The sequence below is a fragment of the Corynebacterium gerontici genome, from assembly GCF_003813985.1.
Taxonomy (GTDB): Bacteria; Actinomycetota; Actinomycetes; order Mycobacteriales; family Mycobacteriaceae; genus Corynebacterium; species Corynebacterium gerontici.
Genome location: NZ_CP033897.1, coordinates 1,437,109 through 1,494,779, shown reverse-complemented (window position 1 = coordinate 1,494,779; position 57,671 = coordinate 1,437,109). Strand labels below are relative to the sequence as shown.

General features: G+C 58.4%; 48 protein-coding genes (2 of these 48 only partly in view). 41 read left to right on the top strand and 7 right to left on the bottom strand.

Annotated features, from left to right (window positions below; translation table 11 throughout):
• From gdhA to ffh, 16 genes are all read left to right on the top strand, one after another.
• Positions 1–1,142, top strand: the 3' portion of a protein-coding gene (gene gdhA / locus CGERO_RS06980) for an NADP-specific glutamate dehydrogenase (protein ID WP_123936024.1). 202 nt of this gene lie to the left of the window's left edge; the window shows 1,142 of its 1,344 coding nt (coding positions 203–1,344); the start codon falls outside the window, past its left edge; its stop codon occupies positions 1,140–1,142.
• Between the two features lie 255 nt (positions 1,143–1,397).
• A complete protein-coding gene (locus tag CGERO_RS06975; protein ID WP_123934526.1) occupies positions 1,398–1,883 on the top strand; it encodes an esterase/lipase family protein in 486 nt (161 codons plus the stop codon).
• The gene (locus CGERO_RS10675) at positions 1,884–2,039 is read left to right on the top strand and encodes a hypothetical protein (protein WP_164470278.1); all 156 of its coding nucleotides are present in this window, start codon (positions 1,884–1,886) and stop codon (positions 2,037–2,039) included. It abuts the gene before it with no gap.
• Positions 2,040–2,510: 471 nt separating this feature from the next.
• Positions 2,511–3,482: an esterase/lipase family protein gene (locus tag CGERO_RS06970; protein WP_123934524.1), complete on the top strand. Its 972-nt coding sequence runs from the start codon at positions 2,511–2,513 to the stop codon at positions 3,480–3,482.
• Positions 3,483–3,593: 111 nt separating this feature from the next.
• A complete protein-coding gene (locus CGERO_RS06965) occupies positions 3,594–4,304 on the top strand; it encodes a DivIVA domain-containing protein (RefSeq protein WP_123934521.1) in 711 nt (236 codons plus the stop codon).
• 12 nt (positions 4,305–4,316) lie between these two features.
• A complete protein-coding gene (locus CGERO_RS06960) occupies positions 4,317–4,823 on the top strand; it encodes a YceD family protein (RefSeq protein WP_123934519.1) in 507 nt (168 codons plus the stop codon).
• A complete protein-coding gene (gene rnc / locus CGERO_RS06955; protein ID WP_123934517.1) occupies positions 4,820–5,590 on the top strand; it encodes a ribonuclease III in 771 nt (256 codons plus the stop codon). Before CGERO_RS06960 ends, rnc begins: the two co-directional genes overlap by 4 nt.
• An 88-nt stretch (positions 5,591–5,678) precedes the next feature.
• A complete protein-coding gene (locus CGERO_RS06950; protein ID WP_123934515.1) occupies positions 5,679–7,139 on the top strand; it encodes an alanine/glycine:cation symporter family protein in 1,461 nt (486 codons plus the stop codon).
• On the top strand, positions 7,139–7,414 hold the full coding sequence (locus CGERO_RS06945) for an acylphosphatase (RefSeq protein ID WP_123934513.1): 276 nt from the start codon (positions 7,139–7,141) through the stop codon (positions 7,412–7,414). The genes CGERO_RS06950 and CGERO_RS06945 overlap by 1 nt, the downstream gene beginning before the upstream one ends.
• A 29-nt stretch (positions 7,415–7,443) precedes the next feature.
• Positions 7,444–10,863: a chromosome segregation protein SMC gene (gene smc / locus CGERO_RS06940; protein WP_123934511.1), complete on the top strand. Its 3,420-nt coding sequence runs from the start codon at positions 7,444–7,446 to the stop codon at positions 10,861–10,863.
• Positions 10,864–10,909: 46 nt separating this feature from the next.
• Complete coding sequence (locus CGERO_RS06935; protein WP_123934509.1) at positions 10,910–14,251, top strand: hypothetical protein; 3,342 nt, start codon at positions 10,910–10,912, stop codon at positions 14,249–14,251.
• 67 nt (positions 14,252–14,318) lie between these two features.
• Positions 14,319–15,782 carry a signal recognition particle-docking protein FtsY gene (ftsY, locus tag CGERO_RS06930; RefSeq protein ID WP_377017570.1) on the top strand — a complete coding sequence of 488 codons (1,464 nt, stop codon included), beginning with the start codon at positions 14,319–14,321 and terminating at the stop codon, positions 15,780–15,782.
• A 161-nt stretch (positions 15,783–15,943) separates the two neighbouring features.
• The gene (locus tag CGERO_RS06925) at positions 15,944–17,227 is read left to right on the top strand and encodes an ammonium transporter (RefSeq protein ID WP_123934505.1); all 1,284 of its coding nucleotides are present in this window, start codon (positions 15,944–15,946) and stop codon (positions 17,225–17,227) included.
• 34 nt (positions 17,228–17,261) lie between these two features.
• Positions 17,262–17,600, top strand: a complete 339-nt coding sequence (locus CGERO_RS06920; RefSeq protein ID WP_123934503.1) for a P-II family nitrogen regulator — start codon at positions 17,262–17,264, stop codon at positions 17,598–17,600.
• The gene (locus tag CGERO_RS06915; protein WP_123934501.1) at positions 17,600–19,702 is read left to right on the top strand and encodes a [protein-PII] uridylyltransferase; all 2,103 of its coding nucleotides are present in this window, start codon (positions 17,600–17,602) and stop codon (positions 19,700–19,702) included. The genes CGERO_RS06920 and CGERO_RS06915 overlap by 1 nt, the downstream gene beginning before the upstream one ends.
• A gap of 69 nt (positions 19,703–19,771) precedes the next feature.
• Entirely contained in the window at positions 19,772–21,352 is a 1,581-nt protein-coding gene (ffh, locus tag CGERO_RS06910) for a signal recognition particle protein (protein WP_123934499.1), read from the top strand.
• Positions 21,353–21,406: 54 nt separating this feature from the next.
• Here the strand turns inward: ffh and CGERO_RS06905 are convergent, their stop codons facing one another.
• The gene (locus CGERO_RS06905) at positions 21,407–23,533 is read right to left on the bottom strand and encodes an acyltransferase family protein (RefSeq protein ID WP_123934497.1); all 2,127 of its coding nucleotides are present in this window, start codon (positions 23,531–23,533) and stop codon (positions 21,407–21,409) included.
• Positions 23,534–23,784: 251 nt separating this feature from the next.
• Between CGERO_RS06905 and rpsP the strand changes: the two genes are divergently transcribed.
• Complete coding sequence (gene rpsP / locus CGERO_RS06900; RefSeq protein ID WP_123934495.1) at positions 23,785–24,279, top strand: 30S ribosomal protein S16; 495 nt, start codon at positions 23,785–23,787, stop codon at positions 24,277–24,279.
• Positions 24,280–24,423: 144 nt separating this feature from the next.
• Here rpsP and CGERO_RS06895 read toward each other — a convergent pair whose 3' ends face one another.
• Positions 24,424–24,783 (bottom strand): cupin domain-containing protein, encoded by a 360-nt coding sequence (locus CGERO_RS06895; RefSeq protein ID WP_123934493.1) that lies wholly within the window; start codon positions 24,781–24,783, stop codon positions 24,424–24,426.
• 44 nt (positions 24,784–24,827) lie between these two features.
• On the opposite strand from CGERO_RS06895, the gene rimM reads away from it, so the two are divergent.
• The 12 genes from rimM to CGERO_RS06835 all read left to right on the top strand — a co-directional run bounded on the left by rimM (position 24,828) and on the right by CGERO_RS06835 (position 35,715).
• Positions 24,828–25,394, top strand: coding sequence for a ribosome maturation factor RimM (gene rimM, locus CGERO_RS06890; protein ID WP_123934491.1), 567 nt, complete (start codon positions 24,828–24,830; stop codon positions 25,392–25,394).
• Positions 25,395–25,397: 3 nt separating this feature from the next.
• Positions 25,398–26,252 (top strand): tRNA (guanosine(37)-N1)-methyltransferase TrmD, encoded by an 855-nt coding sequence (trmD, locus tag CGERO_RS06885; RefSeq protein ID WP_123934489.1) that lies wholly within the window; start codon positions 25,398–25,400, stop codon positions 26,250–26,252.
• Positions 26,249–26,614, top strand: a complete 366-nt coding sequence (locus CGERO_RS06880) for a hypothetical protein (protein WP_123934487.1) — start codon at positions 26,249–26,251, stop codon at positions 26,612–26,614. The genes trmD and CGERO_RS06880 overlap by 4 nt, the downstream gene beginning before the upstream one ends.
• Before the next feature lie 37 nt (positions 26,615–26,651).
• Positions 26,652–28,898 (top strand): Tex family protein, encoded by a 2,247-nt coding sequence (locus CGERO_RS06875; RefSeq protein WP_123934485.1) that lies wholly within the window; start codon positions 26,652–26,654, stop codon positions 28,896–28,898.
• Positions 28,899–29,062: 164 nt separating this feature from the next.
• Positions 29,063–29,404 (top strand): 50S ribosomal protein L19, encoded by a 342-nt coding sequence (gene rplS, locus CGERO_RS06870; RefSeq protein WP_123934483.1) that lies wholly within the window; start codon positions 29,063–29,065, stop codon positions 29,402–29,404.
• 393 nt (positions 29,405–29,797) lie between these two features.
• Positions 29,798–30,547, top strand: a complete 750-nt coding sequence (gene lepB / locus CGERO_RS06865) for a signal peptidase I (protein WP_245998800.1) — start codon at positions 29,798–29,800, stop codon at positions 30,545–30,547.
• Positions 30,548–31,195, top strand: a complete 648-nt coding sequence (locus tag CGERO_RS06860) for a ribonuclease HII (protein WP_123934481.1) — start codon at positions 30,548–30,550, stop codon at positions 31,193–31,195.
• Positions 31,196–31,213: 18 nt separating this feature from the next.
• Complete coding sequence (locus tag CGERO_RS06855; protein ID WP_123934479.1) at positions 31,214–31,519, top strand: DUF2469 domain-containing protein; 306 nt, start codon at positions 31,214–31,216, stop codon at positions 31,517–31,519.
• A 207-nt stretch (positions 31,520–31,726) separates the two neighbouring features.
• The gene (locus CGERO_RS06850) at positions 31,727–32,140 is read left to right on the top strand and encodes a YraN family protein (protein ID WP_245998799.1); all 414 of its coding nucleotides are present in this window, start codon (positions 31,727–31,729) and stop codon (positions 32,138–32,140) included.
• Positions 32,127–33,641 (top strand): YifB family Mg chelatase-like AAA ATPase, encoded by a 1,515-nt coding sequence (locus CGERO_RS06845; RefSeq protein ID WP_123934477.1) that lies wholly within the window; start codon positions 32,127–32,129, stop codon positions 33,639–33,641. The genes CGERO_RS06850 and CGERO_RS06845 overlap by 14 nt, the downstream gene beginning before the upstream one ends.
• Positions 33,638–34,804 carry a DNA-processing protein DprA gene (dprA, locus tag CGERO_RS06840; protein ID WP_123934475.1) on the top strand — a complete coding sequence of 389 codons (1,167 nt, stop codon included), beginning with the start codon at positions 33,638–33,640 and terminating at the stop codon, positions 34,802–34,804. The genes CGERO_RS06845 and dprA overlap by 4 nt, the downstream gene beginning before the upstream one ends.
• An 11-nt stretch (positions 34,805–34,815) precedes the next feature.
• Positions 34,816–35,715: a tyrosine recombinase XerC gene (locus tag CGERO_RS06835; protein WP_245998798.1), complete on the top strand. Its 900-nt coding sequence runs from the start codon at positions 34,816–34,818 to the stop codon at positions 35,713–35,715.
• On the opposite strand, the gene CGERO_RS06830 is transcribed toward CGERO_RS06835, so the two are convergent.
• Entirely contained in the window at positions 35,712–36,191 is a 480-nt protein-coding gene (locus tag CGERO_RS06830) for a M23 family metallopeptidase (protein ID WP_123934473.1), read from the bottom strand. The two genes, CGERO_RS06835 and CGERO_RS06830, sit on opposite strands and share 4 nt — an antisense overlap.
• A 338-nt stretch (positions 36,192–36,529) precedes the next feature.
• On the opposite strand from CGERO_RS06830, the gene rpsB reads away from it, so the two are divergent.
• The gene (rpsB, locus tag CGERO_RS06825; RefSeq protein ID WP_123934471.1) at positions 36,530–37,342 is read left to right on the top strand and encodes a 30S ribosomal protein S2; all 813 of its coding nucleotides are present in this window, start codon (positions 36,530–36,532) and stop codon (positions 37,340–37,342) included.
• A gap of 251 nt (positions 37,343–37,593) precedes the next feature.
• Positions 37,594–38,421, top strand: coding sequence for a translation elongation factor Ts (gene tsf / locus CGERO_RS06820; protein WP_123934469.1), 828 nt, complete (start codon positions 37,594–37,596; stop codon positions 38,419–38,421).
• 45 nt (positions 38,422–38,466) lie between these two features.
• On the opposite strand, the gene CGERO_RS06815 is transcribed toward tsf, so the two are convergent.
• Both CGERO_RS06815 and CGERO_RS06810 read right to left on the bottom strand, forming a co-directional pair.
• On the bottom strand, positions 38,467–41,898 hold the full coding sequence (locus CGERO_RS06815; protein WP_123934467.1) for a UvrD-helicase domain-containing protein: 3,432 nt from the start codon (positions 41,896–41,898) through the stop codon (positions 38,467–38,469).
• A gap of 2 nt (positions 41,899–41,900) precedes the next feature.
• Positions 41,901–44,711 (bottom strand): PD-(D/E)XK nuclease family protein, encoded by a 2,811-nt coding sequence (locus tag CGERO_RS06810; RefSeq protein WP_123934465.1) that lies wholly within the window; start codon positions 44,709–44,711, stop codon positions 41,901–41,903.
• A 280-nt stretch (positions 44,712–44,991) separates the two neighbouring features.
• Here CGERO_RS06810 and pyrH point away from each other — a divergent pair, with 280 nt between their 5' ends.
• The 3 genes from pyrH (at position 44,992) to CGERO_RS06795 (ending at position 47,311) form a co-directional block, all read left to right on the top strand.
• Entirely contained in the window at positions 44,992–45,678 is a 687-nt protein-coding gene (gene pyrH, locus CGERO_RS06805) for a UMP kinase (protein WP_245998907.1), read from the top strand.
• 116 nt (positions 45,679–45,794) lie between these two features.
• Entirely contained in the window at positions 45,795–46,352 is a 558-nt protein-coding gene (gene frr / locus CGERO_RS06800) for a ribosome recycling factor (RefSeq protein WP_123934461.1), read from the top strand.
• Between the two features lie 80 nt (positions 46,353–46,432).
• Positions 46,433–47,311, top strand: coding sequence for a phosphatidate cytidylyltransferase (locus CGERO_RS06795; RefSeq protein WP_123934459.1), 879 nt, complete (start codon positions 46,433–46,435; stop codon positions 47,309–47,311).
• A gap of 54 nt (positions 47,312–47,365) precedes the next feature.
• Here the strand turns inward: CGERO_RS06795 and CGERO_RS06790 are convergent, their stop codons facing one another.
• Positions 47,366–47,725: a LapA family protein gene (locus tag CGERO_RS06790; protein WP_123934457.1), complete on the bottom strand. Its 360-nt coding sequence runs from the start codon at positions 47,723–47,725 to the stop codon at positions 47,366–47,368.
• 83 nt (positions 47,726–47,808) lie between these two features.
• Here CGERO_RS06790 and rlmN point away from each other — a divergent pair, with 83 nt between their 5' ends.
• Positions 47,809–48,909, top strand: a complete 1,101-nt coding sequence (gene rlmN / locus CGERO_RS06785; protein WP_123934455.1) for a dual-specificity RNA methyltransferase RlmN — start codon at positions 47,809–47,811, stop codon at positions 48,907–48,909.
• 62 nt (positions 48,910–48,971) lie between these two features.
• Here rlmN and CGERO_RS06780 read toward each other — a convergent pair whose 3' ends face one another.
• Entirely contained in the window at positions 48,972–49,400 is a 429-nt protein-coding gene (locus tag CGERO_RS06780) for a DUF2631 domain-containing protein (protein WP_123934453.1), read from the bottom strand.
• A 320-nt stretch (positions 49,401–49,720) separates the two neighbouring features.
• Between CGERO_RS06780 and dxr the strand changes: the two genes are divergently transcribed.
• The 6 genes from dxr to CGERO_RS06750 form a co-directional block, all read left to right on the top strand.
• A complete protein-coding gene (dxr, locus tag CGERO_RS06775; RefSeq protein ID WP_123934451.1) occupies positions 49,721–50,893 on the top strand; it encodes a 1-deoxy-D-xylulose-5-phosphate reductoisomerase in 1,173 nt (390 codons plus the stop codon).
• 31 nt (positions 50,894–50,924) lie between these two features.
• Entirely contained in the window at positions 50,925–52,139 is a 1,215-nt protein-coding gene (locus CGERO_RS06770) for a M50 family metallopeptidase (RefSeq protein ID WP_123934449.1), read from the top strand.
• A 149-nt stretch (positions 52,140–52,288) separates the two neighbouring features.
• Positions 52,289–53,461 (top strand): flavodoxin-dependent (E)-4-hydroxy-3-methylbut-2-enyl-diphosphate synthase, encoded by a 1,173-nt coding sequence (gene ispG, locus CGERO_RS06765; RefSeq protein WP_123934447.1) that lies wholly within the window; start codon positions 52,289–52,291, stop codon positions 53,459–53,461.
• Between the two features lie 62 nt (positions 53,462–53,523).
• Positions 53,524–55,386, top strand: a complete 1,863-nt coding sequence (locus CGERO_RS06760) for a penicillin-binding transpeptidase domain-containing protein (RefSeq protein ID WP_123934445.1) — start codon at positions 53,524–53,526, stop codon at positions 55,384–55,386.
• A gap of 38 nt (positions 55,387–55,424) precedes the next feature.
• Positions 55,425–56,297: a type I methionyl aminopeptidase gene (gene map, locus CGERO_RS06755; protein WP_377016563.1), complete on the top strand. Its 873-nt coding sequence runs from the start codon at positions 55,425–55,427 to the stop codon at positions 56,295–56,297.
• A 3-nt stretch (positions 56,298–56,300) separates the two neighbouring features.
• Positions 56,301–57,671, top strand: the 5' portion of a protein-coding gene (locus CGERO_RS06750) for a cobyric acid synthase (protein ID WP_123934441.1). Its footprint extends 75 nt past the window's final position; only the first 1,371 of its 1,446 coding nucleotides appear in the window; it begins with the start codon at positions 56,301–56,303; its stop codon lies beyond the right edge, outside the window.

Here is a 57,671-nt window from a genome sequence, read left to right as displayed (position 1 = left end):
CCGACGATGAGGGCAACGTGCACGTGAACCGCGGTTTCCGCGTCCAGTTCAACTCCGCGCTCGGCCCCTACAAGGGCGGTCTGCGCTTCCACCCGTCGGTGAATTTGGGCATCATCAAGTTCCTCGGATTTGAGCAGATCTTCAAGAACTCGCTGACGGGACTTCCTATTGGCGGTGGCAAGGGTGGCTCCGACTTTGACCCCAAGGGCAAGTCGGATCGCGAAATCATGCGCTTCTGTCAATCCTTTATGACTGAGCTGTACCGCCACATCGGTGAGTACCGCGACGTGCCTGCCGGTGACATCGGCGTTGGTGGTCGGGAAATTGGCTACCTCTTCGGGCAATATCGCCGTCTAGCAAACCAGCACGAATCCGGTGTGCTCACCGGCAAGGGCCTGGCGTGGGGTGGCTCTCTGGTGCGCACTGAAGCTACCGGCTACGGCTTGGCATACTTCACCCAAGAGATGCTCAAGCACCACGGTGAGTCTTTCGAGGGTAAGAAGGTCATCGTTTCCGGCTCCGGCAACGTGGCCATCTACGCCATCCAGAAGGTTCAAGAGCTCGGCGGCACCGTCATTGCCTTCTCCGATTCAGGAGCGTGGGTGGAATGCCAGGATGGCGTGGACGTTGACAAGCTGCGCGAGGTAAAGGAAGTTCGCCGCGAGCGCGTCTCTGCCTACGTTGATGAGGTAGAGGGCGCGGTGCTGCACAACGACGGCTCCATCTGGGATTTGCCCTGCGACGTCGCCCTGCCGTGCGCCACCCAAAACGAGCTCAACGGTGATCACGCCCGCACCCTCGCCGATAACGGTTGCTCCTACGTAGCTGAAGGTGCCAATATGCCTTCCACCGCAGACGCCATTGAGGTTTATCGCGAGCGTGGCATCCACTTCGGCCCCGGCAAGGCGGCAAATGCCGGTGGCGTTGCTACCTCTGCGCTGGAGATGCAGCAAAACGCCTCGCGTGATTCCTGGACCTTCGAGTACACCGATGAACGCCTCCGCGAGATCATGATCAACATCTTCAAGACCTGTGCTGCTACCGCCAAGGAATACGGGCATGAGGGTGATTACGTGATCGGCGCGAACATCGCAGGCTTCAAGAAGGTTGCCGATGCAATGTTGGCTCAGGGCATCATCTAGCTTTGAAGCATTACCGAATCGCACCGCGCAGGCGGTGCGATTTTTTCTATGCAAAAGGCCCTCCCTAGGCGCAACGCGGGTTCTAAGATCTGAGTGCTCTCTCAATCCCGAATGGACGAACATGCGGATTTCTGAGAGCAAAATCTGCGTCACGGCGATGTCGGCACTAAAAGTGGCAGCGCTTTCGCTGCACCTGCCAGAGGCTGCGGCGGCCCCGGGTCGCCCGTGCCGAGCTGAGTGGAGCATTGGACCGGTATGGATCAGCAGCTTGAGGCTGTGCGAACGCCCCCAGGCGCGATCGCGGCAACGAAGCAGCACCCCAGTCCTCAGGGGGCAAATGGATCGTGCGTGCCGAAGCCAAACGAGAACCCGGTGGTGCTTATTCATAGAATGACTTCCAATTTGTACTCCACCTTTGGGGCCATTGCGCCCCTGTTGGAGCAGCAAGGCAAGCGCGTGTTCGCGATGAACTACGGCTATTACGGCGAAGAGCTTCACGGATCTTCTGCCACGCAGCTTGTGCCTGGCTTCTACGGTTACGCCTCGTTGAATGATTCGCTTGCTCAGGTTTCGCGCCAGATTGATTTGGTCAAACAGCACACGGGAGCGCAGAAAGTAGATTCGGTCAGTTGGTCGGTCGGTAGCTCCCTCGCTACTGCCTACGTTAAGCAGGTGTGCGCCGAAGGTGTCGGCACTGTTGTATCACTCGACGGGGTGCTGCGGGGAACAACGATGCTTTGATTGTCAACGCTCTTGAACGGCCTCGCTGGGGCTGGGGTGCCAATTGAAGAGATTCTCGGGGTAACGGTGGGGCCTGCTGGCAATGACCTGCTCGGAGGCTATGGTTTCATGGCTGCATTGACCGATAGTGAAGTGGAGGTTCCGGGTCAGCACTAAGTCGCCATTTCTACTCGTTAGGATGAATCCGCAACGCCCCTCAAGGCAACGCAATTCCGCAATGGCGACTCTGTCAACCACCTGAATCAAGACGGATGTGAGCAGGATAAAGTAGACCATTTGGGCACGCCCCTATGAGGATCGCGCCATCGTGTTGAATGCGAAAGCCCTCGGGTCTGATTTGGCGTTGCCCTGCACTGCCAATGTTGGACCTCTGGCCGGACTTTCAAGCTGAGTGATGCATTGACGCTGCACAATCCGGGAACTACCCCCGATTGTGCAGCATTTTGTTTTCCGATAGCGAAGCCACAACTTCACTATGTGCTTTCGGTCACAGCAGGGGCTATGGGGGCTACGATGCAAGAAGCTTTGCTTTTGCTAGCATTGACAAGAAAATTATTTGTGTAAAACCTGACGGGGGTTCACCGCACCCTATTAGATGAGAACTATCCAAGACAAGGAGTTCTCATTATGCATTTTCGATACTCCCGCATGATCGCAGTCGTCCTGAGTATGGCGGTGTTCTTCAGTCCGAGTGCGCGCGCGCAGGATGTTGTGGCGCCGTGGACGGGTATGGGTCAACATCGAGAAGCGGCTTCTTCATTGCCGCAAGGAGCTGCAAGGTCATCGATCCATCCATACGCAAGCCCTCCCGGTGCCAACGTCGAGTGTGCTCATCGTGGCCAGCCGCCGGTGATCTTGTTGCACGGGATGTCCTCGAACGCCTACGCGGCGTTTTCGCAGATCTCTCAGGCCTTGCATCGAGAAGGGCGGTGTGTGTTCGCAATCAATTACGGCTATTACGGAGCAGATCGGCATTCCATGGCTGGCCGACTTCCCGGGTTTTTCGCGCTAGCGCCGATGGAAGATTCGCTCCAAGAAGTCTCACGCCACATTGCAATGGTGAAAGAACATACCGGCGCGCAAGAGGTTGACTTGGTGGGCTGGAGCGAGGGCGGCGCGCTTGCTGCCGCGTATGCAAAACGAAACGGTGGGCATGATGTGCGCAACGTCGTAACGCTCGCCGGTGTGCTCAGGGGAACCTCGGCGCTTGGGATGTCGAACTTGGAGCAGCAGCTACTGGCTGCGGGAATGCATCCCAATGTCGCGATTGATTCGATGCTCGGTCCTGCTGGGAATGATTTGCTGGCGGGTTCGGCGTTCATGAACGAGCTGATTGATGGGGCGGTAGAAGTGCCCGGCGTTCATTACACAGCAATTTCCACGCTCTACGATGAGGCGGCAACACCGCTGAGTGCCACCCAATTTTCCGGCGGCGACCACAGAAACATCGTGTTGCAAGAAGGCTGTCAAGCAGACCGGGTGGATCATCTCGGCATCGTTTACGATCAGCGTGCCATTGCCTTTGTGTTGCAGGCGGTGGGGGAGCGGGCCGTTGTGCCTTGCGGAGAGAACTTTGGCCCGATTCCCGGGAAGTCCTAGGCTCACCGCAGTGCGCAGAGCGACGGGTGTGTATCAGGTGTGAATGTATTGCTCGCTACGACACGCGAGCCACCTGCGGTAAATGCGTTCGCGCCCGTTTACCATGGAGGCATGTACCGCGTATTTGAAAGCCTTGATGAACTCGTCCAAAATGTTGAGCAGGCCTATGGCGTTCCCATGACTTCCAATTGCATGGTGCCGCGCAATGAAATGCTGGCGCTGCTGGACGATCTGCGTAACGCCCTGCCGGTTGAATTAGATGACGCTCAAGACGTGTTGGATCAGCGCGATGAAATTATCCGGGGCGCCGAAGAACGCGCGCACGAAACCATCACCCAGGCGAGCACCGAGGCTGCAGATTTGGTTGAGGGGGCGCGCCAGGATGCCGATGCGATGGTGGCCGATGCTGAAGATCGCTCCCACGCGGCAGTGGCGAAGGCTGAAGATGAAGCGAATCGTATTGTCGGCGGGGCGCGTCGTGAAGCTGAAGATACCGTGGCAAGGGCTCAGGCTGAGGCAGATCGACTGGTGAAGAAGGGCAACGAGCAGTACCAGCGAAGCGTCGATGAAGGACTTGCCGAACAGCACCGCCTGGTCAGCGAGTCGGAGGTAGTGCGCCGCGCAGACGAGGAAGCGCACCGCATTGTCGATGCAGCACACGCGGACTCGAGTCGCCTACGTCAGGAATGCGACGCCTTCGTAGAAAACAAGCTGGCCGAGTTCGAAGAGGCTCTCTCAGCTACCTTGCGAACCGTGGCGCGAGATCGCCGTGCGTTGCGCAGTGGAGCCGGTGCTTCTGGAACGCGAGGCTACGAGGGGTAGACTCTTGCGGTGATGAAAAACCAAACTTCACCGTTCGTATTTGAGGTCGGGACAGTCCTGCGCAGTGGCCTGATGGAGGTTCGTCAGCTGGAAGGCGATACGCCTGTTCGGATTGGTCCCGAAATGATTGCCGTTCCTGAAGGCGCGCCGGTAAGCGTTGAAGCGCGCCTGAATCCGTTGGGTGACGCGATTATGGTTGATGCCAGTCTGGATGCTCAACTGTCTGGGCAGTGCGTGCGCTGCCTTGCGGAACTCAGCCCTAAGGTTCACCTCGAAGTTCAGGAGGTATTCGCAGCCGACGAGGACTTCATTCAAGGCGAAGACGCGGAGGAAGCCGAGGAAACCCCTCTCATCGAGCATGACACCATCGATCTGACGCAGTTGTTCCTGGATGAAGCGGGACTGAACTTGCCTTTTAGTCCAGTGTGTGAGGGCGAGTGCGAGGGCGACGTACCCGAACCGGATACTGAAGATGAGGTTCGTGACGTTCGCTGGGCGGGATTGGAGAAGTTTCTGTGAGCCGTAAGCGCAAAAAGGCTCCCGAAGTGCAACTCCCGCAGTTCGGCGATGTCGATTGTTCTCCGCTGCTGCAAGCATTTGGCGTGACGTTGCCCGAGGATCTGCTCGAGCTCGCGCTCACGCATCGCTCCTACGCAAATGAGCTGGGATTCTTGCCAAATAACGAACGCCTTGAATTCCTGGGTGACGCGGTGCTCGGACTGTCCGTTGCTGGCAGGCTTTTCGACGTCTACCCGTCGCGCCCCGAGAGTGACATCTCCAAAATGCGCGCTAGCATCGTGAGCCGTTATGCCTTGGCTGAGGTGGCTCAGGAAATTGGTCTGGGTCAGTATGTTTTGCTGGGTAAGGGTGAGTTGCTCACCGGAGGACGCGAAAAGGCCTCCATCTTGGCCGACACCATGGAGGCCATGATCGGTGCGATCTACCGAGCTCATGGTTTTGAGGTTGCGCGGGATGCCGTGCTGCATCTGTTCGAATCGCGTATCCAGCACGCCAGTGCCGAAGATCGACACCTGGACTGGAAGACATCCCTTCAAGAGCGCCTAGCGGAGTTGAAGTTCCCCGTAGCGCGCTATATCGCGGAATCCATCGGACCTGACCATGAGCGCGTGTTCACCTCGCGGGTCATGGTGGGCGAACATGAGCTTGGCAGCGGTACTGGTCGTTCTAAGAAAGCGGCAGAACAGTTGGCGGCGCAGCAGGCTGTGGATGCTTTGGGGCACGTGGAGCTGCAGCAAGAGGTTGCCCGTAGTTTGATCCAGGAGTGACAAGGTTGAGGAAGTGACGTATGCCACTTTTGGTGGCAATGTTGTTCCAATGCATAGAAATTGGGGTCTGGACGCTAGGATGCTGCTCATGGAAAGTGTCCAGACGTTCATTTCTGACGTAATCAATGACAAGCTGTGGCTCGTAATTTCGTTCCTGTTGCTTGGCGCCGGTATCTACTTCGGCGCGCGCACCATCGTTGTGCAACTTCGCATGATCCCCGAGATGTTCCGTTCCGTTGGTGAAAAGCCTGCTCATGGCCAGACGGACGAGAAGGGGATTAGTGCTTTTAAAGCCTTCACAATTTCTGCGGCTTCGCGCGTGGGCACCGGCAACGTCGCCGGCGTGGCCGTAGCAATCACCGTGGGCGGTCCAGGAGCAGTGTTCTGGATGTGGGTCATCGCCGTCATCGGTGGTGCTACTGCGTTCGTGGAGTCCACGCTCGCGCAGCTATGGAAAACGCGAAACGCCGACGGCTCCTATCGAGGCGGCCCCGCCTACTATATGACTCGTGGACTGAATGCCCGCTGGCTTGCGGTTGTCTTCGCCTTCGCCATCACCTTCACCTACGGCTTCGTGTACAACTCGATCCAGTCGAACTCCATTGCGGAATCCATGAGCGAATCCTTCGGGCAGGACGCTATGTGGTTCAAAGTAGCGATCGGCGCAGTTTTGGCGTTCATCACCGCCTTGATCATCTTCGGTGGTGTTCAGCGTATCGCCGACTTCACTCAGGTGATCGTCCCCGTCATGGCCATTGCCTACGTGGTGATCGGCATTCTGGTGGTCGCTTTGAACATCAAAGAAGTGCCGGGCATGATCGGCGAAATCGTCGGTAGTGCACTGGGCTTCCGGGAAGTAGCTGGCGCAACTCTCGGTCAGGCGTTCCTCATGGGCATGCGTCGTGGCCTGTTCTCCAACGAAGCCGGCGAAGGCTCCGCTCCAAACGCCGCGGCAACGGCAACGGTGTCGCACCCAGTGAAACAGGGTTTGGTGCAAACACTCGGTGTGTACTTTGACACCATCCTGGTGTGCTCCATTACCGCCTTCATAATTTTGCTGAATAACCCCACCTATGGCGAGGAAGTTCAGGGTGCCACCCTCACCCAGCAGTCCCTGGCCGCGGAAGTTGGTGGTTGGGGCGTGCACTTCATCACCATCATCTTGTTCTTCCTGGCATTCTCCTCGGTGATCGGCAACACCTATCTTGCTCAGGCAAACATCGAATACTTCACCGAATCCAAAGCCGTCATGGCAACCTTCCGCTTGGTTGTGTTGGCTTGTGTGTTTCTTGGTGCCATCGGATCTGTGCCACTGGTATGGGCACTTGGCGATACATTTGCGGCCATCATGGTGCTGATCAACTTGATCGCCATTGTTCCGCTGGCGGGTATTGCGGTGAAACTTTTGGCCAACTTCTCCGCCCAAAAAGCCAAGGGCTATGATCCGATCTTCCACGAGGACATGCTTCCCGGCATCAAGAACGTCGAATGCTGGGATGGCTCTGATCCCGTCACTCACCGTGATGGGCAGATCGTGAGGTCGGTCTGATGCAATCACGTCTCACAGCATGGGTGCATGGGCATGTCCAAGGTGTTGGCTTTCGTTGGTGGACCTACAGCCAAGCGAAGGCGTTGGGGCTGCACGGCTCTGCTACCAACCTTTCCGATGGTCGAGTCTGTGTCGTGGTTGAGGGCGAGCGCGAACAGTGCGAGGCGATGCTGCAAGCCCTTTCGCAACCGGATCGCACCCGGCCCGGCAGTGTTGACACGGTGATTGAACGCTGGAGCGAAGCTAAAGGAGTTCGGGGTTTTGAAACCCGCTAGCTGCAAGAAGCTCTGCTAAAATCCCTCGGGTGTATTTGAAGTCGCTGACGCTAAAAGGATTCAAGTCCTTCGCGTCGGCGACTTCTTTGAAGTTTGAGCCAGGAATTTGCGCGGTTGTGGGGCCAAATGGCTCCGGTAAATCGAATGTTGTGGATGCGCTGGCATGGGTCATGGGCGAACAAGGCGCCAAGACTTTGCGTGGCGGGAAGATGGAAGATGTCATCTTCGCGGGGGCAGGTGAGCGCAAGGCCCTTGGCCGCGCCGAGGTCACGTTGACCATCGATAACGCCGATGGCGCGCTGCCTATTGAGTACTCAGAAGTATCTGTGACGCGTCGAATGTTCCGCGACGGTGCCAGCGAGTATGAAATCAACGGACACCGCGCACGCTTGATGGACATTCAAGAGTTGTTGTCTGATTCGGGCATCGGCCGGGAAATGCACGTGATTGTGGGGCAAGGCCGCCTGGCGCAAATTCTGGAATCGCGCCCAGAAGATCGCCGCGCTTTTATTGAAGAGGCAGCGGGCGTGCTCAAGCACAAGCGCAGGAAAGAGAAGGCGCAGCGCAAACTCACCGGCATGCAGGCGAACCTGGACCGCCTGCAGGACCTCACGGACGAACTGCGCAAACAACTAAAGCCACTGGCACGCCAGGCTGAGGCCGCCAAGCGTGCGGCGACGGTGCAAGCCGATGTTCGCGATGCACGTCTGCGCCTCGCCGGGCACCAGCTCAGCACCTTGTTGGCGGCGCATCAGGCACAGAACGAGTCCTTGCAATCCGCCACCGAATCTCACGAAGCGTTGCGTTCACAGATGGAGTCGGCAACTCAGGCGCTCGCAGAGGTTGAGGTTGTCAGGCTGGAAATCCAGCCTCTGGCGGAACAAGCGCAGCAGCGGTGGTTTGATCTTTCGGCGCTGAATGAACGCATCGCTGCCACGCTCAGAATCGCAACCGAGCGGGCAGAGCACGTGCAGGAAACACCGTTTCGCGGTGAAGACCCGGAGGCGCTGAAGCTCAAGGCTGAGCAAGCAGAAGAAGAGTACGAACGCCTCGAGGAAACCGTTGAAGTAGCTGAAGAGCGGCTTGAATCGATCCGGGAGGAACTCGAAGAACGCGAGGAGGTAGCCACTCGGGCCGATCGTGAGCACATGGCTCAGGTTCGTGCGGTTGCCGACCAACGTGAAGGCGTGGTGAGGCTGGTTGCCGCGCAAGAGTCCCAAGAACAACAACTCCAGGCAGCGCTGGAAGAAGACGCCCGTCTCCAGGAGCAGCTCGAGGAGGAACGCCAGCGGGTTCGCCAGGCAAAGCGCGAACATGAGTCAGTGGTCGCCCCCGGTGAACTAGAGCTGGAGCCCCTGCAGCAGCGAGTGCTTGACGCCAACGCCGAGGCCAAAGCCGATGAATCGAGAGTAGAGCAACTCCGCGCGCAGCGCAGTTCTTTGGAACGAGAGCAATCGAGCTTGGAAGCAAAGATTGACACACTGCAGGCGAACGCGCCCGGGGCGAAAGTCGAGGGTAATTTTGTGCCGCTGGCGCAGGCGTTACGCCCCAAACCGGAGGTACAGGTGGCGTTATCCGCCGCGCTAGGGGCCTTTGCGGATGCGGTCGTGGGCGATCCCGGTTCGCAATCATGGGAAAATGTGGCTCGCACGATCGTCGTCAAGAAAGAGCAGGCCAGCGCTTGGACCATCGATGCCTCCTTGCCTACGGGAGCGACGTGGCTACTCAACCACGTCACTGTGGACGATCAAGTAGGTGCAGCGGTGTATCGACTGTTGGCTGACGTTGCCTTGGCTGAGTCACTCGAACAGGCAGCAAGCATTGTCGAGGCGGAACCTCGATTGCGGGCAGTCACCTGCCAGGGCGAATTGTGTGGTCAAGGATGGGTGCAGCTTGGCAAGGGGGAGCGAACCTCCGTTGATGTTGCAGCTCAAGTGTCGCAAGCGCATGAGCAATTGGCAGCAGCGAGCGCTGCACTTGCCGAACTTGGCGGCGTATTCGAAGGCGCTCTGCAAGCGGCGGAGGATTCTCGTGTTGCCCAAGCCCAAGCCCAAGCCTCGTTGCGTGAAGCACAAGAGCGGGCACGTGCGGCGAAAGTGCAACGGCAGCAATCGGCTCGGCGTTTGGAACAGCTTGAGGCGCAGTTGCGCGGCACCCAACAACGCGCGGAGAAGACACAAGCACGCGTTGAGACGTTGAGGGCCCAAGGAGAAGAGCTCGCTGATCGTCTGAGCAGAGTAGAGGAAATCGAAGACGAGCCTTCCACCGCAGCCCGCGACGAAGCAGCCGCAGCGTTGGCACAAGTGCGCGCGATGGAAACTGAGGCGCGCCTGCACCTGCACTCTGTTCAGGAACGCGCCGAGCAGGCTCGCGGGCGTGGTGAGGCCCTGCGCCGGAGAGCACAGGCTGAACTCCAGGCTCAGCAGCAGCACGAACGTGAACAAGCACGGCGGCGTCAGCGCCTGCATTTGGCCCGCACCGTCGCACGTCTTGCCACCGACGTGCGGGAGCGAACCGCTGTTGCATTGGAACGCGCAACTGAGCAGAGAAATGCGCTGCAGGCCAAAGCACAGGAAACACACACGGCGGAACTCAAAGCGCGCCGCGATCTCGATGCTGTCCGTGAGCGGCTAGACAAGGCGGCTCAGCGCAAGCACGCGGCTGAGCTGAGCACCCAAGAAGCCCTCGTTCGCCTGGAAGAGGCGCAAACAAAGCTCAGTGAGGTCACCGGCATTCCCGCGAGCACGATCATTGAGGATTTCGCCCCGGATGACAGTTTCGACGTCAAGGCGGAACAGCAGCGACTCAAACAAGCGGAACGAGACTTGCAGTCCTTAGGCAAGATCAATCCTTTGGCGCTCGAGGAATTCAAGGCGCTTGAGCAACGCTATGAGTTCCTGTCTACGCAATTGGCTGATGTGGAACAGGCTCGAAAAGATCTTCGCGGCGTCATCGAGGACGTTGATGCGAAAATCTTGCAACTGTTTACGGACGCCTGGCGTGATGTGGAAGCAGAGTTTCCGAAAGTGTTTGCCACACTGTTTCCCGGTGGCGATGGCAGACTCGTGCTCACGGATCCCCACGACTTGCTCACCACCGGCATCGAGGTAGAGGCGCGTCCGCCGGGCAAGAAGGTCAAGAGGCTGTCCTTGCTTTCGGGCGGCGAGAAGTCGCTGACGGCTTTGGCCATGTTGGTGGCGATTTTCCGCGCGCGTCCGAGTCCCTTCTATGTGATGGATGAGGTGGAGGCCGCACTCGATGACGTGAATTTGCGCCGGCTGATCGCACTTTTCGAGGAACTGCGCCAAGATTCGCAGCTCATCGTGATTACACACCAGAAGCCGACGATGGACGTCGCTAATGTTTTGTACGGAGTGACCATGCGCGGCGACGGCGTGACGCGAGTGATTTCACAACGAATGTCGCGCGCGCCGGGGGCAGACCGGTAGTGTTACACCGTTGCTATCGCTGCTTAGTGGAAAGAAGGTGCATGTAATGGGAGCGCAAGGCCACCCGATTGCTGATCTCAACGACTCGTTGCTGGGCTGGGCCTCACAGTCTGAGCTGGAGTTTTCCCAGCGTTTGGGCGGCTTGGATATTGTCGCTGACCTCGATTTGGCTAGCGATGAGCTCGAGCGCATTGAGCGCCTCTACGGCATCTTTCTTTCCCGACAGCTCGCCGCCGGTGCCGAAATTGAGCCGCTGTTGCTGATCAGCCCTGCACTCACGCTGATGACGTTGTGCAATCGTGCATTTCAGCTTGTCGACGCCCCACGTTTCGCCGAGGAATACGCCGCCGGCTTGGGCATTGACGCGCAGATCGATCTGGAATCGATTGTGCCGCAGCTTTTCCAAAAGTTTGGGCTTGCGATGCCAACGGAGGACGTCGAAAAGCTTGCATGCCTGCACGCTGGTGTGTTGGCTAACGATGTGCCCGCGTTGCTGGAGGCGATGGATTTCGATGAAGCGTACCCGCCGCTTGTGCAAGAGCTTCAGGCGCTTCTGCCGGATGTTGCTGAGCGGATCTTGCACGGCGTTGCTGCGTTGCGCGATTTTGCAGTGGATCACCCCGCATCGTGGTACGACCGCGACCGCAGCGCACTGCCCGCTCTGCCCGCGCAAGTGGCTGAAGCGTTGGTAGCTGAGCTGAGGGAACGCCCCGTGGGCACGCGCGATCGTGCAAGTGCCGTGGGCGTGGCGAACAGAGAAATGCGCCCCCGTATCCTCTTTGATACGCAGCGTAATAAAGTTTGCCTGCGCCTGCCGGAACAGCGCGTGCCGCGGCATGCAGATGGCACCTTTGGGGAAGTGAATTGGCGCGTCAGTATCGAGGGCACCACTAAGGTCTATCGCACTGGCAATCCTTGGCACACCGCGAGTGGCTTCGCAGAGACGCTCGATGTGGCTATCGACCACCCCGTTCGTGAAATTACCGTGCAGGACCTCTCCAACGGCATTACCTGGACTGTGTCGGTGTTGGGCGATGACGCTGCGCTGCTGTTCACCACGCGCGGTGCGAACATGAGTGACAAAGCCTCGCTGCACTATGAAACCTTGCTGGTGGTGGCTCCCGCTGACGCCACGGTGAGCGATGTTGTTCATGGCGGAGAGCTTGAAGCCACCGATACCCAAGGCTTGAACTGGGAAGGCTGGACGGTTCGAACCCTCGACCTTACCCACGCTTCATCCTTGGCGGTGACGCAGGTAGGGCACACCCCTCGCATGGAACTAGTGCGAAGTGTGGATACTCGCCAGCGGGTGAAGTTCCTTGCCCCGGAGCCGGTGAGCTACTTGCACTCCGCAGGGGGGCTTCGAGTGCACGAGTCCTCATTGATCGCGGAGTTTCCCCCCACGCCTTCCGGCGCTGAGGAAATCTGGCAGCTTTCCATCTCCTCCTACGCGGGCGTTGGACACGCGGGTGAGGAAGTAGCAGCCCCCGAGCCCCTCGAGATTCCAGCAGAAGGTGGAGCCTTCTCGGTGTTCGATCCAGACCTCTATGATGCGCCATGGGTTGGCGAGTACCTGGTGCGCATCCGCGGGCCGCGCAATGAATCCTTCCGCCACGAGTTCGCAATTGTCGAAGGCCTGCGCGCTGCCATCACCATGCAGGGCGTGAGCAAGCAACTACGTATCCCGACCGCGGGCGGTTTGAGTGAGACTTCCCTCCAAATAAAACCCGGCTCGAAGCCTTTCGACGTCACACCGCGGCACATCATCGTGCCCACGAACGCCGCGAGCGCGCAGTGCGTGGTGTCTACGGAGGAAGGCGATCAGCTCCCGCTTCGTTTCACCCCCGCACGACTCACCTTCGAACTTCCCACGGTGAGCGAACCCGCGATGTGGCGCGCGCGAAGGATGCAGCTCGACCCCACAGATATAGCGATGGGAGGGCAGCTGCGGGTCCGCACGGGCACCGCAATGGTGGATCCAAAGGTGACGGTGCGCAATCACCACGGTTCCCCGCTGAAAACGGCGAAGCTGCAAAGCGAAGATCAGCTCACCTATCAGGTGCCTCTGGCTCAACTTGCCGGGCAATCGGCAAAGCTGCCAGCAGGCAGAGTGGATCTGGAATGGACCGACCCCACGGGCACACGGATCTCGGTGGCGATCGCTGATGTTGCTGCCAAGAATCGGCCTTCAATTGAATTACTCGATGGTGTGATTTACTGCGATGCCGAGGCGATTTGGGTTTGGCCACTGACTGCGCCCTGGGAACCAGCTCGTGCGTTTGAGCTGGATCAAGGCAAGGTTGCGCTGCCTGATAGCTATATCGGTGCTGGTGATCTGGCAGTGCAGTCCTTCGCGCTGGACCCGTTCATGACCCTCATCGCCCCAGTGGCACCAAGCGAACAGGCGCAGCGCATTGAACAACCGGGATTCTTCGAAGGCGCGGACCCCAGCCTCGGGGAACTCGCAGCATTCTTGGCTGGTGAACAAGAACATGCGCCACACGATTCATCAATCATGCCGGTGCTGTGGGATATGGTTACCACCGGTGTTGCGGTGGGAGAATCCGCCAAGGCTGTACGTGCGGTGTTCTCGGCGCATCCTTCTGCGGCTTTGAGTGGGCTTTCTGCATCGTTGGTTCCAGCGCATCGTCAGCCGGGGCGGGTTGTGGAATCTGGTTTGGTTCGCGCCAAGTTCGGGCTTGCCGACGATCTCACGCCGCACCGGGTACCGTGGATCGGCACCCTCGAATTGCTCGGCGCTTTGGCGGAGGGGCACCCCGCCCGGCCGCTGTTGAAGCAATTGCGCAATCTTGCGGGTGAGAATCTCATCACCGCGTTGCAGACGGCTCGCGACACCACCTTAGATTCTGCGTGCATCGACAAATCCACTGTCGCGATCGCCGGCATGGACGCAGCCCAGCAGGAAGCACTGTTAGAAATGTTCTTCTCGCGCTCCAAGATCGTCCCGGGCTTGCTCATGGACGACGCCACGAGGTTGCTGGCGGTGTTTGAAACATTCAATCATCGTGAAGAACTCAAGCATTTGCTTTCCGACGAAGGCCTCATCAAGGCTGCCGTAACCCTGCTGAGGACTTTGCGTAGTGCAAATAAGCAGTTGTACGCGATGGCTCGCGTTCGCTTTGACAAGCTCGATGGTGTGGACACGGATGCAAAAGACAACGTGTGGTCGCTTGCTCCGGTGGTGTCAATGGTGCTGGCTTTGGTGGCTCGTATGCAGGCCCATGGCATGATTACCTCCAACAAGACCTTGGACGCAGCAACGCCTGGTTGGGCAGCGATGGCCGATTTGGTTCCTGATCTTGTAACGGGTGACCTGATCTCTGCAGATGCAGTCGTGGTGGCGTTGCAACAGCCAGAACTGCTCTAAGCGCAGCGCTCGCCGGAGCGCCAAGGTGTGTTGCAGAGAAGTTTTTGCAACACTTGAGGGCATGAACATGACCTACGTAATCATCGCGGTTGTGCTGCTTTTGCTGGTGGTGGCTTTCATCGCCATCGGTCTGAAGCGCAAGAACACGAAGACCGTCAGCTTTGAAAAGCCCGAGCAAAAAGAGCTCACGCAGCAGGAAAAGTCCGGGAACTACCAGGTAAAGAGTGGTTTCAATTTCCAACCGGCTCAAAAGGAGCCGGTGCTTCGTGAACAGCCGGCAGAAGAAAATCAGCCTTTTGATCTTCCCGATGCATCACGTGAAGTTGAGTCCGAGCAGGCGCCCTTCGATTTGCCCGAAACTCCGCGTGAGTCTGAGGAAGAGGAGGCACCATTTGATCTACCGGCTTCGCAACGCCAGGAAGAAGAGCCTTTTGATCAGCCAGAGCCAGAGCTTGAGCAGACCTTCGAGGAGTTAGAAGAGTTCGAAGAGCCTCATGAAACTGAGCCTGAGCCAACACCGGCAGCGGTGGAGCAAGAGGCACCTGCCGAGGCCACAGAGCAGCAGCCTGCAGCGCCGGTAACGGAACCCGAGAAGCCGCGTGAAGAGATCGCTCCAGCAGCAGGACGCATCGGCAGGCTGCGGGGCCGACTTTCGCGCTCTCAGAATGTCATTGGTAAATCCGTGCTTGGCATGTTGACCGCCGGTGACCTTGATGAAGACGCCTGGGAGGATATCGAGGCACAACTGATCCAGGCAGATCTCGGTGTCAAGATCACCACCGAGGTTGTGGAGCAGTTGCGTGAAAAGATCGCAGAGCGCGGTGTAGAAAGCGAGGCGCAGGCCCGCGCGATGCTGCGCGAATGCCTGGTGGAGGCTTGTAAGCCGGAGATGGATCGCTCTATCAAAGCGATGCCTTATGAGGGCAAGCCAGCCGTGGTATTGGTGGTCGGTGTGAACGGCACGGGCAAGACCACCACTACCGGCAAATTGGCTCGCGTGCTGGTTTCCATGGGGCATAAGGTCACCTTGGGTGCGGCTGATACTTTCCGCGCTGCTGCTGCGGATCAGCTTGAAACCTGGGGGCGTCGCGTTGGAGCGAACACAGTTCGCGGAGCCGAGGGTGCCGATCCCGCCTCTGTTGCTTTCGACGCGGTAGCGCGGGGTGTTGAAGAGCAGGCTGACGTGGTGGTGATTGACACTGCCGGACGCTTGCACAATTCTTCGAACCTCATGGACCAACTTGGCAAGGTCAAGCGAGTGGTGGAAAAGAAGGCCAAGGTTGATGAGGTTCTCCTGGTACTCGACGCAACCACCGGTCAAAACGGGCTGACTCAGGCACGTATTTTCAGCGACGTCGTGCAGATTTCCGGTGTCGTACTGACCAAGCTCGATGGAACCGCTAAGGGCGGCATTGTGTTCCAGGTGCAAGATGAACTCGGCGTGCCAGTGAAGCTGGTCGGCCTGGGCGAAGGTGCGGACGATCTCGCACCGTTCGAGGTCGAGGGGTTCGTTGACGCCCTGCTCGGCTAGGAAGTGAAAATCCTGGACCTGGTGTCACCTTAACGAGTAAATGGTGACGCCAGGTTTTCCTTTCTCCTCATTTTTCTATAGTCTGATAGAAACCTTAATATCTATCATATGACAGTTTTGCGGGTTCGCTGACGAGCTGTTGTGAGGCAAGGAGTGTGAGCATGGATACCGGAAACGCTGCGTGGATGCTGATCTCTTGCTCCCTCGTGCTACTAATGACGCCTTCGCTTGCACTGTTTTACGGCGGCATGTCGCGTCAAAAATCGGTGCTCAACATGATGATGATGAGTTTCGGCGCCGCCAGTGTGGTGAGTGTGCTGTACGTGCTCTGGGGTTGGTCGATTTCCTACGGAGAGTCACTCTGGGGCGTGATCGGCAAGCCGTGGTCTGCTTTCGGGTTACGCGGAGTGCTTGATGTGCAGGGCGATCCCATCATAGGCAGCCACGGATATCCTTTGGTGATTGATGTTGCCTTCCAACTCACCTTCGCCATTATCTCGGTGGCCCTAATCTCTGGCGCGCTAGCGGAACGAGTTCGTTTTAGCACCTGGATGGTGTTCGCCGGCTGTTGGGTAACCCTGGTGTACTTCCCGGTCGCGCACATGGTCTGGAATAAGGGGCTGCTCTCCGATGCTCAACACAGCCTGGCTTCCTGGATGTTCGGGAGTGAATCGGGCGCAGCGAACGTGGTTCCCATCGACTTCGCCGGGGGAGTCGTCGTGCACATCACCGCGGGCACCGCCGCCCTCGTGCTCGCCTTGGTGGTGGGGCAGCGTGCTACTTGGCCCCACAGGCCGCACAATCTGCCCATGGTCATGCTCGGTGCCTCATTGCTGTGGTTCGGATGGTTCGGTTTTAATGCAGGTTCAGCCTTCGCCGCTGATGGCTTCGCTGGCCTTGCGTGGATGAACACCACACTGGCGGCAGCGGTGGGAATGGCGAGTTGGTTGCTTGTAGAAAGGTTCAGAGACGGGCACGCTACCTCGCTGGGTGCTGCCTCCGGCGTGGTAGCTGGCCTCGTGGCTATCACCCCCGCAGCAGGAGTTGTGACACCGGTATCGGCGTTGGTCATCGGCGCTGGTGGGGGAGTCGTTGCCGCCTATGGAGTTGGCTTGAAATTCCGGTTCCGTTTCGACGATTCCCTTGATGTGGTTGGTGTGCATCTCCTTGCTGGTCTCTGGGGCACATTGGCCGTTGGGCTTGCAGCGCACGGCAGAGGAATACTCAGCGGAGGCGGCCGCGAGGGGCTCAAGCTGTTGCTCATCCAGGCGATCATCGCGCTGGTCGCTATGGCGTGGTCGGCCATATGGAGCTTGCTCATCGCGATCACGCTCAAGAAAACCATGGGCTGGCGTGTGAACCGGGAGGCGGAGTACGAAGGCATCGACCAAACCTTGCACGCCGAATCTGCCTACGAGAGGTCTCACGATCGCTACGAGCGATAGACTATTGAAAACAGTTGATGCACAAGGAGCCAGGATGAAGCTGATCACCGCCATTATCAAGCCCTTTACGCTTGTCGACGTCAAAGACGCCCTGGAACAACTCGGCATCCACGGCCTGACCGTCACCGAAGTGCAAGGCTACGGCCAGCAAAAAGGCCACACCGAGGTCTACCGAGGTGCCGAATACGCCGTCGACTTCGTGCCCAAGCTCAAGCTCGAAGTGGTGGTCGACGATCAACTCCTCGACGACACGGTGGACGCCATCGTCGAATCCGCCCGTACCGGAAAAATTGGTGACGGCAAAGTGTGGGTCACCCCAGTAGAAGAGCTCGTGCGCGTGCGCACCAACGAGCGGGGAACATCAGCGCTTTGATGGCGCCGGGGGAACGTCGAAAAGCTGTGCAGGCCGAAGCTTTGGCCGTCACAGAGCACATCGACGTACCCGCAGGCTGCGCCCTCGCTGCAACTGGATCCCTCGCGCGCGCCGAAATGGCAGTGCACTCCGATTTGGACCTCATCTTGCTGTGTCCAGACGGCGTGAGCGTGCCCGAAACACTCTGGTACCCGATTTGGGAATCGAACTTTCGGGCCGACGTCGCAGTGCGCACGCCCGCTGAATGCTCGGAAGTGGCACAACAAGAGGTCACCGCTGCGCTCGGTGCGTTGGACCTAGTCCACCTCCGTGGCGACCAAGAACTCACGCACCATGCGCGCCAAGCAGTACTGCAACGCTGGCGAGTGATGCTCAACAGGGACCTCGGGCGAGTGGTCGATAGTGCAATCGGGCGATGGCGGCGCTCCGGATCCGTGGTCAGCATGACACGACCCGACATTAAAAACGGCCGCGGCGGCCTGCGAGACATCCAACTCATCCACGCACTTGCGCTGGGCAACGTGTGCAATCCAGCCCGTTTGGAGAAAGAGCAGGCGCTGCTGCTTGATGTGAGAACCCTTCTGCATCACAGCAGTCGTCGAGCACGAGACATTCTTGATCCCGAGTTCGCGGTGGACATCGCCATCGAGCTCGGCTTTAAGGATCGCTACGCACTTGCAACGCAACTCGCGCACCATGCTCGCACCATCGATGCTGCGGTATCCCAGGCGCTTCGGCAAGCCAGTGATCTGCAGCCACGAAGAATCGTCCGGGCGCGGCCTCGCAAGCCTATCGACGTCGACGTGGTGGAAGTACAAGGGCAAATCGCCCTCGCTAGAAACGCCCAAGTGCAGGATCCGTGGTTAGCACTCCGCGTCGGCGCCGCCGCAGCCCGAACCGGTCTCAGCATCGCCCGGAGCGTGTGGACACAACTCCAACACGCGCCAGCTCCGCCGGAACTTTGGCCAAAAAGCGCGAGCGCCGATCTCTTTACGTTGCTTGGATCCGCCGCCCACAGCACCGCTGTGATCCAGGAGCTCGATCAACATGGGCACTGGGAAGCCCTCATCCCTTGGTGGGGACACATTCGAGGAATGATCCCGCGAGAGCCCACCCATATTCACACCGTTGATCGACACTGCCTTGAAGTAGTCGCACTATGCGCGCGTCAAGGTGTAGATGTGCCACGCCCTGACCTCCTCGCACTAGCAGCGCTTTTTCATGACATTGCCAAGGGAACAGATCAGCCCCACGAAGCACTGGGGGCGCAGTACGTCCGTGCCATGGCCACCCGGTTGCAACTGCCATCAAGAGACTCCCAGGTTGTAGCCACACTTGTGGCCGAACACACCACTATCTTCCAACTCATCGCCGGGCGAGACCCAGAAGACCCGCAGCTTGCCCGAACCTTATTAGAGCGGCTGCACTTTGACCCGCTCACGCTGCAACTACTACACGCGCTGGTCGAGGCAGACTCGCAGGGAACCGGTCCCGGAGTGTGGACAACCATGCGAGCACACGCGGTCGCAAGTCTCGTGCACAACGCGAAAAGCATGCTCAGCAGCATCAGCCCGAGCGCGCCCGTTTTGCCGTACACGCAACCATTGGCCTTGATCCGTAGTCCGGAAAGTCCAAATGAAGCTCGAGTGCAGTGGACGGGGGAATACTTGCGAGCCATCGTTCGGCTGTTGGCGCTTGTTGCTGCGAAAAACTGGAACATTGTGGCGTCGACGGTCATCGTGGAGGAAGAGAAAGTTCGCGCCCAACTCGAAGTTCGCAACAATTCTGGCAGCACCTTCGATGCCGCCGAGTTCGTGCAGGCATATCATTCCGGCGTCTTTTCCGCGCTTCCCGCACTCGCGCCGGGAGCCGTAGCAACCGCCTGGCAAGACGATGTGCTGGAAGTTCGCACCCTGGATCGGCGAGCAGCGCTCGGCGCGCTCATCGGTGTGCTGCCGGAAGTGCGCTGGATAGATCAAGAGTTGCGCGGTACCACCATGATCGCCCGCTGCAAGTTCATGGCGGGCTTCGATCGTGCAAAGGTGGAACGTGACGTGACCCGGGTGCTCTCGAACGGCTACCATGGGTACGTTCAGCACTGACTTATTATCACCCCAGTGCGTGACGACTGAAGTTTTACTAAAAGCCAACGTGCAAGGAGCGAGCTAAACGTGTTTGAGTCTCTGTCAGATCGGCTAAGCGGTGCGCTTTCCGGCCTGCGTTCTAAAGGCAAAGTCACCGAAGCGGACATTAATGCTGTCGCACGGGAAATTCGCCTTGCTCTGCTGGAAGCCGATGTTTCCTTGCCGGTGGTTCGTGGATTTATCAAGCGTGTGAAGGAACGCGCGCTTGGCGTGGATGTGTCCAAGGCGCTGAATCCGGCCGAGCAGGTTATCAAGATTGTCGACGAAGAACTCACCCAGATCCTTGGCGGTGAAACTCGTAGGCTCAACTTGGCAAAAAATCCCCCCACGGTGATCATGCTCGCAGGTTTGCAGGGCGCAGGTAAAACTACGCTTGCAGGTAAGTTGGCACACCACCTTTCAAAGCAGGGGCACACCCCAATGTTGGTGGCGTGTGACCTTCAACGCCCCGGTGCTGTGCAGCAGCTGCAAATTGTTGGTGAACGCGCAGGTGTTCCCACCTTCGCTCCGGATCCCGGTACCTCGATCGATTCCAATGACCACGAGATGGGCACGTCCCACGGCGACCCTGTTGCTGTTGCTCGCGAGGGTATTGAAGAGGCGAAGCGTCGCCAGCACGACATCGTGATCGTGGATACCGCAGGCCGACTCGGCATCGACGAGACCCTCATGACGCAGGCGCGCAACATTCGCGACGCAGTCAATCCCGATGAGGTGCTCTTCGTGATTGACTCCATGATCGGCCAGGATGCGGTCAATACTGCTGAAGCCTTCCGTGACGGTGTGGACTTCACCGGCGTGGTGCTGACGAAGCTCGACGGCGACGCTCGCGGTGGTGCAGCACTGTCGATCCGTGAGGTGACGGGTAAGCCCATCATGTTCGCCTCTACGGGTGAAAAGCTGGAAGACTTTGATGTTTTCCACCCTGAGCGCATGTCCAGTCGTATCCTCGGCATGGGCGACATCTTGACTCTGATTGAGCAGGCGGAACAAAAGCTTGATCAGGAAGAAGCACTAAAGAACGCGCAAAAGCTCGGCAGCGGTGAACTCACCCTGGATGACTTCCTCAACCAGATGCTCATGGTGCGTCGCATGGGACCTATCGGCAACATTTTGAAGATGCTGCCCGGTGGCAAGCAGATGTCTCAGATGGCGGACATGGTGGATGAAAAGCAGCTTGACCGCATTCAGGCCATCATTCGCGGCATGACCCCTGCGGAGCGTGAAGACCCGAAGATTCTCAATGCTTCTCGACGCAAGCGTATCGCCAATGGTTCTGGTGTTTCGGTTGCTGAGGTCAACCAGTTGGTAGAGCGCTTCTTTGAGGCGAAGAAGATGATGAGCAAGATGTCTTCACAATTCGGCATGGGTGGCGGCACCCGCAGCGCCACGAAGAAGAAGGCCAAGGGACGCAAGGGCAAGAACGGTAAGCGCAAGCCAGCGAAAAATAAGCCACGTCAGCCGCAGATGCCCGGTATGCCCGGCATGGGTGGTGGCATGCCGGACATGGCAGAGTTGCAGAAGCTTCAGCAGCAAATGGGCGGCATGAAGTTGCCAAAGGGGATGGAGAATATCGACCTCGATAATCTCAACTTTGGTAAGAAATAGCAGCAGAGGCGGGGCACGAAACCAACATGGTTTCGTGCCCCGCCTTATTTGTGCCTAGCTCAACGCCTTGAAAGTTGGGCCTAAGCGTTGAATAAAGAGATCCGACATAGTGGAAGCGAAATGATCCGTGAGGTGATTATCGTCGCGGTAGACGTAAATATTGCCAATGATGGGATCGCAGGTATTAGATCTGCACAACACGTCGGAGAAATCGAGAGAAAGCGATCTGGAGTAAGCACCGAGCGGTACGTCAGCATCGTTGATAGGACTGAGTGTGAGATCTCGTCGGAAAGAGCAATTTTCTCGGCCACTCGCCACACAGAAGGTGGGGTAGAAGCTCAAGCCCTCATCGTCGACCACCCAGGGAGTGTCTCTGATGCCGATGATAGTACTGCCCATGCGGTCCAATGCATCCCACACCTCAACATAACCCTCCGGGGTGTAGTCAGTATTTTCCCAACCGGGACGGGTGGATGTGGTGACGACAACGTCAGGGGTGTTCTTCTTGAGATACTTGAGCACGGCCTTCGTCCATTCCACGCAGCCTTCCTTCAACCCATAGGTTGGCTCCAGGGTAGCCGCGCAGCCAGGGCGCAAAATGGTGCGGACGTTGAAATCGTAATGATCTGCGGCGGCCAGCAGCGGGGTAAACCACTGTTCCGCGTGTGATCCGCCAAAGAGCACCACAGTGTGACGAGCGTTAGGATCGCCGTAAATGCAGTCACTATCGTCTGCGTCACGCTTGGTCAACTGCACGTGATCCCAGCCGTCGTATTCGCGAGACAAACAACCATCCACAGCAGGTTTCGGCCACATTTGAAACGCAACATCCGCCGGTGGAATCGGCTTAATACCGTCGGGAACATCCGTGACATCTGGGGTGGAACGATCCTTGCTCGAACTCGAGCTCAAGGCACCGGGATGCTCCTTTAAATCAAAGTCCAAGGAACGCGCCTGGGCAATATGTTGCAGCTTCAGTGGCTGGATGCTGCCCACGGCACCCACCATGAGCGCAATACAACATGCACCAACCAGGCGCAGCCGAGACGCTCTCGACGTTGCCAAGGCGGCGCGTGTATCTGCCCACACAGACGTTTGCTTTCTGGGGCGTTGCTGCCGCGAGCGAAGCGGGAGTTCAACGCAGCGATAGCTGATCCACGCAACCAGCACCGAAACCGCTATGACCCCAGTGCCAAGCGCGATCGAGGGTTCTGGGTCTTTGAGGTACACGAGCGTAAAGATGAGGATCGGCCAGTGCCAGAGGTACAGCGAATAGCCAATATTGCCGAGCCACACGCAGATACGGGATCCCAGGAAGGCTCCGGTGAATGTGCGTTCGCGAGCGCCCAGGATCACCGCGAAGGCACCGAGCAAGGGCAAGAGCGTGCCTGGCCCCGGGAACACCTGCGCGCCGTCGAGCAGGAAACCAGTGCTGGCGATCGCGAGCAGTCCTCCGAAGGTGAGTATGCGCGCCAGCCAGCGGCGTATTGGTAGGTGAGGCACCACAAACGCCGCCAAGGCACCCGAGGTGAGCTCCCACGCGCGCGAGTAACTGGAGTAGTAATTCAGGCCCTGATTCTCGCCGTGCAATTTCGTGGCGTAGATGAAGGAGGCGACGGTGATGAGCGCGAGAATTGGCAAAGCGAGTTTGCCTACCGCGTGCGGTTTGCCAAACGCTCTCACTACGAGTGAACACAGGATGACCAACACGATGGCCACGAGATAGAACTGCCCCTGCACAGACATGGACCAGAGGTGCTGTAACGGGGAGGCGGTGTTGGAGGCAGAACGGTAATCAATGGATTGCTCCGCCAGTTTCCAATTCTGCGCATACAGCAAAGAAGCGGTGATCTGTTTGGCAATCGGCAGGGTATTGGTTTGCACGAAAGCAGTGGACGTTACGCCGACCGCTAGCAGGAGTGTCACCAGTGCCGGCACGAGGCGGCGGATAGTGCGCCAGAGTGGCCACAGTGGATTCAAGGATGCGTCCGGCAACGCGAAATAGCGCAGCAAACCGCCCAAGAAGAAGTAGCCGGAAAGGAAAAGAAAGACGTCCACGCCGCCAGAAACCCGCCCGACGTAAACGTGAAATAGCACCACGAGCGCAACAGCGACACCGCGGAGGCCATCGATCTCAAGATAACGTACTGATCGTTTGGAATCGGATGGCCGGGAACTCATGATATTCGACGTTAACCCGCCAAAGGCGCTGAAAAGAAATCACGGGGGGCGTCGATAAGCAATCTCACAGCAAAACGTGTATAGTACGTCAGGTTGCTTGAACGAAACGTTTGGCAAGCATGAGCAGACACCGCAAGCGTCTACGGTCGCCCGGTGGTCACCTGTTCAAAAGAAGTAAGGGATAAACCGGCTGTTTTCACCTAAAGCAGCGTCTGAATTTCCCCGTGACCAAAAAGCAAAGGACGTACATAATGGCAGTCAAAATCAAGCTGCAGCGCCTCGGCAAGATCCGCACCCCGCACTACCGCGTGGTCATCGCTGATGCACGCACCCGCCGCGACGGCAAGGTGATCGAGAACATCGGTATCTACGAGCCCAAGCAGGAGCCCTCGCTGATCAAGATCGATTCTGAGCGCGCTCAGTACTGGCTTGGTGTTGGCGCACAGCCCACCGAACCCGTGCTCGCACTGCTGAAGGTCACCGGTGACTGGCAGAAGTTCAAGGGCATCGAGGGTCAAGAAGGCACCTTGAAGGTTGCTGAGCCCAAGACCTCCAAGCTCGAACTGTTCAACCAGGCACTCGCAGAGGCCAACGAAGGCCCCACCGCCGAGGCCATCACCGAGAAGAAGCGCAAGGCTAAGGAAGAAGCAGAGGCCAAGGCTGCCAAGGAAGCTGAAGAGGCTGCCAAGGCTGAAGCTGCTGCCGAGGAGTCTGCAGAAGAGGCTTCCGAAGAAGCTGCTGAGTAATTCAGTAGCAAAAATGCCGCGACCAACTTCAGGTCGCGGTTTTTTTCATGTCCCGGGGTTGTCTCCTGGGCTTTCCACCTCGCAGCGAGACATAGACGCAAGAAGGCAGTGTTGCTCCACGCTTAGCGGCCGGGCGCCGGCTATCTACGTCGTGTGCATCTGCAGGGCGAGGACGGCGTCGGTGTTGGCTGCAACCCAGTGCGGTTCCATCTTGGGTAAATACAGAATCGAGCCGGGGCGAAGCGTCACCTCTCGGCCTTTCCAACCAAATTGCAATTCGCCTTCGAGGCACTGCACGGTAATCGGCCAGGCTGCCTTGTGTTCTTTGAGTGCCTGCCCATCGCGAAAGCGAAAGAGAATCACATTGCACCCTTCGGCTTCAAGGACGCGCTGCACGCTAGGCACTGCGCGTGATCCTGGCTCCGGTGCATCGGCAGCGCTGAAAAGACCAGGAATGTCGTGATGATCTGCGTCGCCGAAGGTTTCAGGGGTATTAGTCTGCATAACGCTTAGCCTAGTGGGGTTCGAGTGCTGCTAGGTTTAGGTGCGTGAATTCCAAGGAAGATCAAGTACAGATTGGTCGCGTGATCAAGCCCCATGGCATCCGTGGTGAAGTGGTGGTGGACCCAAGCACCGACGATCCTCACGGGCGTTTTGCCAAGGGGACGGTGCTTCGCGGAGTGCAGACGGGCAAGGAGCTGCAACTTACCGTGAAGACGATGCGCCCTCATCAACAGCGTCTGCTGATCAGTTTTGAGGAAACCCCGGGGAGAAACGAGGCAGAGCACATTCGCGGCTTGCGTTTTTACGCTGATCCTATCGAAGAAGATGAGGCATATTACGACCATGAGCTGGAAGGGCTGCGAGTGCTCAACGTTGGTCCCGTCAGTGCTGAGGAAGCGGAGGCTCGCGCTTATGAGGGGGCGACGCCGGAGCCGGAGGATATTGGAGCGGTGACCTCGGTACTACGCACTCCTGCCCACCGATTGTTGGTGGTGGGCCTGGATAACGGCGGTGAGGCGACGCTGCCGTTTGTGCACGAGATCGTACCCATTGTGGATTTGGACAACGAAGCAATCGTGATCACGCCACCCGATGGTCTTTTGGAGCTATAACCCATGGCACAGCGCATTGACGTGCTCAGCATTTTCCCCGAGTACATGGATCCTTTCCGCCACGCCTTGCTGGGCAAAGCCATCGAGCAGGGCATCTTGAGCGTTGGCGTGCACGATTTGCGGCAGTGGGCAACCGACAAGCACAAGTCCGTAGATGACTCGCCTTACGGGGGTGGCCCCGGCATGGTAATGAAACCGGAGATCTGGGGTGCAGCGCTTGACGACGTCGCCGCGCGCACAGGCCCGGCTGCCGCAGCCGATTTGGAATCCGCACAGCCACACTTGAACCGACCACGCCATGATGAGCTTCAGGGCGTGGAACGACATCGCTATCCCTCAGCGCCTGCCGATGAGCGTCCCCTACTAATCGTGCCTTCCCCTGCGGGTGTGCCTTTCAAGCAGGCGGATGCTCAGCGTTGGTCGAATGAACCCCACCTTGTGTTCGCTTGCGGGCGCTACGAGGGCATAGATCAGCGAGTCATTGAAGATGCGCGTCGCACCTATCGGGTGGAAGAAGTGTCCGTCGGTGATTACGTCCTGATCGGTGGAGAAGTTGCCACGCTGGTGATCGCAGAGGCCGTGGTGCGCCTCATCCCGGGAGTCTTGGGTAATCGCCAAAGCCACGAGGACGACAGCTTCTCGGATGGGCTGTTGGAAGGCCCTTGTTACACAAAGCCGAGGGTGTGGCGTGACCTTGAGGTGCCGGAGGTATTGCTTTCGGGGAATCACGAACTAGTGGCGCGGTGGCGCAGAGAAGCTTCCCTGAGACGCACATTGCAGCGCCGCCCTGAATTACTGGAGCAAGCTGGTCTAAGCCAGCAGGATCGCGAATATCTCACAACATTGGAGCAATCATGAGACCCATTGCTACAGACCTGCAAGTTCTGATGAGTCAGCGGGATTGGCAACAGATCTCCGCGGTGCTGCCCGAAGCGCTTTTGGCCGCGGGTTATCGTGCTCAGCAGATTCACGGCGAAGAGGTGGATCTCACCTGCGAGCCGGACAATATGCTCATCACCCAGTATCAGCAGCAGTACGGCCAGCTCGCGCCTGCGCTGCGGTTGTATCGGGTAGTGATCAACGGCGAAAGCGACCTTGATCTGCGCAAGGCAACCCGTGTGGTGGTGGATAGCTTCCCGCCGGCGACGTTCTGGTACGGCACCACCAATGAAGGCCACATCACCCCTGGCGTGGATGCTGCTTGCGCCTGGCAGGGCTAATGCTCTTGCGGGATCTGCGGGCGCTAGAATCGCACGAATGACATCGCGCATTGCAGTAACTATTGCCGAAGAATTACATGTTGTTCCAGCCCATGTCGAGGCCGCAATTGGGCTGCTCGACGAAGGCAACACGGTGCCGTTCATCGCCCGCTATCGTAAGGAAAAGACCGGTGGTTTAGACGATACGCAGCTTCGTAGCATCGAGGAACGCGTGGTGTACCTGCGCGAACTTGAAGCCCGCAAAGCGACGGTGCTGCAGGTCATTGATGAGCAGGGAAAACTCAGCGCTAACCTCCGCGCGCTCATCGAAGCCTGTGACACGAAGGCTCGCCTGGAGGATCTCTATCTGCCCTTCAAGAAACGGCGGAAAACCAAGGCAGATAAAGCGCGCGATGCAGGTTTGGAGCCGCTGCTTGACCAGCTTATCGACGCCCCCGGGGCCGACCCCGAGCAGCTCGCACAGGGCTACCTGAACTCGGAGATCCCCGACACGAAGGCCGCGCTCGATGGTGCCCGCGCCATTTTGGTGGATCGTTTTGCTACGGACGCTGAAGTGGTTGGCAGTGTGCGCGAGGAATTCTTTGAACACGGAACCATGCGCTCAAGCGTGGTCGAAGGCAAAGAAAACGAGGGCGCGAAGTTCCGCGACTACTTTGATTTCTCGGAGCCCTTCACTTCTCTGCCGAGCCACCGAATTCTGGCGCTGCTACGTGGAGAGGCCGAAGGTGTGCTCAGCCTGCAACTCGATGCAGGCGATGATGCCCAATATGAGCACTTGATTGCTCAACACTGCGGTTTGGAAGATGCTTCGCACTGGGTGAAAAAAGCCATTGCCTGGGGCTGGCGCACCAAACTTGAGGTGTCCGCCGGATTGGATGTGCGCATGCGGCTGAAAGAGTTCGCCCAAGAGCAAGCCCTCGAAGTATTCGCCAAGAACCTTCGAGACGTCTTGTTGGCGGCCCCGGCAGGCGAGCGCGCCACCCTCGGGTTAGATCCCGGGTATCGCAATGGTGTGAAATGCGCCGTGGTTTCATCAACCGGCAAGGTGCTGGACACCATGATCGTGTATCCGCATCAGCCGCAGCAGCGCTGGGATCACGCGGTCCAGGTGCTCGCCGGCGCCTGCGCAACACACAAGGTTGAGCTCATCGCTGTAGGCAATGGTACTGCCTCCCGTGAGACAGAAAAGTTGGCCGCTGAAGTAGCCGACATGATCAAAAAAGCAGGCGGCCAACGTCCAACGCCGGTGGTGGTGAGCGAATCGGGCGCCTCGGTGTATTCTGCTTCGGAACTGGCAGCGCAGGAATTTCCCACCATGGATGTTTCACTGCGCGGTGCGGTATCCATTGCGCGTCGCCTGCAAGACCCTTTGGCAGAGCTGGTCAAGATCGACCCAAAGGCTATCGGTGTGGGGCAATACCAACACGACGTGCAACAACAAGCCCTGGCACGCACCCTCGATGGTGTGGTGGAGGACGCGGTGAATGCCGTGGGTGTGGATGTCAATACCGCCTCCGCGCCACTGCTGGCTCGAGTGGCGGGCGTGAGCCCAAGTATTGCCGAACACATTGTCACGCACCGCGATGAGCACGGGGCGTTTCCAAACCGTAACGCACTGAAGAAGGTGCCGCGCTTGGGGCCAAAAGCCTTTGAACAGTGCGCAGGCTTCCTGCGCGTTCGCGGCGATAACCCCTTGGACTATTCTGCGGTGCACCCCGAGGCTTATGCCATCGTGGCAGACATTGCGGAAAAGACTGGGCTTGGGGTAGCAGAACTCATCGGCAATTCAAGGGTGCTCAGCGCGCTGAACGCACAAGATTTCACAAGGGATGGATTTGGTGAGCCCACTGTCAAAGACATCATCGCTGAGCTGGACAAGCCGGGGCGCGATCCGCGACCCGAATTCACCACTGCATCTTTCAAGGAAGGGGTGGAAAAGATCAGTGATCTGCGCGAAGGCATGATCTTGGAGGGAACGGTCACCAATGTTGCTGCCTTCGGCGCGTTCGTGGACGTCGGCGTACACCAGGATGGCCTGGTCCACGTTTCAGCCATGGCAAACCGCTTCGTGAGCGATCCGCACGAAGTGGTTCGCTCTGGGCAAGTGGTGAAAGTGAAGGTGATCAACGTCGATGTAGAACGCAAGCGCATTGCACTCAGCATGAAACTGGATGACGCTGCCCAGAAGAAACAACCGCAAAAGAAGAGCAACAGGGGCCGCAAGCAATCCAAGCCACAAGGAAACTCGGCGATGGCCGAGGCTTTGAGGCGCGCCGGGTTGTAAAGATTTGTTTTGGTGCGCCTTGGCTGGCATAATGGCTCAAGTTGTTCGCCTTGCATTGTCCAAGGTGGGCTGCAACTTTTGCTCCGGGCACGAACCAGCCGAGCGCCCCGGGAGGGGAGAAGCCGCTAGGGTCCTCTGTCCTAGAAACATTATGAGGAATATTCATGAACATTCTTGACAAGGTCGATGCAGCGTCCATGCGCGACGACATCCCGGATTTCCGTCCGGGCGATACCCTCGACGTTCACGTAAAGGTGATCGAGGGTCAAAAGACCCGTACCCAGCTCTTCCGCGGCGTCGTGATTCGCCGTCAGGGTGCAGGCGTGCGTGAGACCTTCACCGTGCGCAAGGTTTCTTTCGGTATTGGTGTGGAGCGTACCTTCCCGGTGCACACCCCCAACATCGACAAGATCGAGGTCGTTTCCCGCGGCCGCGTGCGTCGCGCAAAGCTGTACTACCTGCGCGACCGCAAGGGCAAGGCAGCCAAGATCCGCGAGCGTCGCTAATAGCTACGCCGCAACGTACTCAAGGCCCTTCGGGGCCTTTTGGCGTTTTCAGGGCACAAGGCTTGGGGCTCAGCGCCAGCACAAGCCGGTGCGAGCATTTCACTGCCGTTATCTGATCAAGTACACATCGAACGGCGGTAGCCGAAGTTCTTGCTCTAGGGCAACGCGGAGCTGAACTCTAGCGACGCACGCAACGATGCCCGCGTTACTGCACCAATTGCTCAACGCAATTGGGTACCCGGTGAAACAGCTGCTGATATCACCCCATACGCTTCGCCCGCCGTGGCGGGGGTTGCCACACACTGTGACCAGATCCTTAGCACTTCGAGGCCATTGCCCCAGCATGTGAGCATCTGACGGCGGGAACGTCGAAAAGCTACCCGCGGTGCTAGAGTGCAATCCGTGAGCGAAGCCGAAAACCCCACACCGAAGGCCGAGAAGAAGCCCCTTCCTTGGTACGTCGAAATTCCGCTGGTCATGTTCGTGACCCTGGTTGTGATTGTGCTGATCCAGACGTTCATCGGCCGCCTCTACGTCATCCCGAGCGCTTCCATGGAGCCCACGCTGCACGGTTGCGCGGGATGCACCGGCGACCGAATCATTGTGGACAAAATTACCTACGATTTCTCCGACCCCAAGCCGGGGGACGTGGTGGTGTTTAAGGGCACGGACTCGTGGAATGAGGGGTTTTTCGCGCCGAAGTCGGAGGGGAATCCCGTCACCGGTACCCTTCGCAACATTGCCTCCTGGGTGGGGCTTGCTTCAACCGATGAAAATGACCTGGTCAAACGTGTCATTGCCACCGGTGGGCAGACGGTGCAGTGCCTTGAGGGAGACGAAGGCCTCAAGGTCGACGGCAAGCTGATCGATAATTCTTATATCCAAGATCCTCCCGCCAACCCCATCAGTGGCCCCGGTGGTTCCGAAGCGTGCGGTGGACCGTACTTTGGGCCGGTGAAAGTGCCAGAGGGCAACTTGTGGGTGATGGGCGATAACCGCACCAATTCCGCTGATTCGCGCTACCACATGGGGGATCAGTACCAGGGCACCATTCCTCAAGAAAATGTTATCGGCAAGGTTCGCTGGATCGTCTTCCCCTTCAGCCGCATCCAGAGCGTGGACTCTTACGACATTCAGGGTTAAGTGCGCACCCTCAAGCAACTACGAACCTTCGATGTCGCGCTCGACCGTGCGGGATTGGGCCCAGTTGCGGGCGTAGACGAGGCTGGCCGCGGCGCCTGCTGTGGCCCCATTTCTATCGCGGCGTGCATTCTGCCAACACATGTTCTCCCCGCCCTCGACGGCCTCAACGATTCCAAGGCATTGACCTCTGCGCGCAGAGATAAGCTTTTCGACGCCATCCGTGCCCACGCCCTGGCGTACCACATTGTGCATATATCGGCGAAAGAAATCGACGCCTTCGGCATCCAGCACGCCAATATTTCCGGCATGCGCCGAGCGGTGGCCGGTTTAGATATTGCGCCCGGTTATGTGCTCACTGATGCAATGAAAGTCCCGAGCATGGGGTGTGCGATGTTGCCGATGATCGGTGGTGATGCCGCGTCGAGGAGCATCGCTGCTGCGAGTGTGTTGGCGAAAGTGTCGCGGGATCGGGTCATGGAATCCTTGGATTTCTGCTTCCCCGAATATGGGCTGGGAGCCCACAAGGGGTACGGAACGAAGTCTCATATGAACGCGGTGCGCCGCCACGGTGCAAGCCCAGAACATCGTTATAGTTATGCCAATGTGCAGAAAGCCCACCGTGAATGGCTTGAGCTGCAAAAGCGATGATGAGAAGAGGGTGTCCAGGTGAGTGCCGAAGATCTAGAAAACTACGAGGCAGAAGTCGAGCTTTCTCTCTATCGCGAGTACCGCGATGTTGTCAGTCAATTTTCCTACGTGGTTGAAACCGACCGCCGATTTTATCTTGCTAACGCGGTGGAACTCATCCCGCATACGCAGGGTTCCGACGTCTACTACGAGGTGCGAATGTCTGATGCCTGGGTGTGGGACATGTACCGAGCCGCACGCTTTGTGCGTTATGTCCGCGTCATAACCTACAAAGACGTCAATATTGAAGAGCTGGATAAACCAGATTTCCTGATGCCGGAATAATCGTCATGTGATTGCTGCCGGGCGCTTGAAGGGGCTGAGTTCCCTTGGGCGCCTTTTGCTTTTGCCTGTGGATAAATGTTCGGCCGTATGCCCGCTTTGCCACCGGCTATCCACAGTGCGCGAGGAAGTCATCCCAAAATGGTGGCGTGTTCAGCGCCTGCCCAAGCACACTGCTGCTGTAAGCACATGTGAGTTCGAGGGGGATGAGTGGATACACAAAGCACAACAAGGGCCGCGGCGAACAGTGCGCTGCACGGTCGGGGGATAGATGGACGCTGCACGTTAGGTGCGGCAGGGGAGGATCGAACTGCTGCCTGGTACGAGGCGCAGGGCTATGAGGTGCTGGCGAGCAATGTACGCACGCCTTTCGGAGAAATCGATATTTTGGCGCAACAGGCTGGGCGTTTGCACGTCATCGAGGTAAAAACTCGATCCCACGACGCCTTCGGTGGGGCTGAGGCCGTAAATGCCCGCAAGTTGAAAAAGCTGCGAAAGTCCGCCGCCTGGTGGCTTCAGCAGCCGGGGCAACGCGGCCGCTTCGAGCGAGTGTGTTTTGACGTTGTGGAGATCGTGGGTCCCTCGATGACCCTATGGCAGGAGGTTGAACATGGCGCTAGCTAACACGCTCTCTGCGGTGGTGCTCGGAGTTGGCGCGCGGGTGGTGAATGTGGAAGCCAATATAGGCCCAGGGCTTCCCGGCACGTACATTGTGGGGCTTGGCGACGCCGCCGTGACCGAAGCCCGCGATCGCCTCAAAACAGCGGCGCAGAATGCTCGATTGGGATGGCCAAAGACCAAGGTAATGATCAATTTATCCCCGGCGTCTTTGCGCAAGCACGGCACGATGATGGACTTGGCCATGTGCATGGCGGTGCTGGCAGCCCAAGATTCCGCAATGGATATAGCTCATGTGATGTTCCTTGGTGAAGTCGGCCTGGATGGACGAATAACGGCCGTACCCGGCGTGGTGCCTGCGATTCTCGCGGGCGCCCGGGAGGGGCTCGGCCTGGCCGTGGTGCCGGAGGCTAACGCACCAGAAGCAGCAAGTGCTGCCCCCTCCGGCTTCACGGTGTTAAGCGCCAGACACATCCTCGATGTGGTGCAGTGGGCTGCGGGGCAGGTAGAGCTTCCGGCGGCGAGCTCGAACGGCCCTAGGATAAGGCGCGCGTCTTCGATATCGAATGAACCGGATATGCGCGACGTGATCGGGCAACCGGAGGCCAAGCGCGCGGCCGAAGTAGCGGCCGCTGGTGGGCATCATTTCATGATCCTTGGACCTCCGGGATCGGGTAAGTCGATGATTGCCCGGCGCTTTGCGGGGATATTGCCGGATCTTGACGAAGATGCACGCAGGGAATGTCAGAGCATTGCCTCAGTTACTGCTTCGGATTGGCACCGAATACCGTTTGTAGCGCCGCATCACAGCGTGAGCAAGGCGGCGTTAATCGGTGGTGGCTCGGGCAGACCCACGCCGGGTGCGGTTACAAAGGCGCATCACGGAGTGCTCTTTCTGGATGAGGTGAGCGAAATCCCAGCACCAGTACTTGATGCACTGAGGATCCCGCTCGATCAAGGAAAAGTGGAACTGATTCGGGCGGACGGCAACACCACTTTCCCTGCACGTTTCCAATTGGTACTTGCGGCGAATGCTTGCCGTTGCGGTGCGGCGGAAAGCAGCGATTGTCAATGCTCGGCGCGTCAACGAGCCAGTTATCTGCATAATCTTTCCGGGCCCTTGTGGGACAGGATCGACATATTGGTGCACACCCACCCCAAGGGCAAGCTTCACGACGACGCCGGCGAATCCTCAAACACCATTGCTGATCGGGTTGCAGAGGCACGTTGCCGGACGCAGCATCGGCTTGCTCAAATGGGTATCGCCGTGAGCAGCAATGCAGCAGTGCCCGCAGGACGCTTGAGAAGGGAGTTGCCCGCAACACCCGACGCCATGGCGCTGCTGGAAAGCTACTTGGCGGTTGGGGCGTTGAGCCAAAGAGCCGTGGACAAGACGCTGAGGTTAGGATGGTCGATTGCGGATCTTGCCGCCGCACAGCAGCCGAATATTGATCACATCGCGCAGGCACTGGAGTATTGCGGCAACGCCAAGGGGGTGCTGGTGTGAAAAGAATCGAGGCGTGGGCCTATCTCTCCCGAACTATCGAGGGGCCGAATCGACACTTGCAACGTCTCCTGGCGGACGGGAGGGAGCCGGAGGCGATAGCCCAAGGAATTGCCAGACGCGAGGTGTGGATTGGCCACCTTCTCGCGCAGACGCAGTCACGCTACGCCGAAAACCGCAGCAAGGAAGATCTGGCAGCGATCAACGCGATTGGAGGACGCCTGGTTACTCCCGACGATGCCGAATGGCCACGCGAAGTGTTGGATCAAGCCTTCGGTTTCGCTGCTTCCGGTTACAGCGAACATGCTCGCGCACAAGCCGAGGATGCGGTGGCTCCTCATGCGCTGTGGGTAAAGGGAGCGCACCTCAAGGAACTATGCCAGCAAGCCGTAGCGATGGTGGGCACCCGGGCAATGACGCAATACGGCAAGGAAGTCATTGCCCGTTTTGCTCCTGAGTTTGCGATGCACCGCTGGACAGTCATCTCCGGTGGCGCACTTGGAGTAGACACAGAAGCCCACCGACAGGCGCTCATTCACGGTGGCGCGACGATTGCCGTGGCTGCATGTGGTTTGGATCGGCATTACCCCGCGCGCAATCGCGAACTGTTTCAGCACATCGCGAAAAACGGGGCGCTGGTGAGCGAATACGCGCCGGGCATGGCGCCCCATCGTCATCGTTTCTTGACCCGAAACCGTCTGGTAGCGGCGTTGAGTCAGGGCACGGTAGTTGTGGAAGCCGCGTGGCGTTCTGGCGCGTTGAATACCTTGAAGTGGGCGCAATCGTTGGGCAAAGTCACCATGGCGGTTCCCGGACCGGTGCATAATGTGGCTTCGCTGGGGTGTCATGAAAAAATCCGCCAGGGCGACGCGCAGTTAGTGTGTTCTGGCCAAGAAGTTCGCGCTCTTCTTGAGTGCGTTGGGACAGTTGACGTTGAGGGGCAGTATGAGCTGGACTTCGCCGCCGATCCAATTCAGGGGTTGTCTCGCAACGAGCTACGGGTTTTTGATGCGCTTTCGATGGAGCCTGAAGATGCTCACTCCATTGCAGGTGAGGCTGGCTTGAGTGCTGGTCTGACTTTGCACCTTCTGGTGACTCTTGAGCAACGCAATGTCGTGCAGCGCGTTGGTGCAAAATGGATTCGGGGTACCGCTGCTGGTGGGTAAGGTGGGGGACTATGGGCACCACGCAAATGCTTGAGCTTATCGACGACTACGCCGATCATCTGCGGCTGGTCCTCGGAAGGTCCGAGGCCACAGCGCGTGGGTATCGTTCGGATTTGCGGGCGTTTGCGCACACCAGACCGACGTTGGACTACGTCACGCTGGAGGATTTTCGTGAGGCTCTGGGTGAATCGGCAGAAGCTGGGGCTTCGAGGGCGACGTTGGCTCGCCGAACTGCCGCCATGAAAGGCTTTAGTTCCTGGCTTTATGCGCAAGGCTATATCCAACAGGATGTTGCGGCGCGGCTTCAAGCACCGCGGGTTGAGCGCTATCTGCCTAAGGTGCTCACTGAACAAGCAGCCGCTGCGTTGGTTCAGCCGCAACATGAGGGCAAGGAGTCGCCCAAGGCGCTAGCCGAGATGCTGCGTGATCGCGCAATTTTGGAGCTGCTCTACGCCTCAGGGATGCGAGTTTCAGAGCTGGTAGGCCTAGATCTTGGCGATGTGGATACCAGCAAAAATGTGGCCAAAGTTCTGGGTAAAGGCAATAAGCAACGCGTAGTGCCGTTTGGTTCGGCCGCCAGTTCCGCGGTGCAGGAGTGGATTGGGCAGCCTAGGAATTTGTTGGCAAAGCCTGATGAACGTGCGCTGTTTGTCGGGCTTCGTGGTGCGCGTTTGAATCCGCGCCAAGTACGCAGGTTGGTTGAGCGTCAGGCCAACGCGGTGGGTGCAGAAGGCGTGGGGCCGCATTCCTTGCGCCACAGTGCGGCAACGCACCTGCTCGATCACGGTGCAGACCTCCGGGTAGTACAAGAACTCTTGGGGCACTCGTCCCTGCAAACCACTCAAATCTATACCCACGTCAGCACTGCGCGGCTTCAAGAGGCCTTCCGTCAGGCGCACCCGCGTGCTTAGCGCACTGGTTTGAGGCGGATCACTGGCTGATCCAATAAAGACAATGGATTGATATACGATTTCGGCCCGGTTTTAACGCCCCAGTGCAGGCCGTCATGTTCGGCATGGCCGGGCATGACCGTGCCAATTACATCGCCTTCTTCCACGAACTGACCTTGACGCACACTCGGTGCCACTGGTTGATAGGTCGATCTGAGTCCGTCACTGTGTTGAATGGACACCACCGGTGTCCCAGCGATCACACCGGCGTAGATGACTTCACCCGGTCCAGCAGCGTGTACCGGTGTGCCCGGAGGCATTGCCAAGTCGACGCCGCGATGACCCGGCAGCCAATCGCGCTCAGGATTGTCGAATGCCCTGGTTACGCGGCCGGGAGAATCCTTGCCTGTCGCAGGTGACACGTATCCGAGGGCCGCAGGTGTGCCGGCGAAGCACAAAACGACGGCGAGAGTGAATACAACAATGGTGCTTCTCATGTTGCACAGTGTGCATTTGGGGCAGGGGAGCGTCGACAAGCAAGTTTCCGAGCTGTGGAGAAAGATACCGCTGTGCACACTGTGACCAACTTTTCCACAATAGCCCGATGAGTTTGGTGAAACCCCCAGGAAGGGAATATGATACCCGGTTAGCAGTGTGTCTGTGCAGTGCAAGCTGGACTGATCGCTGACTACGCGCGACCGCGAAGGGTAACACCACCAGCGCCAACAAGGTCCCAGGGAAACCTGGGTGTGGGCGTTGGAGCGCCGGTAGCCAGGGCGTGGGGAGAACCCACGCAAGACAAGAAAACCGAACCACATACTTGAAAAGGAGCACCATGGCTGTTGTAACCATGCGTGAACTGCTCGATGCTGGTGTGCACTTTGGCCACCAGACCCGTCGTTGGAACCCAAAGATGCGTCGTTTCATCTTCACCGACCGCAACGGCATCTACATTATTGACCTGCAGCAGACCCTGACCTTCATCGACGAAGCTTACGAGTTTGTTAAGGAAACCGTCGCTCATGGCGGCACCATCCTGTACGTGGGCACCAAGAAGCAGGCTCAGGAGTCCGTGAAGAACCAGGCTGAGCGCGTTGGTATGCCTTACGTGAACCACCGCTGGCTCGGCGGCATGCTCACCAACTTCCAGACCGTATCCAAGCGTCTGCACCGCATGAAGGAACTGCAGGCAATGGATGCTGCTGAGGGCGGTTACGAAGGCCGCACCAAGAAGGAAGTTCTGATGCTCACCCGTGAGCGTCAGAAGCTCGAGCGTGTCCTCGGTGGTATCGCTGAGATGGGCAAGGTGCCTTCCGCAATGTGGATCGTGGACACCAACAAGGAACACATCGCTGTGAACGAAGCTCACAAGCTGAACATCCCTGTGGTTGCCATCCTCGACACCAACTGCGACCCCGACGTTGTCAACTACCCGGTTCCCGGTAACGACGACTCCATCGGCTCCATCGACGTGCTCACCCGCGTGATTTCCTCCGCCGTGACCGCTGGTAAGCATGCTCGCGAGGAGCGTCAGCTCGCCGCTCAGAAGGAAGCCGCTGGCGACGCCGACAAGGGCGAGAAGACCGAGGTTGCTGCCAAGGTTGAGGCCACCGAAGAGGTAGCTGCTGAAGCAAAGGCTGCTGAGTAATTTCCAGCACCTGATAGCAACGCTTTAAGGCCCCAACTTTCACAGCTCCTCGAGCACACGAAGGCTGGGGTCTTTGTATTAGCAATGCTGTTTGTATGTGGCTTGCAGTGCCCATCACCTGGAAGGAAGAGGCATGGGCGCGACACAACGCAAATATTGACCGCTGAACGCGCGAACACCCGCTGCGTTGATTACAGTGGGACAACGAACACTTCCTCAAAACATACGAAACAAGGAGGGTCGCCCCAGATATGGCGAACTACACCGCAGCTGATGTGAAGAAGCTTCGTGAGCTGACCGGCTCCGGCATGCTTGACTGCAAGAAGGCACTCGACGAGACCGACGGCGACTTTGACAAGGCCGTTGAGATCCTGCGCATCAAGGGTGCTAAGGACGTTGGCAAGCGCGCCGAGCGCAACGCCACCGAAGGCCTGATCGCAGTGTCCGGCAACACCATGGTTGAGATCAACTCTGAAACCGACTTCGTTGCAAAGAACGCTGAGTTCAAGGAATTCGCACAGAAGGTTGCCGACGCCGCAGCCGCCGTTAAGGCTAATTCCCCTGAGGAACTCGCTGCTGCTGAGGTTGACGGTAAGCCCGCTGCCGACGCCATCCAGGAGCTTTCCGCCAAGATTGGTGAGAAGCTTGAGCTGCGCCGCGCCGTCACCCTCGAGGGCGAGAACCTTTCGGTGTACCTGCACCACCGCTCCGCCGACCTTCCCCCGGCAGTTGGTGTGCTCGTTGCTTACACCGGCGAAGGCGAAGAGGCCAAGGCTGCCGCACACGCTGCTGCTATGCAGGTGGCTGCGCTGAAGGCTCAGTACCTCACCCGCGAAGATGTTCCTGCGGAGGTCATCGAGAAGGAGCGCTCCATCGCAGAGCAGATCACCCGCGAAGAGGGTAAGCCCGAGCAGGCTATCCCGAAGATCGTGGAAGGCCGCCTCGGTGGCTTCTACAAGGACGTTGTCCTGCTCGAGCAGGCTTCTGTTGCAGACAATAAGAAGAACGTCAAGCAGGTCATGGACGAAGCAGGCGTAACCCTCACCGGTTTCGTTCGCTACGAAGTTGGCCAGCACTAATTCGTGCTTGATTGTGCCCGCCCCCTCGTGGGGCGGGCCTTTTGCTTATCGACGTTCCACGCGCACCTGCGGGCCGTTTGCGCCAAGGAAGATAAGCTCGAGGCGATCGACGGTGATGCCCATAGCCTTTTCCACGATCCGGGCATATACCTCTAGCTGGAGGAAATAGCTTCCGATCGTTTCCGGTGTGGCGGCGCGGTCGGTCTTGAAATCCGCGATGACCCACTCTTGGCCATCAAGGTAGAGCACATCGATGATGCCTTCTACGGCCACTTCCTCGATTCGATCAAATACCGGCAGTTCGCGATAGACCTTCTGTGCCTTCAGGCTGTACTGGTAAGGCTCGGATGCCGCAAAGCATTCGGCTGCAGCAACCACGTCCGCTATCGCCTGCGGATCAAGATCGTGCAGGGGAGCGATGGATTCCGCCAGTGCTTGGGCGCTTCGCCCCTCGGGCAGCAGCTCCATTACTTCGTGTACCGCTGAGCCAAACGAGGTTCCACCGGCGGTAGACAGCGTGAAGTCACCGAGCACTTTCGTGTGGGGATCGCGTTCCATGGCGAGTAGATCGCGAATACGAATACCGGTTGACATCGTCGCGGTGCAATGGTGTTCAGCTTCTGGCTCTGCACTGCCACCCGGCTCTCCTGCATGATCTGCTGCATGAGCGATGGAAGTAACCGAGATGCGTGGGGCTTTCGTGGCCGCATGAGCAAGGTGTGCTTGTAATTGGGCAACGTGCTGCCTTGCTGCATCGAGATCCAGATGCCCGGGTGCCTGATCCTCCTTGGGGAGTGGGCGGTTCGCGCCCGGTAGTTTGTCCGCACTCACCATCGGCAGGTGATGGCTCAGATTCCGCAGAGCGTTATACAGGGGTGCCCCATAGAACTTGGTGGAGGCATACCCTCCTGATTTGAGTGGCGGTTCGAGCGGAATGGCCAGCGTGTTGCGGGCACGGGTAGCTGCAACGTACAACAGACGAATTGCCTCGAATTGAGCGGCGAGCTTTTCGTATTCTGCCATGGCATCGTAACCAGATGTTGTAAAATTGCCCAGCTTAAACTCGAGCACTCCTGTGCCTTTGTCCAACCCGCGCGCTTGTACGTGGTGGGATTTGTGGTGCGCCATGCCTGCAATAATCACCATAGGGAATTCTCGTCCCTTGGAGCGGTGAATTGTCATCACCCGCACACCTTTGGTGCCGTTGTCGAGTACGGGTTCGGATATGCCTTGTGAACTGGTTGCTTGCTGCTCTGCCCAGCGCACGAATTCGCGAAGACCGAGCCCTGTGCTGGCTACGAACTCTTCTACGATCTCCAACAGGAGTGTTACTCGCGGGAGGTTATTGCGCTGCGACGGCTCCGCGACCAATGCTTCGCCCACAGCGGAAGATGCCACGAACTGTGCCATGAAAGCGTGAAGTGGCAGCTTGCGGGTGAGCATGTGCTGTTGGTTCAGCCACGCCTTGGCTTGAGAAACCGGATGGTCCTCCGGGGGATTTTCAAGTTGATGGTGCTCTGCGAGTTCCCGATCACTACATCCCAGGATTGCGGAGCGCAATGCCGCGACGTGGGTGAACTTGTCTGCGGGGTCTGCGAGGGCGCGCAGCACGGTGAGCAACTCGCTAATCTCCGGGGCGTTGAAGAGCTGCGTTGATCCTTCGGAGACGTAGGGGATGCCCTCTGCAACCAGCAGATCAATAACTCGACGTGCGATGGTGTGGGTGGGCACGAGGATGGCGATGTCCTCCAACTCCAATGGCGCGGTTCCGCTTTGGGCGTCCTTCAGGTATTCACCGAACTCATTCGCCATGGCCGCCTTGATAAGGGAGGCGATGTCGGCCATTTCAATTTCACGGTGGGCGGTGCTGTCAGATCCCTTGGTGCCAATAGCATCGACGGCGTCTTCATTGCGCAGGATGAGCACCTGGCCTGGGTGATCTTTGGTGGATGTTGGGTACTCCATGGGTATGAAGTCCACGACGCTTGGTGCATCCTCCACCGATTGCGCTTGGTGAGCAGCCTGGGTGAAGAGCTCGTTGAACATTAGGTTCACCCCGTCCACAACCGCCGGCGCGGAGCGGAAGTTATTGGCAAGGTGTACTACGGAATGTCCGGTCTCGCCGAAAGTGGGGAATTCCTGGCGTGCGTGCATGTATGTGTCAAGATCCGCGTTGCGGAAGCGATAGATGGACTGCTTGGGATCGCCCACCAAAAACAGTTTGCCGGGGACCGGTTTTTCCGCTGAGCCACGGGCGATGTTGCGTAGGATCTCGAGCTGGGCTGGATCGGTGTCTTGAAACTCGTCCACGCAGATGGTGTGAAAGCGTTCATGCAGTGCTTGTGCGATCGCTGAGTTTCGCACAAGCCGCTGTGCCAGGTAGATCATGTCGTGGAACTCGATCAAGCCGGTGCGGCAGCGTTGCTGTGCTAATGCCACGGTGCGTGCTGCGAGCACCGCTCGCACCTGAGTCAGCGCGCGGTGGATTGGAGCTAGGCGCTTCTTGTCCAGGTTCCTGAGCTCTTCTTCGATGGAATCCTTGACTTCTCGCGGCGTCGTTCCCGCCCACTTTGCCTTGGCTCCACCACGGAAATCGAGGTGGGGTTTGCAAAAATGCTCGGGGTGTTTGCCTTGTTCCAGGTGTTCGCGGAGCTCTGCTTGTAAGGGGGCGATCACGTTGACAAAGCACTTGTCGGAGTGGTCGGTGCACAGTGAACCAAGCTGTTCTACACGGTTAAGCATGCCACGCAAATATTCCACGGTGAGGCGCTCGGCCGGATGTGTGGGGGCGGCAAGCGTTTGATCCAGCTCGCCCCAGTGAGCGTCCATCCATCCCACGACGTCGCCAAGTTGGTTCACCCGAACCTCATTGGCGGTCAGGCACTCTAGTGCGCCGCGTAGATCAGCGCCACTGACTGGAACTGGGAGCTCGTCGACAAGCCTGTTCGTTTCTGCATCACCTTGGAGGGAAGCACTCAGCAGCGCGAGAGTTTCATTAACGCGTTCGGCGCTGGCGACGTCGGCAAGCAAGTCATTAGCCTTCTCCACGCGGGGCGGAAGGCCCGCCTCGAGGGGGAAGATTTTGAGGATTCGCATGCAGAAAGAGTGCAGGGTTTCGATGGCAGCACCGGGCAGAGCTTCGAGTGCTTCGCTGGCGCGTTGCTTGGCCAGTTCTGTGTCTTTGAAGGTGCGTGGTCCAGCGTGTTTGATGTCCAGTTGGCCACTGCGTGCGATCTCAGAAAAGTTGCGACGCAGGCGCGTGACGAGCTCGGCTGCAGCGGATTCGGTGAATGTGATGGCGACAATGCGTGAGATCGGCACGTCGTTTTCAATTACGAGCGTGATGATGCGACTGACAAGCTGGAAGGTCTTTCCGGAACCTGCCCCAGCCTCGACGAAGATTGACTCTTCAACCTGATGAGTAATCAGGTGGCGGTTGGCGTCATCGGAGTTGTTAAGATTTGGTTGTTGCGCCACGATTACTGCTCCTTTTCTTCGTCTTCGGCGATGTCAAGTGGGGTAATCCCCAACGATTGCAGCTTGGATGCTGCGGCAACGGTACTCGCGCCGAGGCGCAACGCGCGTTCACTCATGATGGGGTTACCTGCCATGTCGTAGGGAGGGAATGCGCCTTCCGCGATGAGGGAAGTGATCCTATTCAGGCGATATTCGAGTTCCGCCTTGGCGTCTTCGCCATAAATGATGGGAACCCACGCAAAGTCTTCATCGAGGAAGAAAAGGTAGCCTGAGACAATGGTGATGGGGTAGTCATCCACATTGAGCTTTTTAATTTCCTGGGCCAGCTCTGCCAGCGGACCTTCAGTCATCTCGCCTGTCAATGCTTGGCGGATTGCCTCGCCATAGGCCGCGAGCTGGAATCGGTAGCCGTACTCTGCGTTGCCGGTATAAGACTTACCTTTTTCCAGCGCCTGCTTGTAACGCTTCGGTTTGCCGGATTTATAGTCCACGATTGCAAGCAGTGCTTGCTGGTTTTCGTGGTCAATGCACAAGTCGATGCGGTCAATGACGCCTCCGATTGTGAGCGCCTGTCCGTTATCCAGTGAAATTTTCAGCGGGGGCGAATCGGAAGCGTCACGGACGTGGCCGAAAGGAATCTCGACCCCCACTGGTCGCCACATCCTGGAGCGATCAAGTTCTGCTTCGACGAAAGCGTCGCTCACTCGCAGCACTTCCGTCTGGAAGGCCTGCCACATCACCGCGGGGATAGAGGAATCTCGGCGGGTATCGAGTTCCTCCGTGACGATCTCGCGCATCTTTAAGACCCTGGTGTTGAAGTCCACTTCCTCATATCGATGCATGGGGGTGGCAATGTCCAGCCACGTTTCGCGGATCCAGCGTTCAAAGATGCGGTGGTAGATCGTGCCACGATCCCGAACATCAATCTCGGTTGCCCCGAAAGAATCCTCCAGCACCCGTGCTCCGAGAACGCGCTCGATGAAGAACACCAGGGGATTCTGGGTGAACAGTTCAAGTGCGGAGGTTGATAGCTGTTTTTCGAGCACCGCTGCGCCGAATCCTGCACCGATCCAACCATTGAATGCGGCGTCGTCTCCTGCCCATTCGCCTTCGTGGCGCGCCAGCAGTGTGCGGTAGAAGCGCCGAGCTTTTTCTTGTACTTCGGCATCCACGCCCCCAGCCAGTAGGTTGAGTTCAAATTCCGTTGCCGGGAGCTCCTTGCCTTGGTGCCATTCTTCAATGAGTGGGCCGTGCTGGTACACGTGCCCGTCAGCCCAGGGGGAACGCTCCACCACCGATGCGCCATTCAAGAGGCTTCTAGGGTGGGTAATGAGCACCTTGGCGGAGGCGTCGAGGGCGTGATTGAACGCGCGTTGTCGCCGTTCAAGAAAGGTTTTGGAAGTATTTCCGGACTGTTCAGGCGTGATGGATGCGTTCGAGCTGAGGGAACCGGGTAGTGCATCATCGCTGGCGCCACAGATGATGCACAGTTGCATGGATCGCCCCACGAGGCCTTCGAGGCTGCTGAGCTGCACCATTCCTTGCTGTGTGGCGGGCAGGGAAGTGGCGAGGGCTTGGTTGCCGATTTCGGCAAGCAGGGCAGAACTCACGCCGATTTGGTGTTGCCGCATAGTGTCCAGCAAGCGATTGAAGAAAGCTTGCTCATCTGCATTCATTGTGCGCAGATGTTTCTTACTCAATTCACCGAGCGCGTCAGCCAGGGCTGCCAGGCTGCCTGATTGGTGTAGCACTTGCAGGTTTTTGCCCAGATCGCGCACAAAGCGCTTGACCTCGGCGACGGTTTCGTGATCGCCGTCTACTTCGTGCCAATCCTCGCCCTGATTGAGCGTCGCGAGACCACGGGTGACGAAGTCGAAAGCGCTCACGCTCGGAGATTCTTTCAAAATCCCCGAAGCAAGAAGCGCTGCCACTTCAGGCCGTGGCATCTGATTGGGGTCAAGCATTAGCAGTTGACGGACACCGCGCGCGAAGGGGGCTTGAGCCCAGGTGTGCGGGTTCATCGCGCTGAAGGGAATACCAGCCCGCTGCAGCGCCTGGTGAAGGGCTCCTATTTGGTTGGCGTTGCAATAGGCAACCGCAATGCTGTGCAGGGGAATGCCATTGGCCACGGCCTCGAGTACTTGCGCAGCGGCGAAGGCTGCTTCGTCGGCATCGGAGACAAAACTGTGGTGCTCAACCTCCGCTGGCTCAGTCACTTCCGGGAATTGCACCTCGCGGCGGGAATCTGAGGGAAGCTGCTGCACGAACCACTCGCTGAGCGTGTCAAAGGCAATGTCGCCGGCAATAACGAATTGCGTATCGCGGCGGGCAGTACGCTCTAACAAGAACTCAGCCACATCGGGAAGGGTGAACCAGTGCTCGGCGCACTCCTGCCCAACCTGGCGTGCCAGCTCGGCAACGGCAGCGGGGAGCCGTGCCCCTCCATGAGCCTCACGGCGTTCAGGAGGCAAATTCAGCAGCGTGAGCACTGCCTGGGCGAGTGCCTCTCGGGTGACCGGCTCATCGTTGATGCCTTCCCGGTGAAATGCCGTTTCTGCGGCACCGTCTTGCAGCGCCGCCGTCACTTTCACCGCAACGTCTCTTAAGCGCAGCGGACGCCGCGGCGCCAAGAAGCGCCCAGAATCCTGGAGGTATTGGCGAATACCACTCACTTGCACCCCGGCCCAGGCCCCCGCTTGGCTCATTGCCGCGATCACATCGTCGCGGGCCTGTTGGCCACATAGCACAACGATTTCGGCATCTGGGTGTGCTTGTCGGATGGATTTCAAAGAGGCTATTAGCGATTGCTTCATCGTTCACCTTGTGTCGGGGCTACATCATGGGTTCGGAATGCACTTCTAAGGCTACCCGCCAACCACCGATTAACACCGCAGCAGCGACAAACAAATGTTCGAAACCGGTTTGTCTTTTGCAAGATCGCGTCCGACACGGCCACATGGGACGTCGAAAAGCTGAAAAGCAAAGCACGCTAAACTAGTGCGCGAGTTTGCTGCCAGAATGCAGCCACCCCAACGGATTAAGGAGTCCTTCATCGTGAACAATGCAGATTCCCGCACAGCTTATAAGCGAGTCATGCTCAAACTTGGTGGTGAGATGTTTGGCGGTGGGGAAGTCGGCATTGACCCCGATGTGGTGCAAAATGTAGCGCGCCAGATCGCAGAAGTGGCGAAATCCGGTGTGGAAGTTGCCGTGGTCATCGGCGGTGGCAACTTCTTCCGCGGCGCTCAACTGCAGCAGCGCGGCATGGATCGCTCACGTTCGGATTACATGGGCATGCTCGGCACGGTCATGAACTGCCTGGCTTTGCAGGACTTCCTCCAGCAAGAAGGGATTGATTGTCGCGTCCAAACTGCCATTAATATGGCGCAGGTGGCTGAGCCTTACCTCCCGCTTCGTGCGGATCGTCACCTCGAAAAAGGCCGCGTGGTCATCTTTGGCGCCGGTATGGGCATGCCCTATTTCTCCACAGATACCACCGCAGCCCAGCGAGCCCTGGAGATCGGCTGTGAGGTGCTGCTGATGGCCAAAGCTGTTGATGGCGTCTACTCCGATGACCCCCGCACGAATCCCGACGCGGAGCTGTACACGGAAATCACTCCTCGCGAGGTTATTGAGAAGAACCTGAAAGTGGCCGACGCCACCGCCTTCAGTCTGTGCATGGACAACAACATGCCGATCCTTGTGTTCAATCTCCTCACCCACGGCAACATTGCACGCGCCGTTTCGGGCGAACGCATCGGCACGCTGGTGCAATCCTGATAAGCTAAGGGGCAATTTGCTTCCTGCGATTGGGTGGCAGTAGCCGCCCTTTTGCTTTTCGACGTCCACGGGGCGCCAAATTCAGCAGGGAACACAGACAAAGCGTAAGGAAAAACATGATTGACGAAGTGTTGTTTGAATGCGAAGAGCACATGACCACCTCGGTGGATCGCACCCGCGATGAGCTCACCAATATCCGTACTGGCCGTGCGAACCCCGCAATGTTCAACGGTGTTATTGCAGATTATTACGGTGTGCCCACCCCTATTACGCAGATGGCCACCATCTCTGTGCCTGAGGCGCGCATGCTACTGATCAAGCCTTATGAGATGTCTTCGATGGGGGAGATCGAAAACGCTATCCGCAACTCAGATCTTGGCGTGAACCCCACCAACGACGGTCAGGTGCTGCGTGTGACCATCCCGCAGCTCACCGAGGAGCGCCGCCGTGACATGGTGAAGTTGGCGAAGTCCAAGGGTGAGGACGGCAAGATTGCCATCCGCAACGTGCGCCGCAAAGGCATGGATCAACTGAAGAAGATCCAAAAAGACGGCGACGCGGGCGAAGACGAAGTGCAGGCCGCCGAAAAGGAACTGGACAAGGTCACCGCCAACTACGTAGGCCAGGTGGATGAACTGGTGAGCAAGAAGGAACAGGAGCTGATGGAGGTTTAAGCCTCCGCCCAGATCCCTTTATTGCTACACCCTTTCAGGGCACTTTGCTGCCCTCTTCTTGCCAGGAGCTGACCCACACGATGAACCGACCGGCACGAGGGCTGGATCATTTGCCCAAGCCCCGCAACTCTGCAGGCCGAGACCTCAAGGCTGCTATTACCACTGGCGTTGCGCTCGGTGCCGCGGTGCTGCTTTGCATTTTCGTGGTGCCATTTGGTTGGTATCCCCTCGTAGCGGTGGCCATCGCGACGGCTACCTGGGAGGTTCATGCCCGTTTGAGCGAGGCGGGCTACCTGCTCCAACGTTGGGTCATGATCATCGGTGGGCAGCTCATGCTTTGGTCCAGTTGGCCCTTCGGGACAAAGGGGCTTGTTGCCGCGTATGTAGCAGCAGCACTGAGCCTCATGTTTGGCAGGCTCTTCCACTACGGCCCCAAAACACCGCCAAAAAATTACCTGCGGGACACCGCGGTGGGCATCTTTGTGCTCACCTGGATCCCACTCTTTGGTAGCTTCGCCGCCATGCTTTCGCTCTTCGGTACCGTTAAGGCTTCGGGGGCGATGTTCATTGTCACCTTTATGCTCTGCGTCATCGCTTCAGATACCGGGGGCTATGTGGCAGGCGTGATGTTTGGCAAGCACCCAATGGCCCCGGCCGTGAGCCCCAAGAAATCTTGGGAGGGTTTTGCGGGCTCCGTGTTTTTTGGTGCCATCGCTGGTGCGCTCACCGTGTATTTCCTGCTCGACTCCACCTGGTGGTGGGGTCTGATACTGGGCCTTGGCTTGGTGGTGTGCGCAACGCTTGGCGATCTAGTGGAGTCTCAATTCAAGCGCGAACTTGGCATTAAGGACATGTCGAGTCTTCTGCCAGGCCACGGCGGCATCATGGATCGCCTGGACGGCATGTTGCCTTCGGCAATGGTTACCTGGTTGGTGCTCAGCGCCATCACCACTATCTAGCGGTTGAGAAAACTTTGAGGGGCAGCCAAGGGCTGCCGCCTGGATCGTTCTGGGCTATGAGCTCTTCTTAATTTGCTTACGCAGCTGGAACATGCGCACGGCGCCAACCATCGCCATGATGAGCGCGCCGGCGATGGCGGAGAGCAACAGACCAACGCCTAGCGGGAAGTTGAAGTTCCAGCCAAAGAATTCAAGCTGCACCGACTCCTGGTTTTGCATGATGAAGATCAGCAATACGATGAGCAGCAGCGCACCAAAAATGAGCGCTAACCAAGTCCCGCCTGCGAGCGACCCCTGCACCTTCTTTGGTTCTTGGGGTGTCCGAGACTCTGTCGTGGCTGTGGCGGGTATGGAATGTGCGCCCGTAGAGGGAGGCGTTGAGCTATAGGCATTATTACGTTTTTGTTCTTCCATGCTTATTATTTAACGCTAGTTTCTGCCTTCGAGAGAAATGCTGTTATGCAAGTGACACCGAAAATGACACAATAGCTTTCATCATGGCTACTCCCATTCAGCTCAACTTTTCCTCCCCACGCCGCGGCATGCCGCCCAAGCACTTCGCGGATCTCACCCAAGAGCAGCGCATTGAAGCGCTGAAGGAGCTTAGGCTACCCAAGTTCCGCGCGAATCAAATTGCCAAGCACTATTACGAGCGCAAAGAGGCGGATCCCTCCACGATGACGGATCTTCCTGCTGGCGCGCGCGATCAGGTAAAAGAGGCGTTGTTCCCAACGTTGATGACGCCGGTCCGAGATGTCGCCGCCGACGACGGTGAAACGCAGAAAACACTGTGGCGCCTGCATGACGGCACGCTGCTCGAATCGGTGCTCATGCGCTACCCGAACCGTGCCACACTGTGCATTTCTTCTCAAGCAGGCTGCGGCATGGCGTGTCCTTTCTGCGCTACCGGCCAAGGTGGTTTGGATCGCAACCTGTCCACCGCTGAGATCGTAGATCAGGTGCGCGCAGCGGCGGCCACAATGGAGGCCGAAGGAGGACGTCTCAGCAACATCGTCTTCATGGGCATGGGAGAGCCGCTGGCGAACTACAAGCGAGTGGTGAGCGCCGTGCGTCAAATTACCCAACCAAGCCCCGAAGGCTTTGGCATCTCTCAGCGCAACGTCACTGTTTCCACCGTGGGTTTGGCACCAGCAATTCGCAAGCTTGCCGAAGAAAACCTGTCTGTCACCCTAGCCGTATCACTCCACACTCCCGACGATGAATTGCGCGACTCCCTCGTGCCAGTAAACAACCGCTGGAGTGTGCAGGAAGTATTGGACGCGGCTGCCTACTACGCTGAGAAATCCGGCCGCCGAGTCTCCATCGAGTACGCGCTCATCCGCGACATCAATGATCAAGGTTGGCGCGCGGACATGCTGGGGAAGAAACTCCACAAGGCGTTGGGTTCAAAAGTGCACGTGAACCTGATCCCGCTGAATCCCACCCCTGGCTCCAAGTGGGACGCGTCCCCGAAGGAACGCCAGGACGAGTTTGTGCGCCGCGTGATTGCGCAGGGAGTGCCGTGCACCGTGCGCGATACGAAGGGACAAGAGATTGCCGCTGCGTGCGGGCAGCTGGCTGCGGACGAACGCAACTAAATGAACAAATAGAAAAGGACAGCCGACACGGTTCGTGTCGGCTGTCTCACTAAGCGCAGCTTCTACTTCGCATCAAGTTCGCGAAGATGGGCAACGCGAGAGGGCTCAATGTTGAGCGCGCGGAGCTGGGAATCGCTTAGCTTGGCGTAAGGGCCGGTTGCAGTGCGCTGCAAGTATGCCCAGTCGGGCTCCTTGTGGCCCAGTGGCTTGTTGCGCGCAGTCAGTGTGCGCTGCTGCTTGCCCAAGGAGGGCTTGAATAGCTGGATCAGGAGTCCAACGGCGATCAGGGCTGCGAAGGTGAACAGGTAGATGGTCTCTACGTGTCCCTTGTGGTTGCCGAAGTTGTAGGCGAGAAGGAAGAACACGGAGATCCAGCCAGCAATCTGGATGGCGTGTTGTCCGATATCGTGCCAACCCCATGCCGCCGAAGGCTCATCCAGGGTGGATACGCCGTTGTGCACGGAAGGGGCGATCTCGTGGGAACCTGCCACGTTCTTCTCCTTTAGGTGAGAGCTCCTGCATGGCCGCCGAAGGAATCGGGTTTTGCATGGAAGCGCAACTGTTTTTGTATGCGTCCATTTTGGCACACTTGGCCGTCTGCTTGCGAGCAGCAGTCGCGAGGAAATCCCTGCGGTGTTGTGGAGGTCACTGTTGGAGCGACTTCGTGGGCGCAACTACGCCATTTCGGGGCGAGGAGACTGCCGCCTAGGAAGTGCCTTCAATCGAAAGTAGCATCCCTTAAGGGGGTAATCCTTGGGGTGAACGCAGCTCCGCAGGCACCGGCATCGGCGTTCGTGGGTGGCGTGGAATAATGCGCACTGTGACTCAGCGGATTCTCATTCTTGGTAGTACCGGCTCAATTGGCACGCAGGCTTTGGAGGTGATTGCGGACCATCGCGATCGCTTCGAGGTGGTGGGGCTTGCCGCTGGCTCTAATGCGGAACTGATCGCGCAGCAGGCCAAGCTTTTCGACGTCCCCGCGTCCCACATCGCCATCGCCGATGAGCGCGCCGCGGCGCAACTCCGCAGGGAGCTCGGTGGAGCGGTCTTGTCAGGACAAGACTCAGCAGCGCGCTTGGTGCGTGAAGTCGAAGCCGATACCGTGCTCAACGCTCTCGTCGGATCCATGGGGCTTGATGCAACGATGGCAACCATAGAGGCGGGGGAGATCCTCGCCCTGGCGAACAAGGAGTCGCTCGTTGCCGGTGGTGAGCTCGTGATGGCAGCCGCGAAGCCGGGCCAGATCGTGCCGGTGGATTCGGAACACACGGCGATGGCCCAATCGCTACGTGCAGGTTTTCGTGAGGAGGTCTCGCGATTCGTGCTCACCGCATCTGGTGGGCCCTTCCGCGGTTGGAGCCGCGAGGAAATGTGGGAGGTCACCCCAGAGCAGGCGGCCCAGCATCCAACGTGGTCCATGGGGCAGATGAACACCCTCAACTCAGCCACGTTGGTGAACAAAGGGCTCGAGCTCATCGAAGCCACCCTGCTCTTCGATGTTGCAGCGGAGGACATTGACGTGGTGGTTCACCCACAGTCCATCGTCCACTCGATGATTACCTTTTGTGATGGTGCCACCATCGCGCAGGCCTCACCGCCTTCGATGAAGATGCCGATTGCCCACGCGCTGGCCTGGCCCCACCGCGTTGCCGATGTTCAACCCCACCTTGATTTCTCCCAAGCCTCCACCTGGGAGTTTTTACCCGTCGAACCACAATTCAAAGCCATTGACCTAGCCCGTGAGGCAGCAAGTGCGGGTGGCACATTCTCGGCAGTGTACAACGCCTCAAATGAGCAAGCGGCAGAGGCCTTCTTGCAAGGCCGGATCCGATTCCCGCAGATTGTCGACGCTGTTGAGGAAGTGCTTCAAAAAGCCAATGATTTCGCCGGGCATGCGGGCAGCATTGAGGAAGTACTCGAACATGAACGGCTGGCGCGGGAGCGTGCGGACGTGGTCGTCGAAAAGCTTGCTCGCCTAAGCTAGACCTTCTTTAGGCTTCGAAGGGAAATTTTTCGTGGGATCTTATCTGCTCGGTGTTGTGCTGTTCGCGCTCGGCATCGCCGCCACCATCGCGCTACATGAGCTGGGGCACATGAGTGCAGCACGCATGTTTGGAATGCGTGTGCGTCGCTACTTCGTGGGTTTCGGGCCAACCGTGTTTTCCTGGCGCAAAGGCCACACTGAATACGGCTTCAAAGCGGTGCCGCTGGGCGGGTTCTGCGACATTGCGGGAATGACCAACCAAGATGAGGTAACCGCCGAAGAAGCACCGTTTGCCATGCGCAATAAGCCTTGGTGGCAGCGAATTATCGTGCTGCTTGGTGGCATCATCATGAATATCCTGCTCGCCCTTGGACTCATCTATAGCGTGGCGGTGGGCTATGGTTTGCCAAATCCCAACGTCGATCTCACCGCGACGGTGGGGGAGACGGGATGCGTTGCGCAAAAGCAGGTGGATGCCCAAACGTTGAGCCCTTGTGAGGGGGAAGGTCCTGCAGCTCAGGCGGGCGTTGCTCCCGGTGACAAGATTTACTCCGTGAATGGTCAAGCCACCCCAACCTTCCAGGATGTAGCGACTGAGGTGCGTCAGCATCCGGGTGAGACCGTCACGCTCGAGATCGAACGCGATGGGCAACGCATGGAGGTGCCTGTAGCAGTTGAGAGCGTCCAACGCCTCAACGCCGAGGGGCAATCCGTGACCGTGGGTGCCATTGGCGTGAGCTCTGCCCCTTTCAAAGACGTGATCCTGGAATACGGTCCGGTTGACGGCATTGGCGCTACCTTTGCCTTCACGGGTCAAATGCTTGGTGCCACTATGCAGGGCTTGGCGGCATTCCCCGCAAAAATTCCGGGCGTGGCCGCTTCCATCTTCGGCGCTCAACGAGATCAGGAAAGCCCTATGAGTGTGGTTGGTGCTTCGCGGGTTGGCGGTGAATTGGCGCAGCGGGATTCCTGGCCAATGTTCGTGATGCTGCTGGCGAACCTCAACCTCTTCCTCGCCTTGTTTAACTTGGTGCCGCTGCCACCGCTGGACGGCGGGCATATCGCGGTGGTGCTGTATGAGGTGATCCGCGACCGTATTCGAAAGCTGCGCGGCCTTGCTCCGGCGGGTCCTGCGAACTACACCAAGCTGATGCCCTTGACTTACACGGTGGCCATGTTGCTGCTTGGTGTTGGCGCGTTGGTGATCGTGGCCGATGTGGTGAATCCCGTGAAGCTCTTTGGTTAGGAGCTTAACGTTCCTCGGCGGCGGTGCAGGCAGCATGAGGTGGGGCGTCGGTGCTAGACTGCGATTTCGATTCCTGCACCATTTCGATTGATTACCGAGGTGCAATTCGCAGCACAACTGCAACGCACGCGGTTAGAGGAGCACACGCATTGACTACTAGCGGACAACCCATCGGCCTTGGACTTCCAGACGCACCACCGCCGGTGCTGGCGCCGAGGCGTAAGACTCGCCAGCTCATGGTAGGCAGCGTGGGCGTTGGCTCCGATTACCCGGTGTCGGTGCAGTCGATGACCACCACCAAAACCCACGACATTAACGCAACGCTTCAGCAGATCGCGCAGCTCACCGCCACCGGCTGCGACATCGTCCGCGTGGCGTGCCCAAAAACGGTCGACGCTGAAGCGCTGCCGGTGATTGCCAAGAAGTCGCCTATTCCGGTTATCGCGGACATTCACTTCCAGCCCAAATACATTTTCGCCGCCATCGACGCCGGCTGTGCCGCAGTGCGTGTGAACCCAGGCAACATCAAGGAATTCGACGGTCGCGTGAAGGAAGTGGCGAAGGCCGCGGGCGACGCCAACATTCCAATCCGCATCGGCGTGAACGCCGGTTCTCTGGATAAGCGCCTCATGGAGAAGTACGGCAAGGCCACCCCAGAGGCATTGGTGGAATCTGCGCTGTGGGAAGCTGGCCTGTTTGAGGAACACGGCTTCGGTGACATCGCGATCTCCGTCAAGCACAACGATCCGGTGATCATGGTGGAGGCGTACCGCCAGCTCGCCGCTCAGTGCGATTACCCGCTGCACCTTGGTGTGACCGAGGCGGGTCCGAAGTTCCAGGGCACCATCAAGTCCGCCGTGGCGTTCGGCTCCCTGCTTGCCGACGGCATCGGTGACACCATCCGCGTGTCGCTCTCCGCCGATCCCGTGGAAGAAATCAAGGTGGGCGACCAAATCTTGCAGTCGCTCAACCTCCGCGAACGCGGTTTGGAAATTGTGTCGTGCCCATCCTGTGGCCGCGCCCAAGTGGACGTCTACTCGCTTGCTGAGGAAGTTACCGCCGCGCTGGAAGGCATGGATGTGCCGCTGCGCGTGGCCGTCATGGGTTGTGTTGTCAATGGGCCCGGCGAGGCGCGCGATGCTGACCTTGGCGTGGCTTCCGGTAATGGTAAGGGGCAAATCTTCGTCAAGGGTGAAGTGATCAAGACTGTCCCCGAATCCCAGATCGTGGAGACGCTCATCGAAGAAGCCATGCGCATCTGCGAAGAAGAAGGCATCGAAATTAAGGAAGGCGCTGGCCCCCAGGTCAAGGTCACTCGCTAGATTTCTCGCATTCTTGGTGTTGCACCGTCGATCCCGTGATCGGCGGTGTTAGCCTTTTCCGCATGAATCAGGCGCGGCAGCGAGGCATCGCAGTTGGAGTTATTGCTTCCACTTTGGGCTCGCTCGTTGCTTGTACCCCAAAACCGGCCTCTGCCGAGCCTCTGGTTGAGCAGTACATCCAAGATCTTCAGTCCCAGGATTTCTCTGGCGCTGCTGAGCTTTCCGACGACCCCGCAGCCGCAACAATCCTGGAAGATTCTTGGAAAGGTCTGCAGGCCGAAGGGCTGTCTGCAACCGTGGAAAACGTCAAGACGAATGACACCATCGCCACCGCCACGGTGAACTATCAGTGGGATCTGCCAAAGGATCGCAGCTTTGAATATCAGGCAGATATCACTCTCAACCGCATCAACGATCAGTGGTCGATCCGCTGGCAACCTACCGCTTTGCACCCGCGGCTGGGCGCCAATCAACACCTGGAATTGCGCGCAGTAAATGCGGAAAAGGCAAGCGTTGTGTCCTCCGATGGCGCGGACGTCTTGGTGCCCGGCACCGTGTATCGAATCTTGATTGACACTGACCAGGTAACTGATCCAGCGGTGGTATCCCGCAGTGTTGTAGCACAGCTGAACGCCGCCCACGGCTTCGATGACACCGTGACAGTGCCGGATATCAAGGAGCTAGAGCAGGCGATCCGCAAGCACTCTGGAACCTACTCGGTGACCACCGTGTCAAAGGAAACCGGCGAGCGCATCAAAGGCGGTCTGGAATCTGTGCCAGGAGTGCGCTTGAACCCCGAAGCCGCCATGGTGAACACGGATCCAGACTTCGCTCCCGATGTCATCTCACGAGTGACATCCTTGGTGTCCGACGAACTTGAGGGCAGCAATGGCTGGAAGATTGCCGCCGTCACTTCCGACGGGGCGGAAATGGAGCAGTTGGACTACCACTCGCCGGATCCTGCGCCTTCGGTGCAAATCAGCCTGGATCACAAGGTACAACAGGCCGCCGAGGAGGCCGTGAACCTCCGCGCAGACAAGCAGGCGGTGTTGGTGGCGGTGCGCCCATCCACGGGGCAGATTCTGGCTATTGCTCAAACGGATAAAGCTGATAAGGCTGGTGATCTCGCGCTCACCGGCATGTTCCCTCCTGGCTCGACATTCAAGATCGTCACCGCCTCGGCGGGTATTGAGGATCAAGGCTTGACGCCCGGCAGCATCGTGCCGTGCCCGGGCAGCATGAATATCTACGGGCGAGTGGTGAATAACTACAACGGGTTTTCCCTCGGCAACGTCCCACTGCAACAGGCATTCGCTCGTTCCTGCAACACCACCTTTGCGGACTTTTCCACCAAGTTGCAACCGGGCCAGCTCAAAGACGTCGGCAAGGAATTTGGCATCGGCGTTGACTATGACATTCCTGGTATCTCCACTGTGACGGGCCAAATCCCGGAAGGCGACACCGAGCTTGATCGCACGGAAGCCGGATACGGCCAGGGTGATGTGTTGGTAAGCCCCTTTGGGCTGGCTATGGTGAGTGCTACTGCCGCCACGGGTCACACTCCGGTGCCCACGCTTATCTCCACCAAGGACACCAAAGTAAGCGGTGAGCAGCACAACCCGGATCAGGCAACCATCGATCAACTGCGCGATCTCATGGCAGCAGTCACGGCCGGCGGAGGCACAGCAGCGGGCATGAGCCAGCAAGGCGGCAAGATCTTTGCCAAGACCGGCGAGGCGGAAATCAACGGTGGTTCGCACGCCTGGTTCACCGGCTACCGTGAAGACGACATTGCTTTTGCCACGCTTGTGGTACTCGGCGGCGGTTCGGAAACGGCAGTGGCAGTGACCGACAAGTTCTTCACCACGCTTGATGATCTGCGAGCCCAAGGTTCCCTGCCTCCGGCTGAGCAACCGCAACCCTAAGCGTCGAAAAGCAATAGCTCGGCGCTAGCATGGTGGGCATGGCAAAGCGCGCACCACTGACACCTGGAACCCCCACGCCCATCCGAACTGTGCCGAAGCAGATCCCGCGGCCTGAATACGTGTGGAAGGACACGGTTCAGGAGGCGATGGGCGAACCCTTCGTGCAGACGCCCGAAACGATTGAGGCGATGCGTGAGGCATCAAAGATCGCGGCGAATGCGCTGCAAGCAGCAGGGCAAGCGGTAGCACCCGGGGTGACCACGGACGAACTGGACCGCATCGCGCATGAGTACATGCTCGACCACGGCGCATATCCTTCATGCCTGGGGTATCGTAATTTTCCGAAGTCCGTGTGCACCAGCCTCAATGAGATCGTGTGCCACGGCATACCGGATACCACGGTGATCCAAGACGGCGACATCGTCAATATCGACGTCACAGCCTTCAAAAACGGCGTGCATGGTGACACGAACGCTACCTTCCTCGCAGGTGATGTGAGTGAGGAACACCGGCTGCTGGTGGAGCGCACCAAAGAAGCGACCATGCGTGGTATTCGCGCCGCCAAGCCTGGCCGCCAGATTAATGTGATTGGGCGCGTAATCGAGAGCTATGCTCGACGCTTCGGGTATTCGGTGGTCGAAGATTTCACTGGCCACGGCATTGGCACCACTTTCCACAATGGCCTGGTCGTGCTCCATTTTGATTCCGACCGTTACACCAATGAGCTGGTTCCGGGCATGACGCTCACCATTGAACCCATGCTGAACCTCGGCGGGCTGGACTACGAGATCTGGGATGACGATTGGACGGTGCAGAACACCGATCACCAATTCTCCGCGCAGTTCGAACACACCATCGTGATCACCGAGGACGGCAACGAGATCCTCACCCTGCCAGACGAATCTATCTAAGCAATGGGAAACGCGGTGCTCATCGCCGGTTGTACCTCCGATGCCGGCAAATCTGTGGTGGTGGCGGGGTTATGTCGTGCCCTCGCCCGTCGTGGGGTTCGCGTGGCGCCCTTTAAGGCGCAAAACATGTCCAATAACTCTGCCGTGACCCCAGAAGGCGGTGAGATCGGGCGCGCGCAGGCGCTCCAAGCGGCGGCGTGTGGCCTGGCTCCCTCGGTGGCGTTCAATCCCATCCTGCTCAAGCCAGGGTCGGATCGCACCTCCCAACTAGTCGTGCTTGGCTTTGCGACGGGCAACGTGTCCGCAAAGAACTACATCGAGCATCGCAGCCATCTGCGCACAGTGGCGGCGGAGGCCTTGGCACAGTTGCGCAAAGATTATGACGTGGTGGTGTGCGAGGGCGCTGGCTCGCCAGCGGAAATCAACCTGCGCGACACCGACGTGGCGAACTTCGGCCTGGCTGAAGCCGCCGACCTTCCCGTGTACCTCGTGGGCGACATTGATCGCGGGGGAGTGCTTGCCCACTTCTACGGCACCCACCAGATTGTGTCTGATGCAGACCGCGTGCGGATTAAAGGCTTTATTGTGAACAAATTCCGCGGGGATGAGTCGATTTTGCAGCCAGGCCTCGACACCCTGGAGGCGATGACGGGCGTGCCCACCATCGGTGTTTTGCCATTTGTGCAGGGGCTGTGGATCGACGCAGAAGATTCCTTACAGTCCAGCATTGGCGCTTCCATCGGGCCGAAACACCCACCGCTTGGGGCTGATCGTTTGCACATTGCCGCGATCCGTCTGCCACGCATCTCCAATGCCACCGACGTTGAAGCTCTTGCGTGTGAACCTGGGGTGAGCGTGCGTTGGGTCGATGATCCGGCTTCGGTGCTGGACGCCGACCTGGCGGTGCTGCCCGGTTCCAAGGCCACTCTGAGCGATTTGGCTTGGTTGCGTGAGCGCGGAATCGCGGATGCGTTGCAGCGGCGTGCGGCACAAAAACAACCGGTGCTGGGTATCTGTGGCGGATTCCAAATGATGTGTGCACAGATTACCGACGAAGTAGAAGCCGGGGCCACCGAGGCTCAGGCTGGGCTCGGGATTTTTGATGCTGAGATCGAATTCCGCGAAGCAAAAACCTTGGCAACGCATCCCAATGGAGCCTATGAAGTGCACTTTGGCCAGGTGGTGCACAGCAACGAGCAGCCGTGGATTGGCGCCGAGGGGGCTCGAAAGGGCTATAGCTTTGGTACCCATCGCCACGGGCAGCTCGAAGATGACCAATTCCGCCGCGAGTTCCTCACCCAAATAGCGCAGGCCAACGCCAAGGATAATTTTGTGCCGAGCCCTAACACGAGCTTTGCCGAAGAACGTCAGCGC

Excerpts from the sequence above, each read along its gene's own strand:
- CGERO_RS06895 (WP_123934493.1), bottom strand. The coding sequence starts at position 24,783 with ATGCAGACTAATACCCCTGAAACCTTCGGCGACGCAGATCATCACGAC.
- CGERO_RS06925 (WP_123934505.1), top strand. The coding sequence starts at position 15,944 with ATGGATACCGGAAACGCTGCGTGGATGCTGATCTCTTGCTCCCTCGTG.
- CGERO_RS06790 (WP_123934457.1), bottom strand. The coding sequence starts at position 47,725 with ATGGAAGAACAAAAACGTAATAATGCCTATAGCTCAACGCCTCCCTCT.
- frr (WP_123934461.1), top strand. The coding sequence starts at position 45,795 with ATGATTGACGAAGTGTTGTTTGAATGCGAAGAGCACATGACCACCTCG.
- CGERO_RS06810 (WP_123934465.1), bottom strand. The coding sequence starts at position 44,711 with ATGAAGCAATCGCTAATAGCCTCTTTGAAATCCATCCGACAAGCACAC.
- CGERO_RS06875 (WP_123934485.1), top strand. The coding sequence starts at position 26,652 with ATGACATCGCGCATTGCAGTAACTATTGCCGAAGAATTACATGTTGTT.
- CGERO_RS06935 (WP_123934509.1), top strand. The coding sequence starts at position 10,910 with ATGGGAGCGCAAGGCCACCCGATTGCTGATCTCAACGACTCGTTGCTG.
- CGERO_RS06945 (WP_123934513.1), top strand. The coding sequence starts at position 7,139 with ATGCAATCACGTCTCACAGCATGGGTGCATGGGCATGTCCAAGGTGTT.
- CGERO_RS06970 (WP_123934524.1), top strand. The coding sequence starts at position 2,511 with ATGCATTTTCGATACTCCCGCATGATCGCAGTCGTCCTGAGTATGGCG.
- rpsB (WP_123934471.1), top strand. The coding sequence starts at position 36,530 with ATGGCTGTTGTAACCATGCGTGAACTGCTCGATGCTGGTGTGCACTTT.
- rpsP (WP_123934495.1), top strand. The coding sequence starts at position 23,785 with ATGGCAGTCAAAATCAAGCTGCAGCGCCTCGGCAAGATCCGCACCCCG.
- rlmN (WP_123934455.1), top strand. The coding sequence starts at position 47,809 with ATGGCTACTCCCATTCAGCTCAACTTTTCCTCCCCACGCCGCGGCATG.
- CGERO_RS06965 (WP_123934521.1), top strand. The coding sequence starts at position 3,594 with ATGTACCGCGTATTTGAAAGCCTTGATGAACTCGTCCAAAATGTTGAG.
- CGERO_RS06835 (WP_245998798.1), top strand. The coding sequence starts at position 34,816 with ATGGGCACCACGCAAATGCTTGAGCTTATCGACGACTACGCCGATCAT.
- CGERO_RS06915 (WP_123934501.1), top strand. The coding sequence starts at position 17,600 with ATGGCGCCGGGGGAACGTCGAAAAGCTGTGCAGGCCGAAGCTTTGGCC.
- rplS (WP_123934483.1), top strand. The coding sequence starts at position 29,063 with ATGAACATTCTTGACAAGGTCGATGCAGCGTCCATGCGCGACGACATC.
- CGERO_RS06960 (WP_123934519.1), top strand. The coding sequence starts at position 4,317 with ATGAAAAACCAAACTTCACCGTTCGTATTTGAGGTCGGGACAGTCCTG.
- CGERO_RS06795 (WP_123934459.1), top strand. The coding sequence starts at position 46,433 with ATGAACCGACCGGCACGAGGGCTGGATCATTTGCCCAAGCCCCGCAAC.
- CGERO_RS06920 (WP_123934503.1), top strand. The coding sequence starts at position 17,262 with ATGAAGCTGATCACCGCCATTATCAAGCCCTTTACGCTTGTCGACGTC.
- CGERO_RS06880 (WP_123934487.1), top strand. The coding sequence starts at position 26,249 with ATGAGACCCATTGCTACAGACCTGCAAGTTCTGATGAGTCAGCGGGAT.
- CGERO_RS06905 (WP_123934497.1), bottom strand. The coding sequence starts at position 23,533 with ATGAGTTCCCGGCCATCCGATTCCAAACGATCAGTACGTTATCTTGAG.
- pyrH (WP_245998907.1), top strand. The coding sequence starts at position 44,992 with ATGCTCAAACTTGGTGGTGAGATGTTTGGCGGTGGGGAAGTCGGCATT.
- map (WP_377016563.1), top strand. The coding sequence starts at position 55,425 with ATGGCAAAGCGCGCACCACTGACACCTGGAACCCCCACGCCCATCCGA.
- CGERO_RS06950 (WP_123934515.1), top strand. The coding sequence starts at position 5,679 with ATGGAAAGTGTCCAGACGTTCATTTCTGACGTAATCAATGACAAGCTG.
- CGERO_RS06830 (WP_123934473.1), bottom strand. The coding sequence starts at position 36,191 with ATGAGAAGCACCATTGTTGTATTCACTCTCGCCGTCGTTTTGTGCTTC.
- trmD (WP_123934489.1), top strand. The coding sequence starts at position 25,398 with ATGGCACAGCGCATTGACGTGCTCAGCATTTTCCCCGAGTACATGGAT.
- CGERO_RS06760 (WP_123934445.1), top strand. The coding sequence starts at position 53,524 with ATGAATCAGGCGCGGCAGCGAGGCATCGCAGTTGGAGTTATTGCTTCC.
- CGERO_RS06975 (WP_123934526.1), top strand. The coding sequence starts at position 1,398 with ATGGATCAGCAGCTTGAGGCTGTGCGAACGCCCCCAGGCGCGATCGCG.
- dxr (WP_123934451.1), top strand. The coding sequence starts at position 49,721 with ATGCGCACTGTGACTCAGCGGATTCTCATTCTTGGTAGTACCGGCTCA.
- tsf (WP_123934469.1), top strand. The coding sequence starts at position 37,594 with ATGGCGAACTACACCGCAGCTGATGTGAAGAAGCTTCGTGAGCTGACC.
- ftsY (WP_377017570.1), top strand. The coding sequence starts at position 14,319 with ATGACCTACGTAATCATCGCGGTTGTGCTGCTTTTGCTGGTGGTGGCT.
- CGERO_RS06845 (WP_123934477.1), top strand. The coding sequence starts at position 32,127 with ATGGCGCTAGCTAACACGCTCTCTGCGGTGGTGCTCGGAGTTGGCGCG.